Origin of the sequence: Mesorhizobium sp. BR1-1-2 (genome assembly GCF_020165435.1) — a bacterium.
Lineage (GTDB): Bacteria > Pseudomonadota > Alphaproteobacteria > Rhizobiales > Rhizobiaceae > Mesorhizobium.
The window spans coordinates 167,823-222,079 of the sequence record NZ_JAIUID010000003.1 but is presented as its reverse complement, the minus strand read 5'-3'; the positions used below and the strand labels follow the sequence as shown (position 1 = coordinate 222,079).

Sequence of the window (54,257 nt, the reverse complement as noted above, 5' to 3'; positions counted from 1 at the left end):
GGCGCTGTGCGGCACGCTGATCCACACCACGCTGGTGGTGGTCGGCGTCTCGGCGCTGATCGTCGCCTCGCCGATGGCCTTCTTCGTGCTGAAGATCTTCGGCGCCGGCTATCTCGTCTTCCTGGCCTGGCAGGCGATCACCAAGGGCTCGGCCTTCTCGCCGGAGAAGAAGACGGGCCCACAAATCTCGCTGTTCCGGAGCTGGATGGTGGGACTGGGCGTCAACCTGCTCAACCCGAAGATCATCCTGTTCTTCATGACCTTCCTGCCGCAATTCGTCTCGGCGCATGATCCGCACGCGCCGGGAAAGCTGTTCTTCCTCGGCGCCATGTTCGTGGTGCTGTCGACCCCGGTGACGACCCCGATGGTGCTGGCGGCGGAGAAATTCTCGGCGGCGATGAAGGCCAGCCCGCGCGTGACGCGGGTGGTCGACTATCTCTTCGCCGGCGTGTTTTCCGCGTTCGCGCTCAAAATCCTGACTGCCCAGGCGAAGTAGGATTTTGCTGTTCGCTGCTGATCTCTTCCGAACCGGAGGTCAGAAAAGCTTCCCCCTTACGCGGGCGCTCGGTTCGGGGTCACGGTTCGGCTTTCCACCAGCTTCCGGCCCAGCGTCCGGCGCTGAGCCAATAGAAGATGCCCCCGACCATGCCGCCGCCGATGACGGCGGCCATGGCGCGCGGCTCGGTGACGGCGAATGGCGTGTCGCCCATCTGGTCGGCGAAGCCGAGGAAGACGGCGGCGACGATCGCACCGGCCAGCGCATAGAACAGCCAATCGCGCCGGCCGAGGATCTCGGCGATCAGAATCGCGAGGGCCGCCGGCATGAAGGCGAAATAGGCGGCAAACAGCGCGACGAAGGGGATCGAGAAATAGAGCGAGGCGGTCGCCGCCGGCTCCGCATGCGCCGGCGTATAGCCGAGCGAGGCCAGGAACAGGACATTGAGGAACGCGCTCGCCGCCAGCGCGGCGACGGCATAGCCGAACAGGATGACGGCAAGGCGCACGATATAGGTGACGAGACGGGTCATTGCTGATCCCGGCGTATGAGATGACCGGACTTGCGCCCGGCCAGAAACCAGTAGACCGAACCGGCGGCAATGCCGGCGGTGGCCAGGAAGCCGAGAAAGCCCGGGTTGAAAACAAACCCTCCGGCCGAGCCCGGGATGAGAACCCCGAACGCGATGGACGTGATCGCGCCCGTGGCCGCGAAGTAGAACCACCCCCGAAGCGACAAGCGTTCGGCCATGAAGATCGCGGGGCCGACGATCAACAGGGCGCAGACCGCCACTGTCACTACCGTCAGCGGGAAGGAAACCAGCCAGTCGAACGCGAAAACGATGGACCAGTTGCCATATTCGAGCCCTTCCAGAAGAGCGATCAGCAGCACAGGCACCAGGATCGAGGTCAGCACGGCGGCGATATAGCCGACTGCTATGAAGACGAAGCGCTTGAGCCCGGCGACGAGACGCCTCACGCCTCCCCGTGCCCCGCGATCATCATGGCTTCCAGTGCCAGCCGGTCGACCTTGCGCATGCGCTCCGATTCCGACTTGAGCTGGCCGCAGGCGGCGAGGATGTCGCGGCCGCGCGGCGTGCGGATCGGCGAGGCATAGCCGGCATTGTTTATGTAGTCGGCGAATTTCTCGATCGTCTCCCAGTCCGAGCACTGGTAGTTGGTGCCAGGCCATGGGTTGAACGGGATCAGGTTGATCTTGGCCGGAATGCCCCTGAGCAGCTTGACCAGCGCCTTGGCATCGTCGAGGGAATCATTGACGTCCTTCAGCATCACATATTCGAACGTGATGCGCCTGGCGTTCGACAGGCCAGGATAGGCGCGGCAGGCGGCGATCAGCTCCTTGAGCGGATATTTCTTGTTGATCGGAACCAGGAGGTCGCGCAGATCGTCATTGGTGGCGTGCAGCGAGATGGCGAGCATGACGCCGATCTCCTCGCCGGTGCGGAAAATCTCCGGCACCACGCCGGAGGTCGACAGGGTAATGCGGCGCTTGGAGAGAGAAAGACCATCGCCGTCGGAGGCGATCAGAAGCGCTTTCTTGACCGCCTCGAAATTGTAGAGCGGCTCGCCCATGCCCATCATGACGATGTTGGACACTTTGCGGCCCTCTGCCGGCACGATGGCGCCGTCGGGCGTGTCGCGGTCGGGGAAATCGCCGAGCCGGTCGCGCGCGGTGAGCAACTGGGCGAGGATTTCCTCGGCCGTCAGGTTGCGGACCAGCTTCTGGGTGCCCGTGTGGCAGAAGGAGCAGGTCAGCGTGCAGCCGACCTGTGAGGAGATGCAGAGCGTGCCGCGGCCTTCCTCGGGAATGTAGACGGTCTCGATCTCGACCGGGCGGCCGGCGCCGCGCGGCGGAAAGCGGAACAGCCATTTGCGCGTGCCGTCGGCGGAGATCTGCTCCTCGACGATCTCGGGCCGCGCCACGGTGAAATGCTTGTCGAGCTCGGCGCGAAGATCCTTGGAGATATTGAACATGCCGGCGAAATCGGAGACGCCGCGCACATACATCCAGTGCCACAGCTGCTGGGCGCGCATTTTTGCCTGACGCTCCGGCACGATGCCGGAAGCAATGAGGGCCTCGCCGAGCTCGGCGCGCGTCAGGCCGATCAGCGACGGTTTTTCGACCGGCACGGCGCGGGCCCGCAACGCGTCACGGGCGCCTTCGGCGGTGAGGTCGAATGAAAGGGTCATGGTTGCACTGATATAAGCGGTTTGCGGCCAATTTCATCCATCGGCCCGATATGAAGCGCGGCCCATAGCACAGCTTGGCAGCGGAGTCATGCGATGGCGAGGCGATCCGTGTGCCGACCGATTGATAGATGCGCTGGCCGGTCAGGCCTGCGGTCCGTGTTTTTCGACTGAAAACGGATCACTTGATCGTGTTGAAGTAACGGTTCTCACCGCGTGTTCGAACCCCTGGATGGGGCAACCATGCCCCGACAAATGGGAGTATGCAGCATGAACTCTATCAAGCTCGCCGTCATTGCCGGCTTCGTCGGCCTTTTCGCCTCGCAGGCATTTGCCGAAGACGCGATGGGCACGATGACCATGATGAAAGCAGGGCAAGTCACGGCAATCATGCCGGACGGGCATATGGGCACCATGACGCCGGATGCGAAACGAGTGCCGAGATGATGAAGATGGCAAAGCCGATCAAGCACTGCATGATGATGATGACCGACGCCAAGGGCAAAGCCTTCATGATCGACACGTCGACCAAGAAGGCTCAGGCGGAATGCGAAAAAATGGCTATGTGAGGCCTGCCATCGATCGATGTTCCCGCCGGCTCCGAGGTCGGCGGGGGCTATTCGAGCCTTGTCCCCGGAGGCCGATCGGAAAATGATCGGGATCATTGCGGCGAACCGGGCATAGCTCATGGTTCCTTATTCATGGTCCCAAACCGCCGCCATGGACATTTGGTCCAGGTCCGTCGTCCAATCCACGTCGATGCGAATGCTTGATCGAGGTCATGCCTGTGTTAGGGCTGGTTCCGTCGAGAGGACAGACATGGCCGGTACAGTACGAAAATACCCCTTGCTGCGGCGTTCGCGCGCCATGTGGGGCTCTCGCCGGGTGTGGCAGCCGCGGCTGGTGTTCTGGGCCGGCGCGATCTGCATCGGCATGATCAGCGTTATGTTCGCGGTGCTGGCCGACAAAGCGCAGGCGCTGTTCCACGCCATGATCGGCGATGGCGGCGACTGGCGCTTCTACCTGCCTTTGGCAATCACGCCGCTCGGCTTCGTGCTGTGCGCCTGGCTGGCGCAAGCCTTCTTCCCGGGCTCGCAAGGCAGCGGCATTCCGCAGGCGATCGCCGCTCGGCATCTGCGCGACGACGACGACCGTGGCCATATCCTGTCGCTGAAGCTGGTAGCGGGCAAGATCGCGCTCACCCTGGTCGGCCTGTTCTGCGGCGCTTCGATCGGCCGCGAGGGACCGACCGTGCAGGTCGGCGCGTCGTTGATGCTACAGGCGGCACGCTGGGGCGGCATGGCGCAGGCGCGCGGCCTGATCCTGGCCGGCTCGGCCGCCGGCATCGCGGCCGCCTTCAACACGCCGCTCGCCGGCATCGTCTTCGCCATCGAGGAAATGGGCCGCACCTACGAAGCGCGGACCAACGGGCTGGTGCTGACGGCGGTGATCCTGGCCGGCATCGCCTCGCTCGGCCTGCTTGGCAACTACACCTATTTCGGCGTCTCGAAGGAGACGATCTCGTTTGCCGCGGAGTGGCCGCTGGTCATCGCCTGCGGCGTCATCGGCGGCGGCTTCGGCGCGCTGTTCTCGCTCCTGGCGCTGAAGGCGACGCGGCGGATCCGGCGCTGGAACACGGGGCAGCCCTTGCGGCGCGCCTTGCTGGTCGCCGCCATCTGCGGGCTCGGCGTCGCGGCGATCGGCATCGCCTCGGGCGGCTTGACCTTCGGCACCGGCTACGCGCAGGCGCGCGGCGCCGTCGAAGGCACGCCGCTGCCCTGGTTCTTCTTCGCCGAGAAGTTCCTTGCTGGGCTGCTGTCGATGGTCTCTGGCATTCCGGGCGGTATCTTTGCGCCTTCGCTTTCGGTCGGCGCCGGCATCGGCAGCTCGCTCGGTCTCGTCTTCGGCACCAGCACGGGTGCGGCCGCGTTGCTCGGCATGGCCGGTTATTTCGCCGGCGTCGTGCAGGCACCGATGACGGCCTTCGTCATCATCCTGGAGATGACCGGCAATCACGACAATGTCATCGCGCTGATGCTGGCCTCGATGCTGGGCTACGGCACGGCGCGCATGATCTCGCGCGAGCCGCTCTATCATGCGCTGTCGCGCGTCTTCATCGCGGAAGCCATCCGCCGGCGCAGGGCCGAGGCGACGCCCGAGCAAAGCCCGGCCTGACAAGCAAAAGGCCGGACTCAGCGGTCCGGCCCCTCTGTTCAAGCGAAGCTTCGACTATTTGCAGTTGGCGATCGAGGACAGCGCCGCCGAGATGCCTTTCAGCGAGAACACATAGGAGGTGGTGTTGCCGCGGCCGGACTTGGCCTGCACCTTCATGTCGGTGCCGGATTTCATGGCGGCGATCAGCACCGGCTCCTCGGCGGCGTTCTCGACCCAGGCCGACTTGCCGCGCGTGAACATCGAAAACGTCTTCTTGTCGATGGTGACGGTGGCCTTGGAGTTTTCCTGGAAAGTGTAGCCGGCGATGAATTGCGGCTCGTAGGACACCTGCTGGCCGGGTCGCTGGCTGACGAAGAAGAACATGTCGCCATGGTCGAGCGTCGGCGGCTGCTTGTCGGTCGGCACGGTGAGGACATAGCAGACCTTGCCGCCCGATGCCTGGTAGCTGTAGGTGCCCCAGGCATTGTGCTGGCCGATCTTGGTCGCCTGCTGCGCCATCGCCGGCGCTGCGAAGGCCACCAGGACCAGGCTCGAAACTGTAGCAATTAATCCGCGCATCGTTTTTCCCGTATTCCAAATGGTGCGGAGGCAGGCCGCGTGGCGTCCTGCCGTCGCTTCATTTTGATTTAATCTGGGTTACCAAACGGTGAATACCTCTGAGAAAAGGACGCTCACCCCAGGAAACCGCCGCCGTCTTCGCGCCGCCGCCTTTCAAGCGGCTGGCGCGATGTCCCTTCGGCGACTTGGAGGGCATGAAAGCGGCAAGAGTTTGACTTTTCCACAAGCCTCTGAACGCTGGTGTCCAGAGCGCGCGAAGGCGGTGCCAGGGCTCAGCCCTGGTCTGATATGGCGTCCTTGGCGGCCTGCCGATGCGCCGGCGTGATATGGGCGCTGACGGCGGTGATCGCTGCGGTGAGCACGGCGACATCATCGGTGAAGCCGAGGCCGAGGACGAAGTCGGGGACCATATCCACCGGCAGGACGAAATAGCCGAGTGCCGCCACCAGGATGCCTTTCGCGCGCAGCGGCGTGTTCTTGTCCATGGCGCAGTAATAGGCCGCGACGACATCTTCCATGAACGGAATCTGCCGCGCGGCCTTCTTGGCCGTGCGCCAGAATTTCTCGCGCACCTCGCCCTCGCCGCCCAGCTTGTCGCCAAAGCCGAAGAAATCAAAACCGGATTTTTGCGCCATCAATTTCTCCTTGCGGGCTCAAGCGCTTGCCCGCGCATGGCCGCAGGGCAAAATGTGGTGAAACCCGACGCTTGCTGCAAGAGCTTGGCGGATCGCTGGGCTGAAAATCGGCATCAGCCTTGACCGCGTCGAGCCGAAGTTTAGGGACGTTGCACCGCGCCGCCCAACCACCCTAGCCAACAAAGCGGTTCATTATCTTCGCCAACTCGATGTCAAATGCCGTGACGCCGCCGGCATCGTGGGTGTTCAGCGTCACGTCGACGGTTTTGTAGACATTGGACCAGTCGGGATGATGGTCCATCTTCTCGGCAGCCAGCGCGACGCGGGTCATGAAGGCGAAGGCTTCGGAAAAATTCCTGAAGGTGAACGTCCGGTTGATGGAAGCGCCATCCGCAGCCAGCGACCAGCTTTCGAGGCCTGTCAGCGCCGCGATGATGGCTTCCTCGCCAAGTTTCTCTCTCGTCATGTCCGGTTCCTGTGCTATTCGAAGATGACCTTCACCATAGCGCCGGATCGATGAGCACGAAGCCCATAAAATCCATTCTGTTCGTCTGCCTGGGCAACATCTGCCGCTCGCCGCTGGCGGAAGGCGTGCTTCGTTCCGTGCTGACGGAACGTGGACTGGGCCGGGACATAGTGCTCGATTCTGCCGCAACCAGCGACTGGGAGGCGGGCTCCGCCCCTGATCGGCGTTCGATCGCCATCGCGTCGCGCCACGGCATCGACATATCGGAACTGCGGGCACGCAAGATCACGCCCGAGGATTTCTCGCGTTTCGACCTGATCTTCGGCATGGACAACTCGAACGTCGCCGACCTGAAGAGGCTGGCGCCAGCCGCCGTGCGCGACCGCATCCACCTGTTCCTGGAATTTGCGCAGGGAAAGGGCCGCGACGTGCCGGATCCCTATCACCACGGCGAGGAAGCCTTCGCCGAGGTCTACCGCATGATCCGCGAAGCGTCGGAGGCGCTGGCGACCCGGCTTGCCGCGCGCGTATCGGCGCCCGACAGCGGCCAGGCTTCCTCGACGATGTAGGGGCCGCCGCCGACCGAATCGCGCGACGACATCAAGACGAAGCGGCTGACGCGGAACGGCAAGGTCGAAAAATTGCCGCGCGCCGAAAGATATTGGGCGACGTCCAGCGGGCTCGAATTGCGCAGGCGTGCCAGTGTGACATGCGGCATGAACTTGCGCGGATCGGCCGGAATGCCGAGCCGCTGGCAGATGCGCTCGATTTCAGCCTGAAGCGCCGCGAGGTCCGGCGAGGCAGAGACCCCGGCCCATACGGCATGCGGTTTCTTCTGGCCGAAAGCGCCAACGCCCGACAGCGTCAGCGGGAAGGAGGGACGGTGAACGCGGTCGAGCGCGTTTGCGATTTCGTCGGCGACATGGCCTTCGACATCGCCGATGAAGCGCAGCGTCAGATGGTAGTTCTCGACGTCGATCCAGCGGGCCCCGGGCAAGCCGCCCCTGAGCAGGGACAGCGAAAGGGCGGCGTCACGCGGAATTTCGAGGGCGGTGAAAAGACGCGGCATGAAGAGCCTCCCTTCCTCGAATCGAACTGTGCCCCTAGCGAATCATCGATAATCAAGCGGGGCAAGAGATTTGTTGGTCACAGGTCTCGTCGAAAGATTTCCCCAACGGAAAGGTCTGCTCACGATCCTCCAGGCACCGCCGCGATGGCCTTCTCGACCGCGGGCAATATACGCTCGACCATCTGGGCGACCCCCTTGGCGTTCGGATGCAAGCCATCCTCAAGCTGCAGGGCGGACTGGCCGGCTACGCCGTCGAGAAAGAACGGGTACAAGGTAACGCCGTATTTTGCGGCCAGTTCCGGAAATATGGAGTCGAAGGCGTTCCGATAATCGGCGCCGAGATTGGGCGCTGCGCGCATGCCGGCCAGCAGCACGGCGATCTTGCGCTGTTTCAGCTTGGCCAGCATCGTATCCAGGTTCTTGCGGGTGATGTCTGGCGAAACGCCGCGCAGCATGTCGTTGGCGCCGAGTTCGAGGATGACAAGCTGCGTGCCGTCCGGCACCGACCAGTCGAGCCGCGCCAGCCCGCCGCTGGAGGTATCGCCCGAAACGCCGGCATTGGCGACGATTACATCCCTGCCCCTGGCGCGCAGCGCCGCCTGCAGCCTGTCGGTAAAACCTTCTTCCGGTCCGAGCCCGAAGCCGGCCATCAGGCTGTCACCGAAACCGACGATCTTGAAGGGCTCGGCGCGTGCCGACGAAATGGCGCCGCAAATGACGAGGAAAACGATCAGGCCTGCGGCAATTCTGCGTTGGAAAGACATGCGGCAGGTCCCATATGACAGAGAATTCTTCCGGCGACGGCCCGGCGGGCGGAGCCCTCATCTCCATATAGGACGCTTTCATTTTGACAGAAGCCGTCATCGAGCTGAAAGACGTATCGCTGACATTGGGCGAAGGCGCCTCGTCCGTCCATGTGCTGAAGGGCGTCAGCCTCGATGTGGCGCGCGGCGAGGCGACCGGCATCGTCGGACCGTCGGGGTCGGGCAAGTCGACGCTGCTCATGGTCCTCGCCGGTCTGGAAAGGGTCGATTCGGGCACGGTACGAATTGCCGGCGAGCTGCTCAACGGCAAGAGCGAGGATCAGATCGCATCGTTTCGTGGGCGAAACGTCGGCATCGTCTTCCAGTCCTTCCATCTCATTCCCAATATGACGGCGCTCGAAAATGTCGCCGTGCCGCTGGAGCTGGCCGGCCATGCCGATCCGTTCTCGGTGGCGGAACGCGAGCTGGCGGCCGTCGGTCTGAGCGACCGCGTCACGCACTATCCCGGCGAACTTTCGGGCGGCGAGCAGCAGCGCGTCGCGATCGCCCGGGCGCTTGCGCCATCGCCGCGCATTCTCATCGCCGACGAGCCGACCGGCAATCTCGACCATGCGACCGGCAAGCAGGTCGCCGACCTGCTGTTCGCCAAGGCGGCCGAGCGCGGCATGACGCTGGTGCTGGTCACGCATGATCCGGCGCTCGCGGCGCGCTGTTCGCGCCAGGTCTCTATGCGCTCCGGCAGGATCGAGGCGCCGGCGCCGACCAAGGCCATCGCCTGATGTCGCCGGCGCGGACGTTAAAACTCGCCGTCCGCTTCTCCTTGCGCGAGATGCGCGGCGGCCTGGCCGGCTTTCTGATCTTTCTTGCCTGCATCGCGCTCGGCGTCGCGGCGATCGGCGGCGTGAATTCCGTCGCGCGCTCGATCAGTGCCGGCGTTGCCAACCAGGGCCAGACGCTTCTTGGCGGCGATCTGCGCTTCCAGCTTAACCAGCGCGACGCAAGCGACGCCGAACGCGGCTTCCTCGATGGGCTGGGCACCGTGTCGAGAACCGCCAGCATGCGCTCGATGGCGCGGCTTGCCGACGGCTCGGATCAGGCGCTGGTCGAGGCCAAGGCCGTCGACGAGGCCTATCCGCTTTACGGTGCGCTGGAAACCGAGCCGGCGCTGACGAAGGGCGAGCTGTTCGGCGAACAGTTCGGTGTTTTCGGCGCGGCCGCGCCCGACCTGCTGTTCGAACGGCTGCATGTGAAGCTCGGTGATCGGCTGAAGCTCGGAACCGCCACCTTCGAACTGCGCGCCAGGCTGGTCACCGAGCCCGATGCCGTGTCCGAAGGCTTCGGTTTCGCGCCGCGCCTGATGATCTCGACGGAGGGCCTGGCCGCCACAGGGCTGGTCCAGCCGGGCAGCCTGGTCGAGAATTCCTACAAGGTCCGGCTGGCCGCCGACGCCGACGAGGCGCGGCTCAAGGCTATCCAGGAGGAGGCCGCCAAGGATTTCCCGGAGGCCGGCTGGTCGATCCGCACGCGCGGCAATGCGGCCCCGGCGCTGTCGTCCAACATCGAGCGCTTTTCGCAATTCCTGACCTTGGTCGGGCTGACGGCGCTGGTGGTCGGCGGCGTCGGCGTGGCCAACGCGGTGCGCGGCTATCTCGACGGCAAGCGCGGCGTCATTGCCACCTTCAAGAGCCTGGGCGCATCGGGCGGCTTCGTCTTTGCCGTTTACCTCGTGCAGATCCTGATGATCGCGGCCCTCGGCATCGCCGCCGGTCTGGTGCTCGGCGCGCTGATGCCCTTCGCCGCCAGCGCCGCACTTCAGTCGGTCATTCCGGTGCCGGCGCAAGGCGGCTTTTATCCCGGCGCCCTCGGCATGGCGGCGCTGTTCGGGTTGCTGGTGACGCTGGCTTTCGCGCTGCTGCCGCTGGGCCGCGCCCGCGACGTGCCGGCGACCGCGCTGTTTCGCGAGATGGGGCTGGAAGGCCGCGGTTTTCCACGCGCTATCTATGTCGTTTCGGCGCTCGGCATCGCAGTGCTGCTTGCAGCGCTCGCCATCCTGTTTTCGGGCGACCAGCGCATCGCTTCGATCTTCGTCGGGGCCACCATCTTCGCCTTCCTGGTGCTGCGCCTGGTCGGCGCGCTGGTGCAATGGTCGGCAAGGAAGAGCCCGCGCGTGCGCTTCGTGGCGCTCAGGCTCGCCGTCGGCAACATTCATCGGCCAGGCGCGCTGACGCCGTCGGTGGTGCTGTCGCTGGGGCTTGGGCTGACGCTGCTGGTGACGCTGGCGCTGATCGACGGCAATCTGCGGCGGCAGATCTCCGGCAGCCTGCCGGAGCGGGCGCCGAACTTCTTCTTCGTCGATATCCAGAGCAGCGATGTCGACGGCTTCTCCAGTCTGATCAGCAAGGAGGCCCCGCAGGGGACGCTGGCCAAGGTGCCCATGCTGCGCGGCCGGGTGATGGCGCTCAACGGCGTTGCCGTCGACAAGGTCAAGGTGCCGGCGGAGGGCGCCTGGGTGCTGCGCGGCGATCGCGGCCTGACTTATGAGGCCAAGCAGCCGGACAACGCGACGCTGACCGAGGGGAAATGGTGGCCGGGCGATTATACCGGCGAGCCGCTCGTCTCGTTTTCCGACAAGGAAGGCAAGGAAATCGGGCTGAAGCTCGGCGATACCGTCACCGTCAACGTGCTCGGCCGCAATGTCACGGCGAGAATCGCCAATTTCCGCCAGGTCGAATGGGAGACGATGGGCATCAACTTCGTCATGGTGTTCTCGCCCAACACATTTGCCGGCGCGCCGCATGGCTGGGTGGCGACGCTGACCGAAAAGAGCGCCACTCCGGCCGACGATGCCCGCATCCTCAATGCCGTCACCCGCGCCTTCCCGGCAGTCACCACGGTGCGCGTCAAGGACGCGCTCGAGATCGTAAACCGGCTGGTGGGACAACTCGGCGCGGCGATCAGGGCGGCGGCCGGCGTGGCGCTGATCGCGTCGGTGCTGGTGCTGGCAGGCGCGCTCGCCGCCGGCAACCGGGCGCGCATCCACGACGCGGTGGTGCTGAAGACGCTGGGCGCGACGCGGCTGACGCTGATATCGGCCTTCTCGCTGGAATATATGCTGATCGGCCTCGCCACGGCGGTCTTCGCGCTCGCCGCCGGCAGTACCGCCGCATGGTTCGTTGTCGCCCGCATCATGACATTGCCGTCGCATTTCATGCCCGAAGTGGCGGTGGCGACCATTCTCTTTGCGCTGGTCATCACCGTCGGCATCGGTCTCGCCGGCACCTGGCGGGTACTCGGCCACAAGGCAGCGCCCGTGTTGCGCAACCTCTGAGTCCGCATCGGTTCCACCCCGCCGACGGCCGTCATTTGGTTAAATCGGCGTAATGTTTTGCGGCCAAAGGGCTGGAAAACCGCGCCATACGTGCCTCACGAAGCATTACACCCGGTTACGGTCTTGTTCTTGACGCGAATAACCATCATATTTCGCCGCAGGCATGCTGGAGTCCCGCCAGCGGCGCCTGGGTCCGGGTGGACCCGACACCGGACGGGGCAGAAGCAATAGAGGACCACAATGGCTGAACCCATTCGCAACTATCAGACGCGCGCCGTGCCCGGCGCAGCCGTCGACATCGATCAGGGCCTGCGCGCCTATATGATCAAGGTCTACAATTTGATGGGGCTTGGTCTCCTCATCACAGGTCTTGCCGCCGTCGGCACGATCATGCTGGCCACAACCACCGATCCGGCCTCGGCTGTCGCGACGCTGCCGAGCGGCGAGATGCTGACCTCGTTCGGCTACGCGATCTTCGGCTCGCCGTTGCGCTGGCTGGTGATGCTGGCCCCGCTGGCCGCCGTGCTGTTCCTGTCGTTCCGCGTCCAGTCGATGAGCGTGTCGGCGGCGCAGACGACATTCTGGGTCTATGCGGGCCTGGTCGGCCTGTCGCTGTCGTCGATCTTCCTGGTCTACACCACCGCCAGCATCTCGCAGACCTTCTTCGCCACCGCCGCGGCCTTCGGCGCGCTGTCGCTGTTCGGCTACACGACCAAGCGCGACCTGACGGCGATGGGCTCGTTCCTGATCATGGGCGTGTTCGGCATCATCATCGCGATGGTGATCAACATCTTCCTGCAGTCGTCGGCGCTGTCCTTCGCCGTCTCGGCGATCGGCGTGCTGGTCTTCGCCGGCCTCACCGCCTACGACACGCAGAAAATCAAGGAGATGTATTTCGAGGGCGACGCGTCCGACGTCGCCGGCCGCAAGGCCATCATGGGCGCGCTGACGCTCTATCTCGACTTCATCAACCTGTTCATGTTCCTGCTCCAGTTCATGGGCGACCGCCGTTAAGGCCTGGTCCGCGTCATGGTCTGACTGGACCATCGGGTTTGGAAGGGGCGGCCCAACGGCCGCCCTTTTCTTTTGCGTCGACCTTTGCTGTTATTGCAGGCAGACAAAGAGGCCTGCATAAAGAATGAGCACTATCGTTATACGGGCCGCACGCGCGGCCGACCTTGACACTATTACGCAAATCTATGCCGACGCTGTGACCCGCGGCACGGCGAGCTACGAGCTGGAGCCGCCGGCCCGCGCCGAAATGGGCACGCGATTCCACACACTCCAGGCCGGCGGCTTCCCTTACCTTGTGGCGGAAAAGGCCGGCACCGTGCTCGGCTATGCCTATGCCGGTCCCTTCCGGCCCCGCCCGGCCTACCGGTTCATCGTCGAGGATTCCGTCTATGTCGCGCCTGATGCCAAGGGCCAGGGTGTCGGCCTCAAGCTGATGCAAAGCCTGATCGCGGCGGCCGAGGCGGCGGGCTTTCGGCAGATCGTCGCGGTGATCGGCGACGGCCATCCCGACAGCGCTTCCGTCAAGCTGCACGAAAAGCTCGGCTTTCGCCATTCCGGCCGCCTCGAAGGCTCCGGCTACAAGCACGGACGTTGGCTGGACACGGTGTTCATGCAACTGGCGCTGAACGGCGGTGCATCGGTGCCGCCCGATCCGGACTCGCTGCCCGAACGAAAGTTCCGCGAGGCGTCAGAGAGAACTGAAGAAATGAAGAAATGAAGAATTGAAGAATTGAAGAATTGGCACTCAGCGTCTGCATGCCGGCCGTCTTCTTTGTTCTTCAGTTCCCCAATTCCTCAATTCTTCAGTTCCCAGCTCAGGCCTCGACCAGCTTCAGCTTGCTGTCGAAGACGCCGAGCACACGGCCAAGCTCCTGCCCGCGCTTGAGGATGCGGCCGCCCGCGGCGATGACGGCGAAGGCGCCTTGCTTGCGTGCCAGCTTCGGGTCCTTGACGATCTGGAACAGCGGCACCTCGCTGGCCCGGCGGAACACCGAAAACACGGCCCTGTCAGTGAGATGATCGATAGCGTAGTCGCGCCATTCGTTGGCGGCGACCATGCGCCCGTAGAGTTTCAGGATCTGGTCCAGTTCGCGCCGCTCGAAGCGCACCGGCTGGTCGAGGCGCGCACGGCGTGCCTCGTGGAGCGGGATCAGTATTGCGGATGCGTCGCCATCCTCCGTCCCGCCGCCGTGATCGGTCATGCCTCGATCCTTCAAAAATGAACCTTTGCCAACCAAAGTTGGCGCTTTCGCCATGGAATTGCAAGTGCTGGCAAAGCGGTGCGGAGCCGCGCCATTTCCGCCGCGTCCAGTCACGTTTGCAAACGACATGTTGGAATTGGTGATGCTCCGCCACATTCTCGCCATTTTTTATCCGCGCTCATGCCCCAATGTCCGACGAATTTACCGGCGTTGCCTGAGACGGTTCGGTCCGGCACCGGCTCGTAAACCCCAAGCCCCCCGCCCACGGGTCTGCGTCGGATCGAACCAACCTCGGCTTTTCCTCGGAAGAGCCGGGTGCGACGATCCCAAAACCTAAATGACCGACGTCAGAAGCAAGCTGACGTCGGTTTTTTCATGCCTGGATCGCCGCGACGGCGGATTTCCCAGCCCATAGGCGGGTTCCAGTCCGCTCCCGGTGCGACCGGCAGGATCGATGCGCGCCGAAATCTTGGCACGCCGCCGTCGCTTGCCAACGCCATCGCCACTTAATAAGGTGTTAAGTGAAACGGGAGCGGCAATGCCACGCGTATCGGACTCCACGGCGAAAGAGGTGAATGGCACGGTCGCGGCCGAGGCCGGCGGTGTCGGTCCCCGCATCAAGGCGCTGCGCATGGCAAGGCGCGTCTCGCTGCGCCGGTTGGCCGACATGACCGGCACGACGGCGAGCTTCATCAGCCAGCTCGAGCGCAATCTTTGCGGCGCCAACACAGGCACGCTGCTCAAGATCGCCGCCGCTCTCGATCTCGGCATCAACGACCTGTTCGAAGACTCCGGCCGTCCGTTGCACAAGGTGCTGAGGCGCGCGGAACGGCCCGTCGTTCCCGTCGGCGTGCGAGGCCGCAAGATGCTTTTGTCGCGGCGGCCGATCCACCAGTTCGAGGTCTATGCGGGGCATTTCGAGGTCGGCGGCTCGACCGGCGACGACGCCTATGTGCATGGCGGCGAGCACGAGATGTTCATGGTGCTCAAGGGAACCGTCGAACTGACGCTTGCCGACGAGCGCCATCTGATGCGCGAGGGCGACAGCGTCGAATACGCGACCTCGGTGCCGCACCGCACGGTCAATGTCGGCGACACGCCGGCGGAGGTGCTCTGGATTATCGCGCCGCCGACCGCAGGCGCGCTCGAACTTGATCAGTACAGGCCCGGAAACCGCTCGCATCCGGGTGAATGAGAACAAATGCGAGCTCTGGAATGGGAGAGTTGACGATGAGAGTGAAATTTGCACATGCGGCGTGCCTGGGCGTGCTTCTGACGGCGACGGCCGCGCTCGCGCAATCGAAGCCGGTTGCCGGAGAGGTGGCCGAAGGCTCGCTGAAGGGCAAGACGCTGACCTTCGTGTCCTATGGCGGCATTTACCAGGACGGCCAGGCGGCGGCGCTCAAGGAGTTCGTCGACAAGTCGGGCGTCAAGCTGCTCAATGACGGCCCGACGGAGATCGCCAAGCTGCAGGCGCAGGTCGAGTCCGGCAATGTGACATGGGACGTTGTCGATACCGACGATCTGCCGCCCTATGTCTATTGCGGCAAACTGTTCCAGAAGCTGGATCTCACCAAACTCGACGTCTCGAAAATTCCCGAGGGCCAGGTCGGCGAATGCTCGGTGCCGGCGATGAACTACGGCGTCGTGCTGATGTACAACACCGAAAAGTACAAGGACAATCCGCCCAAGAGCTGGGCCGACTTCTTCGACACGCAGAAATTCCCCGGCGTGCGCGGAATCGACGGCTCCGGCAGCCCGACCGGCGGCTTGCTAGAACAGGCCTTCAAGGTCGCCGGCGGCGACCCGAAGGCGATGACGGTGGCCGATATCGACAAGGCCATCGATGTGGTTCGCAAGCTCGGCCCCGATACCATCTTCTGGAAGACGGGTGCTGAATCGCAGCAACTCGCCGAATCCGGCGAGGCCGACATGCTGATGATGTGGACGGGCCGCGCCATGACCGCGGTCAAGAACGGCGCCAAATACGCACCGGCCTGGCAGGACTGGCTGGTGGTGATGGATCAGATGACGATCCCTGTCGGCGCCAAGGACACGGAGGCATCCTACGCGCTGCTCAACGCCTATCTCGGCAAGCACGCGCAGGAGGTGTTGACGGAGCAAACGTCTTACACGCCGATCAACAGTGAAGCGCAGCCTAAGGTCGACGCTTCCGTCTCCGCTTTCCTGACCAACACGCCCGAACGCCAGAAGCAGGGCTATAAGCAGAACTTCAAGTTCTGGGTCCCGAATTTCGCGGTGGCGCAGGAGAAGTGGTCCGCGCTGATGTCCGGCAACTGACCGGCTGAGGGAGACCAAAAGCCGTGAGCGCGTCCGAGCCAATCATTTCGGCCGAAAAGCGCCGGGCATGGCGGCCGTTCGCGCTCACGCTGCCGGCGCTGATCCTGCTCTTCGCGGTGATCGGCTATCCGCTGCTCACCATCGTCGTGCGCAGCCTGTCGGAGCCGCAGTGGGGCCTGCAGAACTATATCTGGTTCTTCGGCGCGCCCATCAACTTGGCCGTGCTCCAGCGGACCTTCCTCATTTCAGCGTGGGTCACGCTGGTCTGCGTGGTTTGCGCCTATCCCTATGCCTATCTGATGACCGCGGTCCGACCAGGCGTGCGCTTGGTGCTGCTGCTATGTGTGCTGATCCCGTTTTGGGTGAGCGGCGTGGTACGCACTTTGTCGTGGGTGATACTGCTGCAGGATTCGGGGGTCATCAACTCGATCCTGCGGGTGCTCGGGTTCGGTGGCGTCAGGCTGATCCGCACCCAGACGGGCGTGGTCATCGGCATGGCGCAGGTGCTTTTGCCTTTCATGATCCTGCCGCTCTATTCGGTCATGAAAGGCATCGATCTCAGGCTGGTGCAAGCCGCGCGGAGCCTTGGGGCGAGACCGTCGCGCGCGTTCCTTACGGTGTATCTGCCGCTGTCGCTGCCTGGCGTCTATGCCGGCGCGATCATCGTCTTCATCCTGGCGCTAGGCTTCTACATCACGCCGGCCCTGCTCGGCGGACCGCGCTCGACGATGCTGTCCACGCTGGTGCAGACGCAGGTGCTCAGCCTCCTGCAATGGGGCAGGGGCGGCGCCATGGGCCTGGTGCTGCTCGTCACGACCTTCGTGCTGCTGGCGCTTGCCGCGCCCATGATGCGGTCCAGCCATCGGCAAGCGGGGCGGCCCTGATGGAGATGAAGCCGCTCACCCGCGTCATGCTGGGCCTTGTCTGCCTGCTGGTAGCCATCTGGCTGGTGGCACCGACGCTTGTCGTGGTGCCAATGTCATTCAACGAGAACAAATCGCTGGCATTTCCACCCCAGGGCTTCTCCTGGCAATGGTACGAAAATTTCGTCACCAATCCGGATTGGTCGACCAGCTTTCTCAATTCGCTGAAGGTCGCATCGATCGTTGCGGTTCTGGCAACAGTGCTCGGCACCCTTGCCGCCTTCGGCATCGACCGCATGCAGGCTCGGCCGGCAAACCTCCTGCGCATGCTGATGCTGACGCCGATGGTGGTGCCGGGCGTGGTCCTGGCCATCGGCATCTACGCCGTCTATCTCGACACGCGGCTTGTCGGCACGCTGCTCGGCTTCGTGCTGGCCCACACCATCCTTGCGCTGCCTTTCGTGCTGATCGCCGTTTCGGCCAATCTCGAAGTGTTCGACAAGCGGCTGGAGACAGCCGCGGCGAGCCTGGGCGCAGGCTCGCTCACCACGTTCCGCACGGTGACGCTGCCGCTGATTGCCCCCGGGGTACTGTCCGGCCTGCTGTTCGCCTTCGCTACCTCCTTCGACGAGATCGTCGTGTCGCTGTTCATCACCAATCCCTATCTCAAGACGTTGCCGGTGCAGATCTTCGCTTCCATCACGCGCGACGCCGATCCGACGGTCGCGGCCGTCGGCACGATCCTCTTATGCGCAACGACACTGCTGATCGGCGGCGGCATGCTGCTTCTTGGTCGTGAGCGGAAGGGAGGCTTATGACTCGGAAGGCGGAAAATCGTGGTGCGGCGATCGACCTGGAGTCGGTAAGCAAGGCCTATGGTTCCTTCAAGGCGCTCGACGGCGTGTCGTTGCGAATCGAGCCGGGCGAATTCATGACGCTGCTCGGTCCGAGCGGCTCAGGCAAAACGACGACGCTTAACGTGATCGCCGGCTTTACCGACCTGACCAGCGGCAAGCTGCTGGTCGGGGGAAAGAACGTGGTCGGCGTGCCGGCGCACAAGCGCAACATCGGCGTGGTCTTCCAGCATTATGCACTGTTCCCGCACATGACGGTCGGCCGCAATGTCGCCTATCCGCTGAAGCTGCGCGGCGTCGCCGGGGCAGAACGCGAACGCCGCGTCCGCCACGCGCTCGACATGGTCAAGATGGCCGATTTCGGCCACCGCTTTCCGAGCGAGCTTTCGGGCGGCCAGCAGCAGCGCGTGGCGCTGGCCCGCGCCATCGTCTTCGATCCGCCGCTGCTGCTGATGGACGAGCCGCTCGGCGCGCTGGACAAGAAACTGCGCGAATGGCTGCAGCTCGAGATCAAGCGCATCCACCGCGAACTCGGCACCACCTTCGTCTATGTGACGCACGACCAGGAGGAGGCGCTGGTGCTCTCCGACCGCATCGCCGTGTTCAACCGCGGCGGCATCGAGCAGATCGGCACCGGCCGCGAACTCTACGACGAGCCGGCGACGCTTTTCGTCGGCAAGTTCATCGGCGATTCCACCGTGCTGCGCGGCCCCGCCGCCACTTCCGGCAACGAGACGGCGATCGAGATATCAGGCCAGAGAGTGGCGACCGCCAAGCGTCTCGCCGATGGCGGCAAGCCGGTGATGCTGCTGCGTCCCGAAAAGCTGGCGCTTGCGCGTCGCGGTGCCGGCGGGGATGGCCGCAACCGGCTCACAGGGCGTATCGGCGAGGCCATCTATCTCGGCTCCGGTTCCAAATACGAGGTGGAGCTCGCCGACGGCTCGAAAGCCATCGTGCGATCGACGCTCGAGGCGGACACTTTTGCCATTGGAGACGAGGTCGACGTGCTCTTCGCCGGCAGCGACGTGAAGCTGCTTGCCGATGACGACAAGGCCGATCTTACCCTTACCTGAAAATCCGAAAGCGAGATCGCAATGCAAGCCCAGCGCAATGGCGACGTGTCGTTCTGGTATGCCGACATAGGCGGCCCGCCGGCCAGCCGCCCACCCTTGCCCGGCGACATCGAGGCCGATGTCTGCATCGTCGGCGCCGGCTATACCGGACTGTGGACGGCCTACTATCTCAAGAAAGCGGAGCCCGCGCTGCGCATCGCCATCGTCGAAAAGGAGTTCGCCGGCTTCGGTGCCTCGGGCCGCAATGGCGGATGGCTGTCCGGCGGCTTCAGCTGGTCGCGCGAGAAATACGCAAAAACCTCGTCGCGCGGCGCTGTGATCGACATGCAGCGCGCCATGTCCGGCACGGTCGACGAGGTGATCGCGATCGCCGCTGCCGAAGGAATCGACGCCGATATCCGCCGCGTCGACAACATCACCGTAGCCACCAACGCCGCGCAGCTTGAGCGCGCCAAAGCCGAGTACGAAGAGGCCCGGCACTGGGAAATGCCGCCGGAGCGGCTGGCCTTCCTCGGTGCGCAGGAAGCGCGCGAGCGCATCGCCATCGACAATGTACTGGGCGCCTTCGTCGTGCGCGACGTCGCGCGCGTGCAGCCGGCCAAGCTCGTGCAGGGTCTGGCGGCGGCGGTCGTTCGGCTCGGTGTTCCGATCTATGAGCAGACGCGGGTGCTGGCGCTCGAAAAGGGCAAGGTCACCACCGATCGCGGCATCGTGCGCGCTGAAAAGATCGTGCGCGCCACCGAGGGCTTCACCGCCGGCATTGCCGGTTACGAGCGTCTCTGGCTGCCGCTGAACAGCGCGATCGTGGTGACCGAGAAGCTGCCGCAGAAGCTCTGGGATGAAATCGGCTGGAGCGGCTACGAGGTGCTGGGCGATGCAGCGCATACCTATTGCTATGCGCAGCGCACGCGGGAAGGCCGGATCGCCATGGGCGGCCGGGGCGTACCCTACCGCTTCGGGTCGCGCACCGACACACGCGGCAAGACACAACAGGCGACCATCGATCAGCTGCACGAGATCCTGACCAGACTGCTGCCGCAGACCAAAGGCGTGCGGCTCGACCATGCCTGGTGCGGCACGCTCGGCGTGCCGCGTGACTGGTGCACGACATGCGGCTTCGATCGCGAAAGCGGCATCGGCTGGGCCGGCGGCTATGTCGGGCTCGGCGTTTCCAGTTCGAACCTGTCCGGCCGCACCTTGCGCGACCTGGTGCTCGGACATGACACGGAACTGACCCGGTTGCCCTGGGTCAACCGCACGGTGAAGAAATGGGAGCCGGAGCCGCTGCGCTGGCTCGGCGTCCACGCCATGTACCAGCTCTACCGCATCGCCGACCGGCGCGAGGCGAACGGCCTGGGGCGGACGTCGCGCCTCGCCGCTTTCGCGGATCGGCTGACCGGCCATTGAGGCAGGTCACTCAAACGTGATTCCGTTTGGTCGACAGGCATGAATGGAGACCGACAGCGCGTCGCATCATTTCCGTTCTCGGCGGCGCGCTTCAGAGCCTTCGATCGAACGGCGCCTCGGAACCGGGGCGGTGAATGAAGGCGGCGCCCAGGATGGGGCCCGGCAGGCCATCCTTGCCGACGGACTGCAAAAGCACGGCGCAGCCGCCCTTCTTGGAAATCTCACTCATCGGCAATTCGTAGCGCTGCGCCTTGCCGTGCCAGATGCCGGCGGTCTGGATGCCGGTCACCGCGTTCCAATAGGTCATCTTGCGGCCCGTGTTCTCGCCCTGGCCGATCGTGACCGTCTGCGGCGGCTCGAAATAAACGATGACGACATGGGCATCGCTGGGACCGGTCCCGCCATCGCCGGCATCGATCATGACACGGTCGCTGGTCCGGCTGACCTTGATGGCGACCCGCATGTCTTCGCCGATCCTTGCCATGCGAGCGAGCTGGCCATCGACCTCGCCGCGATTGGCGCCGTTGACATGAACCCGGCCGTTGATGACGGCCTGCGGCGTATAGACCGAGCGGTTGCCGAAGGCCCGCATATACTCATATTGCCGCTCGGTGTTTTCCTTGCTGCTCAGCGTGTCCCGCCAGCCGAGATAATCCCAGTAGCCGACGTGATAGGAGAGCGCGACGAGATCTTGCCTGGCGGCAAGTTCGGAGAAGAAGGCGTCGGCAGGCGGACAGGAACTGCAGCCTTGGCTGGTGAACAGCTCGACCACGCCCACGGGCCTGTCGCCCTGGAGCTTGTCGGCCGGGAGCTTGCCGGACTCGCCGGCGTGCCCGGCACCGGCAAACGCCGAGAAGGCCAGCGCGAACGCTGCCAGCCACAATGATCTACGCGAGGCCATGACCATTCCAATTCCCGCCGGTGATGCCGGCTTTGTTTTGATTGGCCGAAATATGTGGCAGAACCGGAAGTCAACGGGAAGTCACGTTGCGGTGAAATTTTGTCGTTGCAAGCCTGGGTAGGGCGGCAATAGGAGAAGCCACTGCATTTCAACCGGCGGTTCGATTCGGGAGCGGGATCATCATCATGTGGCAAAGTTTCCTGGCTCCAGTCGATCTCTATTGCGAGCGAACGGGTCCTGGACTTTGGGCAGAGCCGGCGAATGCTTTGACAAACCTGGCTTTCATTGCCGCAGGACTATGGGGCGTCCGCGAAGTGCGGCGATGCAGGACCGGCATCTTCGCCGAGGTCCTGGCCTGGTGGGTGGTGGCGATCGGCGTCGGCTCGACGATCTTTCACATCTTCGCCACCAAGGGAACGGTCTGGGCCGACGTGGTGCCGATCGCCGGCTTCACGCTGGCCTACACGCTGTTCAACCTGCGGCGCTTCCTGCGCCTGGAATGGGGCAAGGCGGTTGCGGTCTTCGTCAGCTTCTATGTCGTTGCCGGGCTTGTCACATTCGCGGTGCCGGACTGGTTGCGCCAGGCGTCGAACGGCACCACAGGCTACCTGCCGCCGTTCCTGGCGCTCGCCTTCTTCGGTGTCTGGGTGGCGGCGAGCGGCAATCGCGCCGGCTGGTATAATCTGGCCGGATCGGCGATCTTCGTGCTGTCTGTCATCTGCCGCATGGTCGATCCGCTGGTCTGCACCAGCTTCCCGCTCGGCACGCACTTCCTCTGGCACCTGCTCAACGGGCTGATGCTGGGCGTACTGCTGGCCGCCGCGGCGCGCTACGGCGCGCCACAGCGAGGCAGTAGGGCAGTGGGGCAGTAGGGCAGTAGGGCAGTAGGGCAGTAGGGCAGTAGGGCAGTAGGGCAGTAGGTGCCTTCCTTCCCTATTCCCTTGCTGCCCTACTGCCTTATTCCCTTACTTATGCTGCCAAATCGCGCAGCACGTACTGCAAAATGCCGCCGTTCTTGAAGTAGTCGAGTTCGTCAAGCGTATCGATGCGGCAGATGATCGGCACGTTCTTCACCGTGCCGTCGCCATAGGTGATCCTGGCTGCCATCTTCTGGCGCGGCTTGATGGCGTCCAGGCCGTCGATCTCGACCAGCTCATCCCCTTTCAGGTTGAGCGAAGCCCATGAGGTGCCCTCCTCGAAGACGAAGGGGATCACTCCCATGCCGACCAGGTTGGAGCGGTGGATGCGCTCGAAGGACTGGGCGATGACCGCGCGGACGCCAAGCAGATTCGTTCCCTTAGCCGCCCAGTCGCGCGACGAGCCGTTGCCGTATTCGACGCCGGCGAAGATGACCAGCGGCACGCCTTCCTTCTTGTATTGCATCGCCGCGTCGTAGATCGATTCCTCTTCCTTCGAGGGGTAGTGGATGGTGTAGCCGCCTTCCCTGCCGTTCTCGCCCAGCATGTGGTTGCGGATGCGGATGTTGGCGAAGGTGCCGCGCATCATCACCTCATGGTTGCCGCGCCGCGTGCCGTACTGGTTGAAGTCGGCAACGCCGACGCCATGCTCGGTGAGGTATTTGCCGGCCGGCGAGGCGGCCTTGATCGAGCCCGCCGGCGAGATGTGGTCGGTGGTGATCTTGTCGCCAAACAGGCCCAGCACGCGGGCACCCTTGATGTCGCCGATCTTGCCGAACCCCGTGGTCATGCCGGCGAAATAGGGCGGGTTCTGCACATAGGTGGAATTGTCGTCCCAGGCATAGGTCTGGCCTTCCGGCGCCTTGACGTTCTGCCAGTTCTCATCGCCCTTGAAGACGTCGGCGTATTTGCGGGCGAACAGTTCGCGCGTCACGTTCTTCTCGATGAACTCCTGGATCTCCGCCGAGCTCGGCCAGATATCCTTGAGGTAGACCGGCTTCCCGTTCCTGTCCTCGCCGAGCGGCTCGGTGGTCAGGTCTTTCGTCACCGTGCCGGCAAGCGCGTGCGCCACGACCAGTGGCGGCGAGGCGAGATAGTTGGCCTGCACGTCCGGCGAGACGCGGCCCTCGAAGTTGCGGTTGCCGGAAAGCACCGCGGCGGCAATCAAGCCCTTATCGTTGATGGTCTTGGAGATCGGCGCCGGCAGCGGGCCGGAATTGCCGATGCAGGTGGTGCAGCCGAAGCCGACCAGGTTGAAGCCGATCTGATCGAGCTCCTTCTGCAGGCCGGATTTCTCGAGATACTCGGCGACCACCTGGCTGCCCGGCGCCAGCGAGGTCTTTACCCAGGGCTTCTGCTTGAGGCCGAGGCGATTGGCGTTGCGGGCAAGCAGGCCGGCGCCGATCAGCACGCTCGGGTTCGAGGTGTTGGTGCAGGAGGTGATGGCGGCGATGACGACGTCGCCATGGCCGAGATCATGGCCGGCGCCTTCGACGGCATAGCGCTTCGAGATTTCCGCCGCCTTCTTGTATTCGGTGTCCATAGCCTTGACGAAGCCGGCCGGAATTCCTTCCAGCGCGACGCGGCCCTCGGGGCGCTTGGGGCCGGCCATCGACGGCACGACATCGCCGAGATCGAGCTCCAGCAGGTCGGTGAAGACCGGGTCGGCGGAGCCTGCGTCACGCCACATGCCTTGCGCCTTGGAATAGGCCTCGACCAGCGCGATGCGGCTTTCCTCGCGGCCGGACATTGTGAGGTAGCGGATGGTCTCCGAATCGACCGGGAAGAAGCCGCAGGTGGCGCCATATTCAGGCGCCATATTGCCGATGGTGGCGCGGTCGGCCAACGTCATGTTGGAGAGACCGGGGCCGAAGAATTCGACGAACTTGCCGACGACGCCCTTCTTGCGCAGCATCTGGGTGACGGTGAGCACGAGGTCGGTGGCGGTGACGCCCTCCTTCAGCTTGCCGGTGAGGCGGAAGCCGATGACCTCGGGCAAAAGCATGGAGACGGGCTGGCCGAGCATCGCCGCCTCGGCCTCGATGCCGCCGACGCCCCAGCCGAGAACGCCCAGGCCGTTGATCATGGTGGTGTGCGAATCGGTACCGACGCAGGTGTCGGGATAGGCGGTCGTTTCGCCGTCCTCGGTGTTGGTCCACACCACCTGGCCGAGATATTCGAGGTTGACCTGGTGGCAGATGCCAGTGCCGGGCGGCACGACGCGGAAATTGCGGAACGCCTGCTGGCCCCATTTCAGGAACTTGTAGCGTTCCTCGTTGCGCTCATATTCCAGTTCGACATTGCGGGCGAAGGCCATCGGCGAGCCGAACTCGTCGACAATGACGGAATGGTCGATGACGAGGTCAACCGGCACCAGCGGGTTGATCTTTTGCGGGTCGCCGCCGAGCGAGGCCATGGCGTCGCGCATCGCCGCCAGGTCGACCACCGCCGGAACGCCGGTGAAATCCTGCATCAGGACACGGGCAGGGCGATAGGCGATCTCGACGCCGGCCGTCCCCTTGTCGGTCAGCCAGCCGGCTACGGCCTTGATCGAGTCCTTGGTGACGGAGCGGCCGTCCTCGTTGCGCAGAAGGTTCTCCAGCAGAACCTTCATCGAATAAGGCAATTGGGCGATGCCGGTGAGGCCGTTCTTCTCGGCCTCGACGAGATCGAAATAGGCATATTCGGCGTCGCCCGCTTTCAGCGTGCGGCGGCAATTGAAACTGTCGAGGGATTTTGACACGTGCGATCCGTCCTTGTCTGTTCAGCCTGAAAGGGAACGGACGCCGATGGCATGCAATCACGCGCAAAGGTGCGGGTACGGCCATTTCCGCTGTCCGCTCCCAAGCAACCCGAGCCGTTCAAGGCGGCGCGTGCGCTGGTTCGGCGCTAGTTCTGTTCCCGCGCCGACCGCTGGCACGGATGCACCGCATATAGAGAATTTTCTGGAATAGTTCTAGACAGTTAAAAAGCAAATTTGTGCGATGCGGCAGGGGCCGAGGCGGATTGTTTCAGGGCGGGCGAGGGATGCGGCTTATCGCCGAAAATCTAGGCGGCGAACGCGGCGGCGAGACGGTGTTTTCGGGCATTGGCTTTGACCTCGATCAAGGCCAGGCGCTTGTCGTCACCGGGCCGAACGGATCAGGCAAATCGACCTTGCTCAGGATCGTGGCCGGACTGCTGCCGAAGGCTGAAGGCAATTTGCTGCTCGAGGGCGGCGGCGATGAATTTCCGTCGATCGCTTCGGCCTGCCACTATCTCGGCCATCAGAACGCGATGAAAACGGCGCTCAGCGTGACGGAAAACCTGCGCTTCTGGCGCGACTTCAACGGCGATGGATCCGTCGGTGTCGCGGAGGCGCTGGAGACGGTCGGACTGGGCGGCATCGGCCATCTGCCGTTCGGCTATCTCTCGACCGGACAAAGACGACGCGCGGCGATTGCGAAACTGCTGGTCAGCCACCGGCCCTTGTGGTTGCTGGACGAGCCGACGGCGGGGCTGGACAGGGATTCGGAGGCGCGATTCGCGGGATTGATGAGGGGGCATTGTTCCGAGGGCGGGATGATCGTCGCGGCAACGCATCTGCCGCTCGGGATCGAGGGAGCGCAGACGTTGAGGATGGGGGAGGCCTTTTGATGACAGCACTCTACGGTGCCCCCCTCTGTCCTGCCGGACATCTCCCCCACACGGGGGGAGATCGGCTGTTTCGGCGTCTTGCTCCGCTTTCCGACGTCGGTAATTGGCGAACGCCTCGGGGGCGGCCAATCTCCCCCCTCGTGGGGGAGATGTCCGGCAGGACAGAGGGGGGCGCGACGGAACGCTCACTTCAGCAAGAAGGGGTCGCATCCTGATGTGGTGCCTCCTCCTCCGCGATATCCGCCTTTCGATTCGGGCCGGCGGCGGGGCGCTGACGGGTGTGATCTTCTTCCTCGCCGTGATCGCCACCATTCCCTTCGGCGTCGGGCCGGACCTGAAACTGCTTGCCCGCATCGGCCCGGCGGTCCTGTGGATCGGGGCGCTGCTCTCTTGTCTGCTCGGTCTCGACCGGCTGTTCCAGGCCGACCGCGAGGACGGCTCGCTCGATCTCTTGGTGCTCGGCAACGACCGCCATATGCTGGCGCTGACGGTGCTCACCAAATGCCTGGCGCATTGGGCGGGGAGCGTGCTGCCGCTGGTGGTCGCCGCGCCGCTGCTCGGCCTGTTCATGAACATGGAGCCGGCGGCAATAGGCGCCACGGCGCTTACGCTGCTGGTCGGCACGCCGGCGATCACTTTCATCGGCGCCGTCGGTGCGGCGGTGGCGGTGGCGCTGCCGCGCGGCGGGCTCCTGATCTCGGTACTGGTGCTGCCGCTGACCATCCCGGTGCTGATCTTCGGCGTTTCGGCGAGTTACGGCGCGACGGCCAATCCCGATCCGTTCCTGCAACCTTTCCTCATTCTTGCCGCGCTGACGTTGTTTCTTGCCGTGCTCGGACCGCTGGCGGCGGCGCTGGCGCTGCGCCATGGCACGGATTGAAGCGGCCACGACCGGCAGGGGCTGCGGCGCGGCGGCCAATTGCGCGGTCACCGGCGTGGGGCTAAGGGGAAGGCATGATCGAGCGCGGCAGAAGGATCGACCTGGCGGGCGGCATGCCGACGAGGCAGCCGGCATGAGCCCGCATGCGCTCTACGTCACCGCCGCCTATGCCGTCACGGCGATTGCGCTGGCCGGGCTGATCGGCTGGATCCTGCTCGATCAGCGGGCCCGCAAGCGCGAACTGGCCGAACTCGAGGCGGCGGGCGTGCGCCGACGCTCCGACAAGGGCGGGGAGCGCAAGTCATGAGCACGGATATGCCAACGCCGGCGCCGCCCCGGCGTCGCCTGTTCGTACTGTTGCCGCTGCTGGTCTTCCTCGGCCTGGCGGCGCTGTTCCTGGCGCAACTCCTGTCGGGGCGCGACACTTCGGAGGTGCCGTCGGCGCTGATCGGCCTGCCGGCGCCGCCGACCAACCTGCCGCCGCTGGACGGCACGAACCTGCCGGGGCTCGATTCGAAATCGTTCGCCGGCAAGGTGACGCTGGTCAACGTCTTCGCCTCATGGTGCGCGCCTTGCCGCGAAGAGCACCCGGTGCTTTTGGGGCTGGCGCAGGACAGGCGCTTCACCATGGCGGCGCTGAACTACAAGGACCGGCCGGAAAATGCCCGCCGGTTCCTCGGCGATCTCGGCAATCCGTTCCAGGCGATCGGCGTCGACGAGGCCGGCCGCACGGCGATCGACTGGGGCGTCTATGGCGTGCCGGAAACCTTCGTCATCGGCAAGGACGGGAAAATAACCTACAAGCATGTCGGGCCGCTGACCGCCGAGACGGCCCGGACGCTGCTGTTGCCGCAGATCGAGAAGGCGCTGGCCGCGCCGAACTAAGGTGACCGCCGTCTTACTTGCCTGCCTTGGCCCGCTCGATCGCGTCGACGATCATCTTCTTGGCGTATTTGGAATCGTGCCAACCCTCGATCTTGACCCATTTGCCGGGTTCGAGATCCTTGTAGTGCTCGAAGAAGTGCTGCACCTGATCGCGGGTGATCTCGGGCAACTGCGTGTATTCCGTGACGTTCTCGTAACGCAGCGTCAACTTCGGCGACGGCACGGCGATGACCTTCTCGTCCTGGCCGGCATTGTCTTCCATGATCAGCACGCCGATCGGCCGCACATTGATGACGCAGCCGGGCACCAGCGCGCGCGTGTTGCAGACCAGCACGTCGATCGGATCGCCGTCGCCAGACAATGTGTGCGGAACGAAGCCGTAATTGCCGGGATAGCGCATCGAGGTATGCAGGAAACGATCGACGAACAACGTGCCGGCCTCCTTGTCCATCTCATATTTGATCGGCTCGCCGCCGATCGGCACCTCGATGATGACGTTGACGTCCTCGGGCGGATTCTTTCCGGTGGCGATGGCTTCAATACGCATGGCTTATCCCTCTCTCGATTGGCAGACCGATAGCGGGCGGCGCAAAATGGTGCAATGCGGCGAATGGTGCTCAAGAACGCCCAGCAAGACGCAATGGCATTCAACGCGTTCAATCATTAGCAGAAGATGTTTCAGTGTCGTGATTGCGCAAGTTGCGCTTCGCGCCGCTTACGCGATCGTTCCTCGCCGGTCATTCCCAGACGAAAGCAACCTTTTTCAGCGCCTTCTGCTCGAATATCTCGACGCCTTCGGCGATATCGCGGCCGCCGGCACCGGAATAGAAGGCGAGCGCGTTCTGATTGTCTTCCAGCGCCCACACCACCGTGCCCTTCAATCCATGGTCGGCAAGCCGCGCCCGTGCCGCCTTGAAAAGCCGGCTGCCGAGCCCGATGCCCTGATATTCGGGCCGCAGGTACAATTCATAGATCTCGCCCTGCTGCTTGAGTTCGCGGGCCCGGTTCTTGCCGATCGTGGCGTAGCCGGCAACCGTGCCGCCGATCTCGATCACGAGAACGGTGGCTGCGCGGCGGATGGCATTGGCCCACCAGTCGGCGCCGCGACGGTTGATCATCGATGTCAGGGTGCGGTGCGGGATGATGCCGCTATAGGCACCCCGCCAAGCCTGCAAATGCACATCGGCGATCGCCGCGGCGTCGCGCGGTTCGGCTTTGCGGATATCGATGCTCAGCGTATTCATGATTTGTTAACCATAAACCCGCATCGCTCGAATGCAAGAGTCCGGGCGGCCCGGCGGCCGCTTTCTCACAGGCCGTCATGGCCTGAGCGATGCCCATTCGAAGCTGTCGGTGGAGCTCAAATCTCGACCAGATGATCGTCGAGCTCGTTGGTGTCGCCCGACGTGACCGGGAAGTGCTCGGCGAGCACCGCTCCAACCGATTGGATCGCCTTGACGAAGCCGTCGGCAAGCCGGTCGTCGCCGGCATGTGCGGTAAGCTCGCGCACCACATCATCCCAGACATGCTGGCCAACCTTGGCGTCAATGCCTGAATCGGCGACCACCTCGGCGTAGCGCTCGGTGACCGAGACGAAGACCAGCACGCCGGTGCGCGCGGTCGTGCGGTGAACGTTGCGGGCCAGGAACTGCTTCAATGCGTTGTCATGCGCGGTCTGATAGCGCAGCCGTCTCGGCACCATATGGATGCGCAGCCCCGGAAAGGCCCATAACAGCAAAAGAAAGCAGGCAAGCGCCAGAAGCTGGGCAATCACGAAGTGGGGCAGGCGGATGGTGAGCCACCAGGCCTCCAGCCCATAGGCGACGGCGAGGCTGACCAGCAGAGTGGCGAGAGCCGCCACGAAGGCAGCCGGAAAGAAGTAGTTGCCGCTGGCATGCGCCACCACGCAGTAGATTTCGCCGTCGGTCCTCGATTCGGCGGCGCGGATCGCCCCGGCGATGCGCTCATGGTCCTGCGGACTGATCGGTCGTATCGCCATGATCCTCTCACCAGCTTCCCGAAGAGCCGCCGCCGCCGGAAGAGCCGCCACCGCCGGAGAAACCGCCGCCGCCACCACCCGAGGACCAGCCGCCGCCCGACCAGCCGCCGCCACCTGACGACCAGCCGCCACGTGACGATCGCCGGCTCGGCTCGAACGTCATGCCGAGCCAGCGGTAACGGCCGGGACCGATCTTCTGGCCGAAGATCGGCGGCAACACCGAGGCCGCTATGCTGCCGAAGAAGATGAGCGCCCAGATGCCGATGAAGATGGCGAAGAACAAATCGTCGGAATTGAACGGCGCCTGCTGGTTGCGTTTGCCGCGTGCTTCCAGCTCCTCGGGATTGCCGTTGAGCACCATGATCATGTCGTCGACGGCCTTGGTGATGCCGCCGGAGAAATCGCCGGCACGGAAGGCCGGCACCATGTCGTTTTCGATGATCAGCTTGGTGTGCAGGTCGGTCAGCGTGCCTTCCAGCCCGTAGCCGACCTCGATGCGCATCTTGCGGTCGTTCGGCGCGACCAGAAGCAGCACGCCGTTGTTCTCTTTCGCCTGGCCAAGTTTCCAGAACCGGTACAGCCGATTGGCATAGGGTTCGATCTCCTCGCCGCCGAGGCTGGGGATGGTGGCGACGACGATCTGATCGGAGCCTTTCGTCTCGAAATCGGCAAGCTTCTGCGTCAGTGCCGCCCTGGTCGCCGCATCGATGATGCCTGCATTGTCGACGACACGGCCGGTCAGCGCCGGGAGCTCGGCGGCGAGAGCCGCAAATGGCAGCGCGAGAACGAGGAGCAGGACAGCGACGCGACACATGGCGCGTCGTCCCTCATTGGCGGGCAGGATCACCACGTCGGAATCCGGCAATCATCCGCCCTGTTTCGTGCCGAAATCGACCTTCGGCGTCTGCAATTTGTCCTCCTCGACCGTGAAATTGGCGAAGGGCTCGTTGCCGCGGAACCAGAAAGTCGCCCACAGCACCGAGGGGAAGGTCCGCAGCGTCAGATTGTAGTCCCTGACCGCCTGGATATAGTCACGCCGCGCCACCGCGATGCGGTTCTCGGTGCCTTCGAGCTGCGCCTGCAGCGCCAGGAAGTTCTGGTTGGCCTTCAGGTCCGGGTATGCCTCCGACACAGCGAGCAGCCGCGACAGCGCGCTGGTCAGCCCTGCCTGGGCATCCTGGAACCTCTTGAGGGCTTCGGGATCCTTCAACGTCTCTGGCGTTACCGTGACCTGTGTCGCCTTGGCGCGCGCCTCGACCACGGCGTCGAGCGTGTCCTTTTCGTGCGAGGCGTAGCCCTTGACCGTCTCGACCAGGTTGGGAATGAGGTCGGCGCGGCGTTGATACTGGTTCAGCACCTCGCTCCATGCCGCCTTGGCGTTTTCCTCCGCCGTCGGGATGGTGTTGTAGCCGCAGCCGGCAAGCAGCGGCAGCATGACGGCCATCACCAGCAAGGCGGGCAGCGTGCGGAATGTCGGGAAAGCAAGGCGCTGGGCAAACATGATCGGTCCCCTCGGTAGAAGTTGCATGCGAAGCATTACCACAATCGGCGCGCAAGAAAACGACCTCGGCGCAGACGTTTGTCGATGGGGTTACGGTCGGCCGCAAGGCGCTGTAATTGACGGGGCGAACGCGGTAAGGTCGCCACGAAACAGGACAGCATCATGGCGCAGCGCCAGGACAGCGACACCGAATCGCGCCGCATCCTCGAGCGCGTCGCGCGCGAGACCGATCCGGCCGCAACCTCGCTCGCGGCGCGGACCGCGAAGGCCGTGCGCGACCACGTCGCCGCCGCCGATGCCGATCGCGCCGATCCGATCGAAGTCTGGGGCACGCGCATTGGCCGGATAATTGGGCTGCTGCTGGCGCTGGGCCTGATGGTCTGGCTCGTGCTTTTCCTCACCCGGGGCAGTTAGGATTCCAATGAGCACCGAGCAAGCCAACGCGCCGCGCGCGGTCATCGTCATTTCCAGCCATGTCGCCCGCGGCTCGGTCGGCAATCGCGCTGCCGTCTTTGCGTTGGAATCGCTGGGTTTCCCGGTATGGGCGGTGCCGACAATCATCCTGCCCTGGCATCCCGGCCATGGGCGCGCGACCCGCATCGTGCCGCCGCTCGATCAGTTCAAGGCATTGATGGCCGATCTGGAGCGCGCGCCGTGGCTAGGCGAGGTCGGGGCGGTGCTGTCGGGCTATCTCGGCGAGGCCGGCCAGGCCGAAGCCGTCGCCTCGCTGGTCGCCGCGGTCAAGGCGAGAACGCCTGATGCCGTCTACATATGCGATCCGGTGATGGGCGATTCGGGCGGGCTCTATGTGGCGGAGCCGACGGCGATCGCCATGCGCGACCGGCTGATGCCGATCGCCGACATTGCCACCCCTAACCGCTATGAGCTGGAATGGATGGCCGGCGTGCCGTTGCCCGACCTGAAGTCGGTGATGGCGGCGGCGCTCCATGCCGGGCCGTCGACCATGCTGGTCACCTCGGCGCCGTCGATGATTTCAGGCGGCACCGGCAATCTTCTGCTCGACGGCAGCCAGGCGCTGCTTGCCGAGCACCGCGTTATCGAAAAGCCGCCGAACGGTTTGGGCGACCTGACAGCGGCGGTCTACCTGGCGCGCATCCTCTCCGGCCAGCCGGCGATCAAGGCGCTGCAATCGACGACGGCGGCGGTCTACGAAATCCTGGCGCGCACGGCCAAACGCGGCGGCGACGAATTGCAGCTCGAAACCGATGCGCAGAGCCTGTCGCACCCGATGGCGATGGTGCAGCTTCGCCATCTCACGCATCCGGGGCGGGACCGCCGCGCGTGACATCGGCACGGGTGCTGGTCGGCGCGGACGGCTGCAAGGCCGGCTGGGTCGCCGTGCGGAGCGCTCCGAACGCGGCGCCTTCGGTCGAGGTCTTCGCCAGCTTCGCCGCGCTGCTGGCGGCGGTTCCCGACGACGCGATCGTCGCCGTCGACATGCCGATCGGCCTGCCTGAATTTTCCAGCAAGGGCGGGCGCGGGCCGGAGGCGCAGGTCAGGTCGCTGCTCGGGCCACGCCAATCCAGCGTCTTCTCGATCCCGTCTCGTGCGGCACTCTACGCCGATACCGCCGAGTTCACTTCGATCGAAGCCTGGTACGCCGCGCACCGCCGGGCGAGCGACGTGGCCAGGACGACATCCGATCCGCCGCGCGGCGTTTCGATCCAGGCATTCGGCATCTTTGGCAAAATACGCGAGATCGATACGTTGCTGATCGCGCGGCCCGAACTGCGTCGCCGCGTCTTCGAATCGCATCCGGAAGTGGCTTTCTGTCGGCTCAACGGGGGGCAGGCCATGCTGCTGCCGAAGAAGGTCAAGGGCAGCATCAATCCGGCCGGCATGGCGGAACGCAAGGCGCTGCTTAGCCGGCACGGCTATGACTTGAACTTCCTCGATCAGGCGCCGCCGCGCGGTGCGGCCGCCGACGATTTCCTCGATGCGGCGGCGATGATGCTGATCGCCGGCCGCGTCGCCGCCGGCACGGCAAGGCCGTTTCCCGACCCGCCACTCACCGACGGCTTTGGCATACCGGTCGCCATCTGGGCGTGACAACATTGGCCAGCGTCGCGCCTGACGCATGGCATTTCTCGCCAACCCTACAATTCTGCATTGCTCGCGACGGCCTTTTACCGCTAGAGCGTTTCTCGACCGCAACGCGCTGCCGCCCTCCAACCGGAAAGCCGCCCATGCCTCACCTTCCCGATCACCTTCTCACCGGCTACCGCAATTTCATGAACGGTCGCTATCTCACCGAGAGCGGCCGCTATCGCGAGCTCGCCCGGGAGGGGCAAGCGCCGGAAACCATGATCGTCGCGTGCTGCGATTCCCGCTCGGCACCCGAGGCGATCTTCGACGCAGGGCCCGGCGAACTCTTCGTGCTGCGCAATGTCGGCAATCTGGTGCCGCCTTACGAGCCGGACGGCGAGTTCCACTCCACCTCGGCCGCGCTCGAATTCGCGGTGCAGAGCCTCAAGGTCAAGAACATCGTCGTCATGGGCCATGGCCGCTGCGGCGGCATCCGTGCCGCGCTCGACGCCAATTCCGCGCCGCTGTCGCCGGGCGACTTCATCGGCAAATGGATGAGCCTGATCGCGCCGGCCGCCGAGACCGTGTCGGCCAGCACCTTCATGACGGCGACGGAGCGCCAGACGGCGCTGGAGCGCATCTCGATCCGCTATTCCCTAGCCAATCTCAGGACCTTTCCCTGCGTCTCGATCCTTGAGGGCAAGGGGCGGCTGTCGCTGCACGGTGCCTGGTTCGACATTTCGACCGGCGAGCTCTGGGTGATGAACAAGGAGACCGGCGATTTCGAGCGCCCGGTGCTGGAGTGACCGAAACGGCACGCCAGGCGATGAACATCCGGCCGGTCATGTTCACCGCCGCCGCACTGCTGATGGCGATCATGGCCGCCCGCGCCGATGACGGCGCCATCATCAGCCGCTGGTATTCGGCCCTGCTGGTCGCCGACCGCACCGAACTTTCCGACCTGCTCGCCGACAATGTGCGTATCGAACTCGACGATCTCGGCATCGTGCAGGGAAAGCAGGAGTTCATCGCCTCGCTCGACGAATGGAAAGGTGCGGTTGCGGGTGCCGCGATCCGACACCGGATCGAGAAGAACGAAGGCGGCGTCACCACGGTGATCGCCTGCTACGACTTCCCCGGCAATGACATGCTGATGCATGAGACCTTCGCCATAGCGGGCGACCGCATCACGGCCAGCACGCAGAAAGCGCTTGCGGAAAGCTGCGAAGCCTACTGACCGGCCACGCTGTTGCACGTGCCGGACGAGCGCCCTACATCGGTGATTTCAGCCTTTCCCGACCTGCCAGCCCGAAAGACAATCCATGCCCGCCACGAAAGCCGTCGACCTCGCCGCTCATCCGCTGACCACGTGGCAAGGGCCGCTCGGCCTGCCCGATTTCGCCCGATTTGGCGACGATGAGTTCGCACCCGTCTTCGACGCGGCGCTGAAAGCGCATGAGGCCGAGATCGAGGCCATCGCCGCGAACGAGGATACGCCGACCATCGAGAACACGCTTCAAGCCCTGGAGCTCGCCGGCGAGGCGCTCGACCATGTCTCGTCGATCTTCTGGTGCCGCGCCGGGGCCCACACCAACGAGGATATCCAGGCGCTGGAGCGCGACATCTCGCCAAGGATGTCGAGGCACTTCTCGGCGATCTCGATGAATGAAAGGCTCTTTGCCCGCATCGACGACCTTTACCAGCGCCGCGAGACACTCAAGCTCGATGCCGAGACGCTGCGGGTGCTGGAGAAGACCTGGAAGGGTTTTGTCCGCTCGGGCGCAAAACTTGACGCCGAGGGCAAGAAGCGACTGGCAGGGATCAACGAGGAGCTGTCGTCGCTCGGCACCAGCTTCGGCCAGAACGTGCTTGCCGACGAGCGCGACTGGGCGCTGTTCCTCGACGAGGCCGACCTGGCCGGCCTGCCGGATTTCGTCAAGAGCTCGATGGCCGAAGCCGCCGAGATGCGCGGCCAGAAAGGCCGCTATGCCGTCACCTTGTCGCGCTCGATCTACGAGCCGTTCTCGACCTTCTCGGAGCGCCGCGACCTGCGCGAGATCGCCTTCCGCGCCTTCACCATGCGCGGCCAGAATGGCGGCGCGACCGACAACACGGCCGTGGTGCGCGACATGCTGAAGCTGCGCGCCGAGAAGGCAAAGCTGCTCGGCTACGGCTCCTTCGCGGCGCTGAAGCTCGACGACACCATGGCCAAGACGCCCAAGGCGGTGCACGACCTGCTCGATCCGGTCTGGGAAAAGGCGCTGGAGAAGGCAGCAAGCGACCAGAAGGAGTTGGAACGGCTGGCGACGGAAGCCGGCAGCAACGAAAAATTCGCAGCCTGGGACTGGCGGTTCTACCAGGAGAAGCTGCGCGCCGAGAAATTCGCCTTCGACGAGGCGGAATTGAAGCCCTATCTCCAACTCGACCGGATCATCGACGCCTGCTTCGACGTCGCGACAAGATTGTTCGGCATCACCTTCGAAGAGAAGAAAGGCATTGCCGCCTGGCATCCGGACGCGCGTGTGTTCGTGGTGAAGAATGCCGATGGCAGCGAGCGCGGCCTGTTCCTGGCCGATTACTTCGCCAGGCCGTCGAAACGCTCCGGGGCCTGGATGAGCGCGCTGAAGTCGGGCTATCGCCTGGGCCACGGTGCGAGCCCGATCATCTACAACATCATGAACTTCGCCAAGCCACCCGTGGGCGAGCCGGCGCTGCTGTCGGTGGACGAGGCGAAGACCTTGTTCCATGAATTCGGCCATGCCCTGCACGGCATGCTGACCGACGTCACCTGGCCTTCGGTGTCGGGCACGTCCGTCAGCCGCGATTTCGTCGAACTGCCCTCGCAGCTCTACGAGCATTGGCTGACCGTGCCGGCGGTGCTGGAAAAGCACGCTTTGCATGTCAAGACCGGCAAGCCGATGCCGAAGGCGCTGCTCGACAAGATGCTCGCCGCGCGCACCTTCGGCGCCGGCTTCGCCACTGTCGAATTCACCGCCTCGGCGCTGATCGACATGGCCTACCACGCGCGGCCGGACGCCCCGCAGGAGCCGCTTCGTTTCGAAGCCGAAACGCTCGAAAAACTCGACATGCCCGACACCATCGCCCTGCGCCACCGCACGCCGCATTTCGGCCATGTCTTTGCCGGCGAGGGCTATTCGGCCGGCTACTATTCCTACATGTGGTCGGAAGTGCTGGACGCCGACGCCTTCGCCGCTTTCGAGGAGACGGGCGATCCCTTCAATCCCGCGCTGGCCGAGCGGCTGAGAAAGAACATCTATGCCGCCGGCGGCTCGAAGGATCCGGAAGAGCTCTACACCGCGTTTCGAGGCAAGATGCCCTCGCCGGAAGCCATGATGGTGAAGCGGGGATTGGTGTAGCGCCTTTTTCCTTCTCCCCTTGTGGGAGAAGGTGGATCGGCGCGCTAGCGCCGAGACGGATGAGGGTGTTCCAGCGGAGTGAGGCGTTGGTGTTCTCTGGAGCACCCCTCATCCGTCGCCTTCGGCGACACCTTCTCCCACAAGGGGAGAAGGCGGAGCCTTATCCTTCCACGGATCCGCTACCCTTGGCCAAATCGCCCGCTTCAGTTTCCTGTAATCCGTCACCGCTGGATTGCTTGGGTACGCGCTCGGCGCCGAGACATAGATGATTTCGGCAGCGATCGGTTCGAAGCCGGCGTAGAAATGGTTGGTCGATTTGATCAGCAGCATGTCCTTGGCCAGCGGATCGACGCCGATGTTGGAAAAAATGTCCGGCTCGAAGGTCTGCGTGCGGTTGGTGTTGAGGATGATGTCGACCTCGGTGCCCTCGATGCGGACCAGCGCGGCTGGCCCAAGCGTCACCCGGCTGGGTCCAAAGCTTTGCCAGCCCTCGGCGACAGCTCTCAGCACCGTGACGCGGGCGTCGATCGGCTCGCCGGCCTGGGGACCGGCCTTGCCGCCGAAACGCAGGTCGATGACGGCGCCCTCGCCCGCGGCCTGGCAGAAGGTCACGGCGACCGGATCCCAGATCGTCGCCACGCCGACCTTATCGATGCCGCGCGCCAAAAGCTCCCGCAGCACGATGGTGCCATCGCCCGGCACGCCGCCGCCCGGATTATCCCAGATATCGGCGATGACCACCGGCCTGCCGCGCTTTTCAGCGCGAACGGCCAAGGCGCGCTCGATGCCGTCCTTGGCGCTCAGCATCGTCATCGCCGTCTTTTCGCGCATTGCGTAGAGCTCGCGTCCCAGCGTTTCTGCCAGCGCGTCGCCCTTGGCCTTGTCATTGTCGGTGACGACGAGGATGCGCGTGCCCATTTCGGGCACATCCGCCGCCATGAAGCCATGGATGACCGAGACCGACAGCACGCCGTCCTTGCCGTGCAGCGCCTTGATGCGGTCGACGAAGGAGCGCATCGGCTCGCGGCTGGTCGGCAGCACCTGGATCATGCGGCAGTCGAAGGTCGAGATGACGGGCTTGATCTCGCCACGCGCCGCGGCGAGGCCGAGCTCGACGACATGCTCGCCGCGCTCGTAGAAGTCGGTGTGCGGGAATTCGAGAAAATAGGCCATGACATTACAGGCCGCCGCGCGCTTGGGCGTGAGATGGCTGTGCGGATCGAACTCGCAGGCGATCACCACGCCGGGCCCGACGATCTCGCGCACCCGTTCAAGCAGGTCGCCCTCACAATCGTCATAGCCTTGCGCCACCATGGCGCCGTGCAGGCCGAGAATGACGGCCTCTACCGGCAGAGCCGCCCTGAGCTGGCCAAGAATCTCGTCGCGCAGCGCCTCGTAGGTCTGCCGCTGCACCAGGCCGCCGGGTTCGGCCCAGGTGGCGGTGCCCTCGACGACGTCAAGACCTTCCGCGGCCGCGCGCCGACGCAGCGCGACGATCGGCGAGGAGCACAGTGTCGGCGTCTCCGGATGCTTGCCCGGCCCGGCATAGAAGGCCATCTCGAACGATGCCCTGTCGGTCGGCACCGGCGAAAAAGTGTTGGTTTCCGTCGCCAGCGAGGCGGTGAAGATGCGCATGAAAACTCCGTGATGGACTTTCTTGTTTTCGCAATTCCGGGGGGAAACCGCCGCACGCTTTTCCTGGAATTGCTGGGTTGCTATTTGACCGCCCCGAGCGCCAGCCCCCGTACCAGGTAGCGCTGCAGCCAGATGAACAGGATCGCCACCGGTAGCGTCGCCAACAGCGTGGCGGCCATGACGTGATGCCATTCGATCGTGTAGCGCCCGGCGACCAGCGAGAACACCTGGATCGGTAGCGTGTAGCTCTCCTGGCTGCGCAGCATGGTCAGCGCCACGACGAATTCGTTCCAGGCGTTGATGAAGGTGAAGATCGCGGTCACCGCGATCGCCGGTAGGCAGAGCGGCAGGAAGACTTTGCGCAACGTCAGCCAGCGCCCGGCGCCTTCCATCCAGGCCGCCTCCTCGAGATCGCGCGGGATGGTGTCGAAATAGCTCTGCAGCATCCACACGGTGAAAGCGACGTTGAAGGCCATATAGATGAAACCGAGCGCCGTCGTCGATTCGACAAGGCCCCAGGCGGCCATCAGCCGGAACAGACCGAGCACCAGCACGATGGGCGAGATCATCTGCGAGATCAGCAGGAACTGCCGGAAGGCGCCATAGCCGGCAAAACGAAAGCGCGACATGGCATAGGCCGCCGGCACCGAGATCAGGATGGCGCCGACCGTGGCGATCACCGAGACATAGAGCGAATTGGCAAGCGCCCGGCCGAAGCCGGTCGCCACCCACATGTCGGCAAAATTCGACCAGCGGAATTCGCTCGGCCACCAGGTCGGCGACAGCACCTCCTGCCGCGGCTTGACCGCGGTCAGGAACATCACCGCGAAGGGGAAGATCGTCACCACGATCAGCGGCGCCAGCAGCAGCCAGGCGATGACGGTTCGTTTCAGCTTGCCCGCCATGGTCGTCATGCGCGGTGCTCCCGCATGGCGAGGCGTACATAGATCATGGTGAAGACCAGCAATATGGCGAACATCACCAGCGACACGGCGGAAGCCTCGCCCAGTTTGCCGATGCGGAAGGCGAGCTTGTAGAGGTGAGTGACCAGGATGTCGGTCGAATTGGCCGGCCCGCCCTGCGTCATCACCCAGATGATCGGGAAGGAATTGAAGACGTAGATGGTGTTGAGCACGATGGCGATGTTGATGAACGGCTTGAGGAGCGGAAAGGTGATTTCGCGAAACTGCTGCGCCGGCGTCGCTCCTTCAAGCGCGGCGGCCTCGTAGAGATCGTCCGGAATCGAAGACAGGCCGCCGAGGAAGATCGTCGTGGTGAACGGCACCGTCACCAATATACCGATCAGCACCTGCATCGGGAACGCCGTCTCGGCGCTGGCCAGCCATTGGACATTGTGATCGATCAGGCCGAGGCCGAGCAGCGCCGAATTCAGCATGCCGCTTTCGCCGCTCAGAGCCCAGCGCCAGACCACCGCCGTCATGGTCAGCGACACCGCCCAGGGCAGCATGATGATGACGCGGGCAATGCCGCGGCCGTAGAAATCAGTGTTGAGGATGATGGCGACCGGGATCGACAGAAGCAGCGCGCCGCCAACCACCAGTACGGTCCATATCGCCGTGCGCCACAGTGCCGCGACGAAATCGGGATCGGCGGCGAGGGCCGCGAAATTGGCAAGGCCGCTGAATTCGCGCAGCTGGCCGAAGCGGTTGACGTCATGGGTTGCGATCTGGATCAGGTCCCAGACCGGCCAGAAGATGACGACCGCCGCCAGGAACAGACTGGGCAAGGTCAGCAGATAGGGCAAGAAACGATTTTGCATCGGCTGGCCTGGGTTCCGGCGCGCTGGATCGGAAGGTCTATGCGAATTTTCGGATCCGCCGCAGCAGGCGTGAACCAAGAAGAGTGGCGCGCTCCACCTGAGTGGGGCGCGCCACGGGCGCAGGGAGATACGCCCTATTTCTTCAGCACCGCGTTGGCCTTGGCCGCCGCATCCTTCAAACCTGCCTCCGGGTCGCCGCCGAGATAGATCTTCTGCATGGCGTCCGACGTGATCTGGGCGATCTCCTCCCAGCCCGGAATGACCGGCGCAAAGCGGGCGTCGGGCAGAAGCGCGGTGAAAGCGGCGAGGTCGGCATTGTTGACGTAATAGTCCATCTTGGCCTCTTCCTTGTTCACCGGCAGGAAGCCTTCGCCTTGCGTGAACTTGGCGCGCTGTTCCGTGGTGAACAGGAAATCGAGCAGCTTCCAGGCCTCGTCCTTGTTCTTGGAGTTCTTGAACATGATGATGGAATCGGTGACGCCATAAGTGCCGCGCGCGCCCGTCGGGCCGGCCGGTATAGCCGCCACGCCATATTTCAGGCTCGGCGCTTCTTCCTTGATCTGGTTGGACAGGAAGGGCGCGGTGATCATCATGCCGACCTTGCCCTGCTTGAACAGGTTCTGGACGTCCTCACGGTTGTTGGAGGTGACGCCGGGTTCCGTCAGGCCTTCGTCGATCATCGACTTGTAGAGCTTGGCGGCTTCGAGCGCGCCGGGCGTGCTCAAGCCCGATGTGCCGTCCTTATTGAGGATCTCGGTGCCGTATGACCACATCGCATAATAATAGTAGACGTCGGTCTCGATCTCCTTGCCCTGCAGGCCGAAGCCGAATGTGCCGGACCCCAGCGCCTTGATCTTGCGGGCGTCCTCCTGCAGCTCGGTCCAATTGGCCGGCGGCTTGGCGATGCCGGCCTTCTCGAACAACTCCTTGTTGTAATACATGGCGCGCGCCGAAGCGGCGATCGGCAGGCCGTAGGTCTTGCCGTCCATGATCGAAGGCGACAGGAACGTGTCGATGAAACGGCCCTTGAAATCTGGCGTGATATAGCTGTCGAGCGGCTCGGCGACGTCCTGCTGCACGAAGTCGATCAGCCAGCGCGTGCCGATGATCGAGAGATCCGCATTGGTGCCGGCGGTGATGTCGGTGGTCAGCTTCTGCAAGAGCACGTCCCATGGCACCACTTCGAACTTGACCGTGATGCCGGGGTTCTTTGCCTCGAACTCCTTCTTGACCTCCTCGAAGTAGGGGCCGGTCTTGGCGCTGTATTCGGCGACGGTGACGCGCACCTCGCCGGCTTGCGCCTGTGCCGCGAAGGCCAGCATGCTCATTCCGGCCATCAAGCCGACAGTCCATTTCGCAATGCTCATCCGATCTCTCCCATTTTGTTCCGCGCTTTTGCGCTCCTCACGCCGATGTTGGCGCAGGATTATGTGACTTTCCTACATTATCGAGGAACTGGCCGCACGCAAGCAGATTATCGTGTTGCTTAATTACATTCCATTCACTAGCCTGCCGACATCTGCCTGACATGCGGAGGAGCGCGCATCGTGGTTTCGAGAGCCGAGTTCGAGGGCAGGACTGTCGTCGTCACGGGTGCCGGCGGCGGGCTCGGCTCGGCCATCGTCGCGTTGCTGGCCGGAAGAGGCGCACGGGTGGTCGGCTGCGATCAATCGGAGGAGGCTTTGGAAAGCCCGCACCTCGCCTCGCGCCATGTCTTCAACCTTCTCGACCGGGTTTCGGTCGAGGCAGCCGTCGCGGCCGTGCTCGACAAAGACGGCGTGCCCGATATCCTGATCAACAATGCCGGCTGGACGCGCGCGGAGACGCTCGGCGCATTGACGGCCGACAGGATAGAGCAGGAACTCGATCTCAACCTGACCGGCGTGATGACGTTCGCCGATCCGCTGGTCAAGGCGATGGCGGCGCGCGGTTCGGGCAGCGTCGTCTTCATTTCCTCCGTCAACGCCGTCGCCCATTTCGGCAACCCGGCCTATGCCGCCGCCAAGGCCGGCATCAACGCCTATGCCAAGGCGATCGCCGTCGAGCTCGGCCGCAGCGGCGTTCGCGCCAATGTCGTCTGTCCGGGATCGATCCGTACCGCCGCCTGGGATCATCGCCTGGCCAAGAACCCCGACATTCTCGGCAAGCTCCAGCGGCTCTATCCGCTCGGCCGCATCGTCAATGCCTCGGAGGTGGCGGAAGCCGTGGCGTTCCTTGCCTCCAACCGGGCGTCCGGCGTAACGGGCGTGGTGATGCCGGTGGATGCCGGCCTGACCGCCGGCTGCCTGCCGTTCATAGACGACATAGTGGGAGCGTGACCATGACCGACGTCCAGTTCCGCGGCCTTTCGAAATCCTTCGGCCAGCACAGCATCCTCGAGAACATCAACCTCGACATCGAGAGTGGCGAATTCGTCGTGCTGGTCGGCCCGTCCGGCTGCGGCAAGTCGACCCTGCTGCGCATGCTGGCCGGCCTGGAAGCGATAAGCTCGGGCGATCTGGTCATTGGCGGCGTGCGCGCCAACGACCTGCCGCCGCAGCAGCGCAACATCGCCATGGTCTTCCAGTCCTACGCGCTGTTTCCGCATCTCAAGGCTTCCGACAATATCGGCTTCGGACCGAAAATCCGCGGCGAGAGCCGCGCCGCGGTCGAGGACAAGGTCAAGAAGGCATCCGGCGTCCTCAACCTGTTCTCCTATCTCGACCGCTTCCCCCGGCAATTGTCGGGGGGCCAGCGCCAGCGCGTCGCCATGGGCCGCGCCATCGTGCGCGAACCCTCGGTCTTCCTGTTCGACGAACCGCTGTCCAACCTCGACGCGCAATTGCGGGTGCAGATGCGCACCGAGATCAAGGCGCTGCACCAGCGGCTGAAATCGACGGTCGTCTACGTCACCCACGATCAGATCGAGGCCATGACCATGGCCGACCGCATCGTGGTGATGGATCGCGGCCGGATCCAGCAGGTCGGGCCGCCGCTGGAGCTCTATGACCGGCCGGCCAACAAGTTCGTCGCCGGCTTCCTCGGCTCGCCGTCGATGAGTTTCGTTTCCGGGTCCCTCAAGACGACGGCCACGAACAGCTGGTTCGAATCGACCGGCGGCGGAAGGCTTGCGCTTGCCGGCAAAGAGGTACCGGCAGGTGGTGCGGTGGAGGCCGGCATCCGGCCCGAGCATTTTGTCATCGGCGAAGCTGCCGACGCGATGACCATCAAGGTGGACGTCGTCGAGCCGACGGGCTCGGAAACCCATGTCTACGGTGCCATCGGCAGCGATGCGGTGCGCGTCGTCTTCCGCGACCGGATGCAGGTGAAGCCGGGCGACCGCCTGCCGGTCTCGGTCGAGCCGCGCAACATCCATCTTTTCGACAAGGCGACGGGCCTGCCTCTATGAAAGCACAAGCGTGAAGACACCGGCCGACATCATCACCCGGTTGCAGCTGATGTCGCAGGACGGCACCAAGTCGGATCGGCGGCTGGCCGGCCTGGTCCTGTCCGATCTCGATTTCGCCTCCAAGGCGGCGATCTCGGAGATCGCTGCGCGCGTCGGCGTCAGCGAGCCGACGGTGACCCGCTTCTGCCGCAATCTCGGCTGCGAAGGCCTGCGCGACTTCAAGTTCTACCTGGCGCAGGCGATCGCCATCGGCGGACAGTATCTGTCGCCCGAGCCGCTGAGCCGCGACGCCCGTGAGCAGCGCATCGCATCGGCCATCACCGAGGCGGCGATATCGGCCATCCAGCGCGCCAGCGAAAACCTCGACATGACGACGCTGGTCGACGTCGCCGCGCGCATTGCCACGTCAGGCAACGTGCTGTGTGTCGGCTCCGGCGGCATTTCCTCGATGATGGCGACCGAAATGCAAAACAGGCTGTTCAGGCTGGGCCTGCCGGTGCTGGCGCAGATCGACGGGCAATTGCAGCGCATGTACGCCGCCGTGGCCACGCCCGACACCACTCTGGTCGCCTTCTCGGTTTCCGGCTATGCACGGTCGGTCATCGAGGCGGTGCAGGTCGCGCAGCAATATGGCGCTACAACGGTCGCCGTCACCGCGCCGGACTCGGCATTGGCCAGGGCCGCCGACACCGTCATCCATTTGCAGCCGCTCGAGGACGGCAACATCTATAAGCCGACATCGTCGCGCTATGCGCTGCTGGCGATCGTCGACATGATCGTCACGTCGGTGGCCGAGACGCGCGGCCCGAAGGTGCTGGAGAATTTGCGCCGCATCAAGCAGAGCGTGAACACGCTGAAGGTCGACGATCCGCGTTTGCCGCTGGGCGATTGAACTTCAGGCCGAAGCACTGAGCGCCTCGATACGCTGCATCAGCATCTGGGGTTCACCCGTCACGCGCAGCGTCTTGAGCCGTGCCGTGGCGCCAGCGACAACCGAAACGGCCGAGGCCGGCACGCCGAGCGTCTTGGCGGCCAGCTTCTCCAGCGCTTGATTGGCGGCGCCGTTTTCGGGCACGGCGCGGACCCGTGCCTTCACATGACTTCGCCCGTCAGCCGATGTCTCGATGCCTTCGAACCTGTCAATGGAAGACTTCGGCGTCAGCCGGACAAACAGCTCGATGCCGTTCTCGCGGATGCGGAACGGGGCACTCATGCGATCGTCGGGTTCACAGCACCAGCGGTGCCACGGTAGTGAGCAGGAACTGCCTGAGGAAGAACAGGATCAGCAGCAGGATGATCGGCGAGATGTCGATACCGCCAAGGTCCGGCATGAAACGGCGGATCGGCCGCAGCGCCGGCTCGGTCAGGCGGTAGAGCATGTTGCCGATGCTGCCGACAAACTGGTTGCGCGAGTTGACGACGTTGAAGGCGTAGAGCCAGGAAAAGATCGCCGAGATGATGATGACCCACCAATAGAGGTCGAGCGCCATGACGATTGTTTGAATGAGGGCGAGCATGCCGGTCTCCAATTGTTGCCGACATGTAGCCATTGCGCGCGAAACCGGCAAGGGCAGGCTTCGGCCGCCAGGATTTCGGCAAAACGTCGCCTTGACAGAAAACTGCCGTGCCCGATAAATGCGCCATCCGCTGGACGGGGCTGTAGCTCAGCTGGGAGAGCGCGTCGTTCGCAATGACGAGGTCAGGGGTTCGATCCCCCTCAGCTCCACCAGCGGAATAATCCATTTTCCGTTTGTCGCTGCGTTGCAACAGCCGAAGCCACGTCGGGTGGCTACGGTGCGAAATGTCACGACACCGGCGCTCCTTTCGGCCCGCCACGGTCGATTGCGAGAGCCTCCCGGGGCAAACGCCTGTCAATTGGACTTATGACGGTGATCGCTATCGAATCGCGCTATTTTTTTTGGAATCCACCCCATTAGAGTGGCATTACCAAATCAGTTTTTTCTGTGTGTTGTAGCAAGGCGTTTCGGTGGGGGCGGCTGAAGGCGCTATACGGATTTGGAAGTCGATATGAAGAACCCGCCCGCGGAAGCAAAACGTGTCAATTCGCGAGTATCTCGCTGCAAATCTCAGACGGCTCTGTAAGGAGCATGCCTCGGTAAGCGCGGTATGCCGGGAACTGGGCATCAATCGCACGCAGTTCGAACGCTACCTTCAGGGACAGACCGTTCCGAACAAAGCGACAGCCAAGCTGATCTGCGAGTATTTCCGCATCGACGAAGCCGAATTGTACCGGGAACCGGGCGCGCCGAAGCCTACGGTTCGCGGCCTGCCACCGATTTCCGAAAGCCTGTTCAATCAAATGATCCGGCCGCCTGCCCCGTCGATCGCGGGCGGCACCTACTTCACCTATTTTTCGATCCCGGCCCGCCCCGACCTGTTGATGCGATCGGTGACCTTCGTGCGGCGCGACGCCGAACTGGTGACGTTCCGAAGGGTCACTGGATGGTCGGAGCGCCGGGGAACGACATGGGCGCGGGCGCGCGGCAATCATTACGGCGTGGCGATCTCGCGCCTGAACTGGATCTACTTCAGCGGCGTCAATCGCCGCCAGACCGGTGAACCATCGCTGATCTCGGTGCAGTGGGCTCCCATCTCGGAACCGGTGCTGATCGGCAAGGCCATGCTTCTAACGGAAGCCGGGCCGGCCTTCGTGTCGGTCATCATGCGGCAGGACGTATCCATCCGCCCGCGGCAGGCGATCCGCATGGCGCACGTCGTCAAGCTCGACGACCCGAGCCTCGACCAGCTCGTGGTCAGCCTCGCGCGGGACGGGCTGGACTGACCGTGTCAGAATCTTCCCTTGTTACGCTAAATAAGAATAATCCTATCCGGAAAGAGCGTATGCCGGCCATCATCTACTCCGTATATGAGTAAAATCGATTTTTGTACTTTAAGGCCATGAAAGATAATTTAGATTAATTCAGTTTTACTACTATTTTAACAAACCATTAACTCTTTCGATCTTACCTTCCGCCCGTGGATCCCGTTTTGGGGATCTTTTCAACAGATCCCATTTTGGGGTCAGGAAGGGATGAAAATGGCGAAGAAAGTGAACGCTGCTTCGAAGCTGACGATTGCCGCAGGCACCCAGACCGTCTTCTTTTCGCAGGGCATGCACTACAACAAGCGCTGAGCTGCCCGAGGCGCCGGCGACGGTTGTTCGTCGGCGCCTCGCCTTCGCAATGACATTTCTGCATTCGGCTTTCGGCATCATGAAAATGCGCTCCGCAAAAACGCTTGTCTTCTATCCCGACGCCAACAAGGTCACTGCGTGCAATTTCCTGACCAGAAGCGTGTTCGAATGCAGTTCCGAGGTGATCGGTCTTCTCGCATCCTGGGACAAATGGGCATCCGCGGCGGAGATCGCGCGGGACCACGGATGGTCGCGATCAGAGCTGGATGCCGTCATCCCCCAATTGCTCGATTTTTCCGCACTGGTGACCGCCGGGTCGCAACTGGCCGAACAGGAGAGCCAATTCTCGGGACAATGGAGTTGGGGCATTCCGACCGCGCTGATGCATTTCTGCGTGCAGGACAGCGAGTTCATGACCATCGAACAGGCGGAGGCACGACAGATCGAACGCGCAGGTCACAGCGTGCAGCCCGACCTCGTGCTCAGGAATTCCGCGGCGGCCATCCGGCTGCCGAACGCGCTCGACGACAATGAACTCCTTGCCCTGATGGCGCAGCGCCGCACCAACCGAACGGCGGCGGCGCCCACCATCACCGCGAAACAGCTTTCCGACTGCCTGTTCGCGGGCATGGGCATAACCGGCGAAACCAGCAACTGCGTCGGCGCCCTGCCGCTGGGCATGACCCCTTCCGGCGGCGCCAGAAACCCCTATGAAGCCTATGTGGTTGCGCTGTCGGTGGAAGGGCTGGAGCCCGGCGTCTACCACTACTCCGCTGCCGGACACGATCTTGAAAGGATTTCGGCGAACCACCTGCCGAAGATCTCCGAGCTGGTCGGCGGACAGGAATGGGCCGACACCATGCCCTGCCTGGTCCTGCTTTGCGCCAGGCTCGACCGCACCATGTGGAAGTATGAGGACGCCAACGCCTATCGTGTCGTGCTGATCGAAGCCGGCCATATCGGCCAGAACATGATGCTGGCGGCGACCAGGCACGGCCTGTCGGCCTGCCCGACCGCGGCACTCAGCCACTCCGCGATCAAGCGCCTGCTCGGCCTCGACCGCCTCACCGACGCGCCCATCTACGCCTTGACCCTGTCTGTCCCGGAGACCAATCCGCGTCCGGCAGCGCGGTCAATCAATTAACCGATTGATTATGTTCAGAGTGCCCGGTGAGGGGTCCCCTGAATTCCACCACATAACAGGAGCAGCACGTGGCCAACCAATCCCTACGCCAGTCGGAGATCGATAGTCTCCAATACATCGCGTCGATGGCCAATGAGCTGGTGCAGATGGCCGAAGCAAGCCGTTTCCCCATGATCTCCTATCTGCTGGGCATGGCTTATGCCGAGGCCTTCGACGTCCTTCGCGGCGCCCGGCCGGTGAGGCATCCGCAGCTCAGCGGCAATCCGATGCACCCCAAGGCGCAGGCGAAAGACAATCGCGCCCAGCCGAGGAGGGCATAGCCAGATGAAGCCATCATCTCTGTGGGTAATGGCGTGCCCGGGACGTGCGCTGCAAGGCCTGCTGCCTTCCTTGAAGAAGGCCGCCGTCGGCTTGACCGCATCGAGATGGCCCATTTGGTTGGAACACGCGGGCGCAGAGGCAACATCATCCAAGGCCGGCCGATGCCGCGCGATCGCCGCAATGATCGCCCGCAGCCCGCCGAACCGGCATTTATGCACGACGATCTGAGGGGAATCCACAAATGAACATGATCGCAGCCATCAAAAGCGCCGACGTCGGTGAAAGCGTCTTCAGCCGCCTCCATGCCCTGATCGCCAGCCGGCCGGCATCGCCGGATGCGGCGCGCCTTCAAGCCCGCCAACTGGTTTCCACGGCAATCGCCGACACCTGGCAGGCCGACAGTCTCTGGGGCGCGGTGGATGCCTTCCACGCCCATTTCGACTTCATGATGCAGACCATCGAGATCAACGGCGCCGGCGATCCGAACCTCCGGATCCTGCGCACGAGATGCCGCTTCTACCTCGAGCAGGTAGAGGCTCTGTGTCTGTCGATGAGCTATCGGTAGGCCGATTGTTCGACCTTGCTTTGATCCATGTATGTCGTTTCTCCCGAACCGGGTTCAGTTTTGGGCGGCATGCATCAATTCCGAAGGCTGAATACGAACGGCGCCGTGCGGCTGACGCGCGAACCGAGCTCGGGCGGCGGCGGCGGCACGGTGGCGCCCTGCAGCACGGCGAGCGCGGCGCGGTCGAGATCGGGGTCGCCCGAGGAGCGGACGACGCGCGCCGACGTCACCCGGCCCGAGGCGTCCACCGTGAAGGTGACGTTCGCATTGCCTTGCGAGCGTCGCGATTTCGCGGCGCTCGGGTAGCGCGTATGCCGCTTGATCCATGACAGCAGCCGCGATTCCCATTTGGCCGGGCTGACGCCGGACGCCCCGGACGCCGATTTCGGCGCGGCTGTCCTGACGGCGGGCTTTGCCTCCGCGCTCGCGGCGGTTACCGTCTTCGGCGGTGCCGTCTTCTCCTTCTCCTTCTTCGGCTTCGGCCTGGGCTTCTCGACGGGCTTTTTCACCTTGGCCTGCACGGGTTTCTTATCCCTGGGCGTCTCGACCGGTTTCGGCTGCGGCAGCGGCACTACGACGTCGGGCGCGACCGTCGAGGCGATATCAGGGACGACCTCTTCGAGCGGTGGTTGGTCGACCGGATCAGCCGTCGCCGTCTCAGTCGGTTCGGTTGCATCAGGCGGCGGCGCATCCGGCTCGGCAACGGGCTCTGCTTGCTCTGCCACTTTCTCGGGCTCGGCTTCGGGCGCCTTTTCGGTCTCCTCGACCGGCTCGGCCTGGTCTGGCACAGCCGCGTCCAGCATCGCGGCCAGTGCGGGCACGGCCGGCGTCACCACCATCGGCGCCATCTCGATCACCAGCGCCGGCGGCGGCCCGCCATCCGCCGGGTCGACCGGGCTGAAGCTCTGCACCGCATAGGCGACCGCAACATGCGCGCCAAGCACCAGCGCGGCCGCAACCGCCCACAGGCCGAGGTCGCGCCAGCCGAGGCGTGACAGCTCCACCGTGGGCGAGGCGGCCGCTTGCCCGGTCATGGACCAGCGGCTCCGCCTGGCGCCGCTGCGGGAGCATCGCCGGCGGGCGCAGCCTCCAGGCCGACCAGGGCGATCTTCAGATAGCCGGCGCCGCGCAGCAGGTTCATCGCCTCCATCAGGTCGCCATAGGCAACCGACTTGTCGGCGCGAAGGAAGATGCGCGTCTGCTTGTCGCCTTTGGTCCTGCCGTCCAGCGTGGCGGCGAAAACCTGGCGCGGCACGGTTTCGTTGCCGATCGCCAGCGTGAGATCATCCTTCAATGTCAGGAACAGCGGCGTCTCGGGCCGGGGCGCCGGCGTCGCGGTCGAGCCCGGCAGGTCGACATTGACATCCACCGTCGCCAAGGGCGCCGCGACCATGAAGATGATTAGCAGCACCAGGATGACGTCGATGAAGGGCGTGACATTGATCTCGTGGCTTTCCTCGAGATCGTCGTCCATGGTCTGACGGATGCGGCTGCCCATGGTCTTGCCCCGCTACTGCGCCGCCAGCGCCGTTGCCGGCGCCACCGTGCGGAAATCGAGGTCGCGGCTGACCAGCCGCTCGACGCCAGCCGAGGCATCGGCGAGGATCTGCCGGTAGCCGGCTATCGAGCGCGCAAAGACGTTGTAGATGACGACGGCCGGTATCGCGGCGACGAGCCCCATGGCGGTGGCGAGCAGGGCTTCGGCAATGCCCGGCGCCACCACCGCCAGGTTGGTGGTCTGCGCCTGCGAAATGCCGATGAAGGCGTTCATGATGCCCCACACGGTGCCGAACAGGCCGACGAAAGGCGCTGTCGAGCCGATCGTCGCCAGCAGTCCTGTGCCGCGCGACATGCGTCGCGCCGCCGCCGCCTCGATGCGTGACAGGCGCGAGGCCACCCGTTCCTTCAGCCCGTCGCCGCCGGCATGGTCGAGCGCGCCGGCCGAAAGTGCTGCTTCTTCCTCCGCCGCCCGCACCAGCAGGGCGCCGGTGCCGCCGTTACGGCCGAGCGCATGGCTGGCCTGCTTCAGCGTCGCGGCATTGCCGATGGCGCGCGCGGCGCGACGGGCGCCGAGCTTGCCGGCAAGCACTTCCAGCGATTTAGCCAGCCATATCGTCCAGGTGACGAGCGAGGCGAAGGCCAACCCGATCATCACCGCCTTGACGATGATGTCGGCCGCCATGAACATGCCCCATGGCGACAGATCGTGCGGCAAGGTGAGCGCCGGCGTCGTCGAGGGCTCGGCCGCCGTGCCGGCCCCGGCTTGCGGCTGTGCAGGCGCCGCGGCTCCCACGGGGGCGGCAGGCGCGGCCGGCGCATTGAGGGCAGGCGCCGATGGTGCCGGCGCCGTGATGGTGGCGGGCACGCCGCTTGCCGGCTGTTCCTGTGCCGGAGCGCTGGCGGCCGTCAGCATGGCGGATGCAAACAGGGCTGCGGCCAAACCGGTTCTCGACATCGCCTTCTTCCTTGTTCTCACAGCCACCAGCCTTTCCTCGCGACAGTCCCGAAGCGTCACTGGAGGTAGCCGACTGGCTGGCCGGTGACGGGGTGCGCGAACACCCCCATCTCCACCCCGAAAATGCCCTTGAGCACATCGCCTTGCATGATCTCGCCGGGCGGGCCGCGCGTCAGCAGCCTGCCGTCCTTCAGGGCGATCAGCTCGTCGCAATAGCGCGCCGCCATGTTGGGATCGTGCAGCACCACGACGACGCAGAGGTCGCGCTTGCGGCTGAGTTCCCTGACCAGCCCAAGCACCTCGACCTGGTGGGCGATGTCGAGCGCCGAGATAGGCTCATCGAGCAGCATGACGCCGGCGTTCTGCGCCACCAGCATGGCGAGCCAGGCGCGCTGGCGCTCGCCGCCCGACAGCTCGTCGACCAACCGGTCGGCAAAGCCGGCCATGTCGGTCAGATCAAGCGCTTCCTCGACATGCCGTCTGTCGTCCTGGCCGAAGCGGCCGAGCGCGCCATGCCAGGGATAACGTCCGAGCGCTGCCAGCTCGCGCACGGTCAAGCCGGTCGCCGCCGGCGTCGTCTGCGGCAGATAGGCAAGCGCCCGCGCCAGTTCGCGCGCACCCCACTGCGCCAAAGGCCGCCTTGCGAAGGTGATGGCGCCAGAGCTTGCCGGCTGCTGGCGCGCCAAAAGCTTGACCAGCGTCGACTTGCCGGACCCGTTGTGACCGATTAATCCGTAGACGCGCGCGCGCCGCAATTCGAGCGAAACCGGACCGAGCAGCGTCCGCTCGCCCACGGCAAAGCGCACCGCGTCGATGTGGAAAGCAGTCTGGCTGTCGGCTCCGGTCAAGGTCCATCTCCAGTATGGCTGCGGGCATCAATCCGATTTTCGGGCAACCGTACCCGGTTGACTATGAAACATGACTGTGCTAGTCAACAATTAAGTCGATTTTTGCGTCAACAAAATATCGTGACGCCTGATGCCGCTTTGAATTTCAGGCAACGAAGCGTTTCCGTGAAGCGATGAACCGCTCTAAGGTCTTCGCTGAAACAGGAAACCGCGCATGATCAAGGCGACACCCTTCGATTTCCCCTATGACGGCAGGCTTGTGGCCGAGAACACCGCGCTGGTCGTGATCGACCTGCAGCAGGATTTCCTGTCGACGACGGGTTACTTCGCTAGGAAGGGATATGATCCCTCGCCGTTGAGAGCGATCCTGCCCGCGGTGAGTCGGCTGATCGCCGCTGCCCGCGAGGCGGGCGTCAGCATCGTCCATACAAGGCAGGGCTACCGGGCCGACATGGCCGACATGACACCTTACGAGAAATGGCGCCGCGGGCGGGCCGGCCTCGACGGCACCGAGATCCTGCTTCGTTCGGGTCCGGGTTTTCAGATCGTTCCGGAAATCGACGTCGCGCCGCAGGACATCATCGTCGACAAGACCTGCAACGGCGCCTTCACCTATACGGATTTCGAGCTCGTGCTGCGCGCGCGAGGCATCACGCATCTTCTGTTTTGCGGATGCACGACGGATGTCTGCGTGCACACGACGCTGCGCGAAGCCTGCGATCGCAACTTCCAGTGCCTGACGATCTCCGACGCCTGCGCCAGCGGCGACAGACGGGCGCATGAGGCGGCACTTCACATGGTGACGGTCGAAGACGGCGTCTTTGGCGCGCTGGCGGATTCGGGTGCGGTCATCGAAGGCCTGTCGCGGCTGGGTGGCGAGGATCGCCAATAAATTCCGTTCAGCCCGTTGCCCGTGTTTCCAGTCCCGTGCGCTGCGCGAAGGCCCCGTGCTGGAATTCGCCGTCCTCGCGCCGCGCCAGCGAATTGCGCAGCAGCGCGATCGTCTCGCGGCCGACTGTCGCGATCTCGCGCGGCGTGTCGACGCCGACGATCATGAATTCATCGATGCCGAGAGCCGCGTAAGCAAGCAGCGACAGGGCGGCCTGGGCCGGCGGACCGGAGACATCGACCGCCTTGTGCACTGCCGAGGAAACTCCCCGGTGGATGCGGACCGGAAGGGCGAAGCGCAGTCTGGCGGCCCGGCCATGTTCGGCGGCGGCGCCGCGCACCCGCTCCATCAACCGCCTGACATCGTCGATCGAACCGGGCGCCAGTTCGAAGACGTCGGCATGCCGGCCGGCCACTCTCAGCGCCGTGCCGGATTGCCCGCCCATGCGGATGACGAGGTCGGCACCATGTGGCCCCTTGCGCGGAACAAAGCCGCCCATGATGCTGTAGAACGCGCCTTCATGGTCGAAAGGCCGCTCGTTCGACCATAGCCGCTTCAACAGAACCAGATATTCGTCGATGCGCTGCCAGATGACACCGTGTCCGACCGGGCGCGTTTCGGCATCGTCGTCGCTCAACGGCTCGCTGATCATCCTGAGCGCCAGGCGGCCGCCGCTGCGGGCGTCGATCGAGGCAAGCTGCCGCGCCGCCACGGTCGGTTCTACCACGCCGGCCCAATGGGTGAGGACCACTTCCAGCGACGAGCTGCGGTCCAGCACCTGGGCGGCAAGATCCATATTGGTGAGCAAGCCGGCCGGATCGTCGACCACGAGGTTGCGGAAACCGCCATCCTCGATCAGCGCCAGCCTGGTCGCCGTCTCGGCAAAGTCGTAGAAAAAGGAAACTGCGCTATCGGCAGGATGGGTCTTGCCGGGGACATGCGTGAATTCGATCGGCATTGCCATCTCCTCCATCTCTGGAATCACGGATGCGGTCAAATACGAATCAATGGCGCACGCGAAAGCGCACCGTGATCCGGTTCATTCAACTCCGATTGCCTGAAGGCGGTGGGTCGTCAGCCTGGCCGGACCACGGCTCAGGGAATGAGGCCCAGAACAACAGCCCCGGTGAACACGAACGCAAGGGCAAAGACGACATAGGCGAAAGCGCCGGCATAGGCCGGGCGAAAGCTCTGGGCATTGGCCAGCCTCTGGCCGCTGCTGCGGGTCTCGGTGTTCTGCATATAGGACATGTCGACCTCCGTCTCGGCGGTTAATCTATAAAAGTTGTAGACTTTGTCGATTGCTATTTTTCGGCCCTGCGCAGAATTTTTTTCTAATAGTGCCGTGAAAATTGGCGCTGAGTTGCTGCAGAGCGGCATCGACCTAATCGACGGACACGGCAGTGTCGGTTTCGCTTCCGGCGCTGGACGGAGCTTCACTTGCTGATCCATTCGTGCATTGGCGCGCCCCGCGTGGGCAGGATAGCATCGCGGCAGAGCGACAATGCGAGATCGTCCAAAGGA

General features: G+C 64.1%; 62 protein-coding genes and 1 tRNA gene (1 of these 63 only partly in view). 35 read left to right on the top strand and 28 right to left on the bottom strand.

Going from position 1 to position 54,257, the window contains the following annotated elements; translation table 11 throughout:
• Positions 1-496, top strand: the 3' portion of a protein-coding gene (locus LB551_RS07610) for a LysE family translocator (RefSeq protein ID WP_140550602.1). Its footprint begins 146 nt before the window's first position; only the last 496 of its 642 coding nucleotides appear in the window; the start codon falls outside the window, past its left edge; its stop codon occupies positions 494-496.
• A 79-nt stretch (positions 497-575) separates the two neighbouring features.
• On the opposite strand, the gene LB551_RS07605 is transcribed toward LB551_RS07610, so the two are convergent.
• From LB551_RS07605 to rlmN, 3 genes are read right to left on the bottom strand one after another with little or no spacing between them, the layout of a single operon-like run.
• The gene (locus tag LB551_RS07605; protein ID WP_224658716.1) at positions 576-1,028 is read right to left on the bottom strand and encodes a hypothetical protein; all 453 of its coding nucleotides are present in this window, start codon (positions 1,026-1,028) and stop codon (positions 576-578) included.
• Complete coding sequence (locus LB551_RS07600) at positions 1,025-1,474, bottom strand: hypothetical protein (protein ID WP_224658715.1); 450 nt, start codon at positions 1,472-1,474, stop codon at positions 1,025-1,027. Before LB551_RS07600 ends, LB551_RS07605 begins: the two co-directional genes overlap by 4 nt.
• Positions 1,471-2,706 carry a 23S rRNA (adenine(2503)-C(2))-methyltransferase RlmN gene (gene rlmN / locus LB551_RS07595; RefSeq protein ID WP_224658714.1) on the bottom strand — a complete coding sequence of 412 codons (1,236 nt, stop codon included), beginning with the start codon at positions 2,704-2,706 and terminating at the stop codon, positions 1,471-1,473. The genes LB551_RS07600 and rlmN overlap by 4 nt, the downstream gene beginning before the upstream one ends.
• Before the next feature lie 267 nt (positions 2,707-2,973).
• On the opposite strand from rlmN, the gene LB551_RS07590 reads away from it, so the two are divergent.
• The 3 genes from LB551_RS07590 (at position 2,974) to LB551_RS07585 (ending at position 4,878) form a co-directional block, all read left to right on the top strand.
• Complete coding sequence (locus LB551_RS07590; protein WP_224658712.1) at positions 2,974-3,150, top strand: hypothetical protein; 177 nt, start codon at positions 2,974-2,976, stop codon at positions 3,148-3,150.
• On the top strand, positions 3,147-3,272 hold the full coding sequence (locus LB551_RS29915) for a hypothetical protein (RefSeq protein ID WP_263495727.1): 126 nt from the start codon (positions 3,147-3,149) through the stop codon (positions 3,270-3,272). Before LB551_RS07590 ends, LB551_RS29915 begins: the two co-directional genes overlap by 4 nt.
• A 250-nt stretch (positions 3,273-3,522) precedes the next feature.
• The gene (locus LB551_RS07585; protein ID WP_224658710.1) at positions 3,523-4,878 is read left to right on the top strand and encodes a chloride channel protein; all 1,356 of its coding nucleotides are present in this window, start codon (positions 3,523-3,525) and stop codon (positions 4,876-4,878) included.
• A gap of 54 nt (positions 4,879-4,932) precedes the next feature.
• On the opposite strand, the gene LB551_RS07580 is transcribed toward LB551_RS07585, so the two are convergent.
• From LB551_RS07580 to LB551_RS07570, 3 genes are all read right to left on the bottom strand, one after another.
• A complete protein-coding gene (locus LB551_RS07580) occupies positions 4,933-5,436 on the bottom strand; it encodes an invasion associated locus B family protein (protein WP_140492199.1) in 504 nt (167 codons plus the stop codon).
• Between the two features lie 272 nt (positions 5,437-5,708).
• The gene (locus LB551_RS07575; RefSeq protein WP_224658709.1) at positions 5,709-6,071 is read right to left on the bottom strand and encodes a YkvA family protein; all 363 of its coding nucleotides are present in this window, start codon (positions 6,069-6,071) and stop codon (positions 5,709-5,711) included.
• A 172-nt stretch (positions 6,072-6,243) separates the two neighbouring features.
• Positions 6,244-6,537, bottom strand: coding sequence for a 4a-hydroxytetrahydrobiopterin dehydratase (locus LB551_RS07570; protein ID WP_224658707.1), 294 nt, complete (start codon positions 6,535-6,537; stop codon positions 6,244-6,246).
• 50 nt (positions 6,538-6,587) lie between these two features.
• Here LB551_RS07570 and LB551_RS07565 point away from each other — a divergent pair, with 50 nt between their 5' ends.
• Positions 6,588-7,106 (top strand): low molecular weight protein-tyrosine-phosphatase, encoded by a 519-nt coding sequence (locus tag LB551_RS07565; protein ID WP_224658706.1) that lies wholly within the window; start codon positions 6,588-6,590, stop codon positions 7,104-7,106.
• Here the strand turns inward: LB551_RS07565 and thpR are convergent.
• Together thpR and LB551_RS07555 are read right to left on the bottom strand one after the other, a co-directional pair.
• Positions 7,010-7,606 carry an RNA 2',3'-cyclic phosphodiesterase gene (gene thpR / locus LB551_RS07560; RefSeq protein WP_224658705.1) on the bottom strand — a complete coding sequence of 199 codons (597 nt, stop codon included), beginning with the start codon at positions 7,604-7,606 and terminating at the stop codon, positions 7,010-7,012. The genes LB551_RS07565 and thpR overlap by 97 nt on opposite strands.
• A 119-nt stretch (positions 7,607-7,725) precedes the next feature.
• Entirely contained in the window at positions 7,726-8,370 is a 645-nt protein-coding gene (locus LB551_RS07555) for an arylesterase (RefSeq protein WP_224658704.1), read from the bottom strand.
• A gap of 83 nt (positions 8,371-8,453) precedes the next feature.
• Here LB551_RS07555 and LB551_RS07550 point away from each other — a divergent pair, with 83 nt between their 5' ends.
• The 4 genes from LB551_RS07550 to LB551_RS07535 all read left to right on the top strand — a co-directional run bounded on the left by LB551_RS07550 (position 8,454) and on the right by LB551_RS07535 (position 13,430).
• Positions 8,454-9,149, top strand: coding sequence for an ABC transporter ATP-binding protein (locus tag LB551_RS07550; RefSeq protein ID WP_224658703.1), 696 nt, complete (start codon positions 8,454-8,456; stop codon positions 9,147-9,149).
• A complete protein-coding gene (locus tag LB551_RS07545) occupies positions 9,149-11,698 on the top strand; it encodes an ABC transporter permease (protein ID WP_224658702.1) in 2,550 nt (849 codons plus the stop codon). The genes LB551_RS07550 and LB551_RS07545 overlap by 1 nt, the downstream gene beginning before the upstream one ends.
• 240 nt (positions 11,699-11,938) lie before the next feature.
• The gene (locus LB551_RS07540; protein WP_140492223.1) at positions 11,939-12,712 is read left to right on the top strand and encodes a Bax inhibitor-1/YccA family protein; all 774 of its coding nucleotides are present in this window, start codon (positions 11,939-11,941) and stop codon (positions 12,710-12,712) included.
• Between the two features lie 124 nt (positions 12,713-12,836).
• A complete protein-coding gene (locus LB551_RS07535) occupies positions 12,837-13,430 on the top strand; it encodes a GNAT family N-acetyltransferase (RefSeq protein WP_224658701.1) in 594 nt (197 codons plus the stop codon).
• Positions 13,431-13,527: 97 nt separating this feature from the next.
• Here LB551_RS07535 and LB551_RS07530 read toward each other — a convergent pair whose 3' ends face one another.
• Positions 13,528-13,914, bottom strand: coding sequence for a DUF2794 domain-containing protein (locus LB551_RS07530; protein WP_140514020.1), 387 nt, complete (start codon positions 13,912-13,914; stop codon positions 13,528-13,530).
• Between the two features lie 538 nt (positions 13,915-14,452).
• Between LB551_RS07530 and LB551_RS07525 the strand changes: the two genes are divergently transcribed.
• Genes LB551_RS07525 through LB551_RS07500 form a run of 6 tightly spaced genes read left to right on the top strand, consistent with a single transcriptional unit; the run spans position 14,453 to position 20,412 of the window.
• On the top strand, positions 14,453-15,109 hold the full coding sequence (locus tag LB551_RS07525; RefSeq protein ID WP_224658700.1) for a helix-turn-helix domain-containing protein: 657 nt from the start codon (positions 14,453-14,455) through the stop codon (positions 15,107-15,109).
• Positions 15,110-15,144: 35 nt separating this feature from the next.
• Positions 15,145-16,215: an extracellular solute-binding protein gene (locus LB551_RS07520; RefSeq protein ID WP_224658699.1), complete on the top strand. Its 1,071-nt coding sequence runs from the start codon at positions 15,145-15,147 to the stop codon at positions 16,213-16,215.
• Between the two features lie 23 nt (positions 16,216-16,238).
• A complete protein-coding gene (locus tag LB551_RS07515; protein WP_224658698.1) occupies positions 16,239-17,099 on the top strand; it encodes an ABC transporter permease in 861 nt (286 codons plus the stop codon).
• Positions 17,099-17,896, top strand: coding sequence for an ABC transporter permease (locus LB551_RS07510; protein WP_224658697.1), 798 nt, complete (start codon positions 17,099-17,101; stop codon positions 17,894-17,896). Before LB551_RS07515 ends, LB551_RS07510 begins: the two co-directional genes overlap by 1 nt.
• Entirely contained in the window at positions 17,893-19,005 is a 1,113-nt protein-coding gene (locus LB551_RS07505) for an ABC transporter ATP-binding protein (RefSeq protein WP_224658696.1), read from the top strand. The genes LB551_RS07510 and LB551_RS07505 overlap by 4 nt, the downstream gene beginning before the upstream one ends.
• Positions 19,006-19,026: 21 nt before the next feature.
• Positions 19,027-20,412 carry an NAD(P)/FAD-dependent oxidoreductase gene (locus tag LB551_RS07500; protein WP_224658695.1) on the top strand — a complete coding sequence of 462 codons (1,386 nt, stop codon included), beginning with the start codon at positions 19,027-19,029 and terminating at the stop codon, positions 20,410-20,412.
• Positions 20,413-20,503: 91 nt separating this feature from the next.
• Here LB551_RS07500 and LB551_RS07495 read toward each other — a convergent pair whose 3' ends face one another.
• Positions 20,504-21,319: a DUF1223 domain-containing protein gene (locus tag LB551_RS07495; RefSeq protein WP_224658694.1), complete on the bottom strand. Its 816-nt coding sequence runs from the start codon at positions 21,317-21,319 to the stop codon at positions 20,504-20,506.
• A gap of 179 nt (positions 21,320-21,498) precedes the next feature.
• Between LB551_RS07495 and LB551_RS07490 the strand changes: the two genes are divergently transcribed.
• Entirely contained in the window at positions 21,499-22,185 is a 687-nt protein-coding gene (locus LB551_RS07490) for a ceramidase domain-containing protein (protein ID WP_224658693.1), read from the top strand.
• 97 nt (positions 22,186-22,282) lie between these two features.
• Here the strand turns inward: LB551_RS07490 and acnA are convergent, their stop codons facing one another.
• Positions 22,283-24,973 (bottom strand): aconitate hydratase AcnA, encoded by a 2,691-nt coding sequence (gene acnA / locus LB551_RS07485; protein WP_140550625.1) that lies wholly within the window; start codon positions 24,971-24,973, stop codon positions 22,283-22,285.
• A 284-nt stretch (positions 24,974-25,257) separates the two neighbouring features.
• On the opposite strand from acnA, the gene ccmA reads away from it, so the two are divergent.
• The 4 genes from ccmA (at position 25,258) to LB551_RS07465 (ending at position 27,631) form a co-directional block, all read left to right on the top strand.
• Positions 25,258-25,866 carry a heme ABC exporter ATP-binding protein CcmA gene (ccmA, locus tag LB551_RS07480; RefSeq protein WP_224658692.1) on the top strand — a complete coding sequence of 203 codons (609 nt, stop codon included), beginning with the start codon at positions 25,258-25,260 and terminating at the stop codon, positions 25,864-25,866.
• 214 nt (positions 25,867-26,080) lie between these two features.
• Positions 26,081-26,746, top strand: a complete 666-nt coding sequence (ccmB, locus tag LB551_RS07475; RefSeq protein WP_224658691.1) for a heme exporter protein CcmB — start codon at positions 26,081-26,083, stop codon at positions 26,744-26,746.
• Between the two features lie 133 nt (positions 26,747-26,879).
• Entirely contained in the window at positions 26,880-27,053 is a 174-nt protein-coding gene (gene ccmD, locus LB551_RS07470) for a heme exporter protein CcmD (RefSeq protein ID WP_140550941.1), read from the top strand.
• On the top strand, positions 27,050-27,631 hold the full coding sequence (locus LB551_RS07465; RefSeq protein ID WP_224658690.1) for a DsbE family thiol:disulfide interchange protein: 582 nt from the start codon (positions 27,050-27,052) through the stop codon (positions 27,629-27,631). The genes ccmD and LB551_RS07465 overlap by 4 nt, the downstream gene beginning before the upstream one ends.
• A 13-nt stretch (positions 27,632-27,644) precedes the next feature.
• On the opposite strand, the gene ppa is transcribed toward LB551_RS07465, so the two are convergent.
• The 5 genes from ppa to LB551_RS07440 all read right to left on the bottom strand — a co-directional run bounded on the left by ppa (position 27,645) and on the right by LB551_RS07440 (position 31,131).
• Positions 27,645-28,178 carry an inorganic diphosphatase gene (ppa, locus tag LB551_RS07460; protein WP_140514009.1) on the bottom strand — a complete coding sequence of 178 codons (534 nt, stop codon included), beginning with the start codon at positions 28,176-28,178 and terminating at the stop codon, positions 27,645-27,647.
• 190 nt (positions 28,179-28,368) lie between these two features.
• Positions 28,369-28,875: a GNAT family N-acetyltransferase gene (locus LB551_RS07455; RefSeq protein WP_224625059.1), complete on the bottom strand. Its 507-nt coding sequence runs from the start codon at positions 28,873-28,875 to the stop codon at positions 28,369-28,371.
• Between the two features lie 116 nt (positions 28,876-28,991).
• Positions 28,992-29,630 carry a TPM domain-containing protein gene (locus LB551_RS07450; RefSeq protein ID WP_140524615.1) on the bottom strand — a complete coding sequence of 213 codons (639 nt, stop codon included), beginning with the start codon at positions 29,628-29,630 and terminating at the stop codon, positions 28,992-28,994.
• A 7-nt stretch (positions 29,631-29,637) separates the two neighbouring features.
• Positions 29,638-30,444, bottom strand: coding sequence for a TPM domain-containing protein (locus tag LB551_RS07445; protein ID WP_224659013.1), 807 nt, complete (start codon positions 30,442-30,444; stop codon positions 29,638-29,640).
• A gap of 51 nt (positions 30,445-30,495) precedes the next feature.
• Positions 30,496-31,131 carry a LemA family protein gene (locus LB551_RS07440; RefSeq protein WP_140514006.1) on the bottom strand — a complete coding sequence of 212 codons (636 nt, stop codon included), beginning with the start codon at positions 31,129-31,131 and terminating at the stop codon, positions 30,496-30,498.
• Between the two features lie 162 nt (positions 31,132-31,293).
• Between LB551_RS07440 and LB551_RS07435 the strand changes: the two genes are divergently transcribed.
• The 6 genes from LB551_RS07435 to LB551_RS07410 all read left to right on the top strand — a co-directional run bounded on the left by LB551_RS07435 (position 31,294) and on the right by LB551_RS07410 (position 36,554).
• Complete coding sequence (locus LB551_RS07435; RefSeq protein WP_140514005.1) at positions 31,294-31,545, top strand: hypothetical protein; 252 nt, start codon at positions 31,294-31,296, stop codon at positions 31,543-31,545.
• Positions 31,546-31,552: 7 nt separating this feature from the next.
• Positions 31,553-32,437: a pyridoxal kinase PdxY gene (pdxY, locus tag LB551_RS07430; RefSeq protein WP_224658689.1), complete on the top strand. Its 885-nt coding sequence runs from the start codon at positions 31,553-31,555 to the stop codon at positions 32,435-32,437.
• A complete protein-coding gene (locus LB551_RS07425; RefSeq protein WP_224658688.1) occupies positions 32,434-33,201 on the top strand; it encodes a DUF429 domain-containing protein in 768 nt (255 codons plus the stop codon). The genes pdxY and LB551_RS07425 overlap by 4 nt, the downstream gene beginning before the upstream one ends.
• Positions 33,202-33,338: 137 nt before the next feature.
• Positions 33,339-33,983, top strand: coding sequence for a carbonic anhydrase (locus LB551_RS07420; protein WP_140550632.1), 645 nt, complete (start codon positions 33,339-33,341; stop codon positions 33,981-33,983).
• Positions 33,980-34,414 (top strand): nuclear transport factor 2 family protein, encoded by a 435-nt coding sequence (locus tag LB551_RS07415; protein WP_411970935.1) that lies wholly within the window; start codon positions 33,980-33,982, stop codon positions 34,412-34,414. The genes LB551_RS07420 and LB551_RS07415 overlap by 4 nt, the downstream gene beginning before the upstream one ends.
• 85 nt (positions 34,415-34,499) lie before the next feature.
• The gene (locus tag LB551_RS07410; protein ID WP_224658687.1) at positions 34,500-36,554 is read left to right on the top strand and encodes a M3 family metallopeptidase; all 2,055 of its coding nucleotides are present in this window, start codon (positions 34,500-34,502) and stop codon (positions 36,552-36,554) included.
• Between the two features lie 108 nt (positions 36,555-36,662).
• Here the strand turns inward: LB551_RS07410 and LB551_RS07405 are convergent, their stop codons facing one another.
• From LB551_RS07405 to LB551_RS07390, 4 genes are all read right to left on the bottom strand, one after another.
• Complete coding sequence (locus LB551_RS07405) at positions 36,663-38,189, bottom strand: M81 family metallopeptidase (RefSeq protein ID WP_224658686.1); 1,527 nt, start codon at positions 38,187-38,189, stop codon at positions 36,663-36,665.
• 80 nt (positions 38,190-38,269) lie between these two features.
• Positions 38,270-39,094 (bottom strand): carbohydrate ABC transporter permease, encoded by an 825-nt coding sequence (locus LB551_RS07400; protein ID WP_140524682.1) that lies wholly within the window; start codon positions 39,092-39,094, stop codon positions 38,270-38,272.
• A 5-nt stretch (positions 39,095-39,099) separates the two neighbouring features.
• Positions 39,100-39,969 carry a carbohydrate ABC transporter permease gene (locus LB551_RS07395; protein WP_224658685.1) on the bottom strand — a complete coding sequence of 290 codons (870 nt, stop codon included), beginning with the start codon at positions 39,967-39,969 and terminating at the stop codon, positions 39,100-39,102.
• A gap of 134 nt (positions 39,970-40,103) precedes the next feature.
• Positions 40,104-41,336 carry an ABC transporter substrate-binding protein gene (locus LB551_RS07390; protein ID WP_140643438.1) on the bottom strand — a complete coding sequence of 411 codons (1,233 nt, stop codon included), beginning with the start codon at positions 41,334-41,336 and terminating at the stop codon, positions 40,104-40,106.
• 180 nt (positions 41,337-41,516) lie between these two features.
• Between LB551_RS07390 and LB551_RS07385 the strand changes: the two genes are divergently transcribed.
• The 3 genes from LB551_RS07385 to LB551_RS07375 are packed head-to-tail and all read left to right on the top strand — an operon-like array spanning position 41,517 to position 44,249.
• The gene (locus LB551_RS07385) at positions 41,517-42,287 is read left to right on the top strand and encodes an SDR family oxidoreductase (protein ID WP_224658684.1); all 771 of its coding nucleotides are present in this window, start codon (positions 41,517-41,519) and stop codon (positions 42,285-42,287) included.
• 2 nt (positions 42,288-42,289) lie between these two features.
• A complete protein-coding gene (locus tag LB551_RS07380) occupies positions 42,290-43,357 on the top strand; it encodes an ABC transporter ATP-binding protein (protein ID WP_224658683.1) in 1,068 nt (355 codons plus the stop codon).
• 10 nt (positions 43,358-43,367) lie between these two features.
• A complete protein-coding gene (locus tag LB551_RS07375) occupies positions 43,368-44,249 on the top strand; it encodes a MurR/RpiR family transcriptional regulator (RefSeq protein ID WP_140492512.1) in 882 nt (293 codons plus the stop codon).
• Positions 44,250-44,252: 3 nt separating this feature from the next.
• Here the strand turns inward: LB551_RS07375 and LB551_RS07370 are convergent, their stop codons facing one another.
• Positions 44,253-44,570 carry a DUF167 domain-containing protein gene (locus tag LB551_RS07370; RefSeq protein WP_224658682.1) on the bottom strand — a complete coding sequence of 106 codons (318 nt, stop codon included), beginning with the start codon at positions 44,568-44,570 and terminating at the stop codon, positions 44,253-44,255.
• A 13-nt stretch (positions 44,571-44,583) separates the two neighbouring features.
• On the bottom strand, positions 44,584-44,874 hold the full coding sequence (locus LB551_RS07365; RefSeq protein WP_140492518.1) for a YggT family protein: 291 nt from the start codon (positions 44,872-44,874) through the stop codon (positions 44,584-44,586).
• Between the two features lie 136 nt (positions 44,875-45,010).
• On the opposite strand from LB551_RS07365, the gene LB551_RS07360 reads away from it, so the two are divergent.
• The 5 genes from LB551_RS07360 (at position 45,011) to LB551_RS07340 (ending at position 48,541) form a co-directional block, all read left to right on the top strand.
• A tRNA-Ala gene (locus LB551_RS07360) sits at positions 45,011-45,086 on the top strand.
• 327 nt (positions 45,087-45,413) lie between these two features.
• The gene (locus LB551_RS07355) at positions 45,414-46,160 is read left to right on the top strand and encodes a helix-turn-helix domain-containing protein (RefSeq protein WP_224658681.1); all 747 of its coding nucleotides are present in this window, start codon (positions 45,414-45,416) and stop codon (positions 46,158-46,160) included.
• A 400-nt stretch (positions 46,161-46,560) separates the two neighbouring features.
• Positions 46,561-47,655 carry a SagB/ThcOx family dehydrogenase gene (locus LB551_RS07350; RefSeq protein WP_224658680.1) on the top strand — a complete coding sequence of 365 codons (1,095 nt, stop codon included), beginning with the start codon at positions 46,561-46,563 and terminating at the stop codon, positions 47,653-47,655.
• 68 nt (positions 47,656-47,723) lie between these two features.
• Positions 47,724-47,975, top strand: coding sequence for a hypothetical protein (locus tag LB551_RS07345; RefSeq protein ID WP_224658679.1), 252 nt, complete (start codon positions 47,724-47,726; stop codon positions 47,973-47,975).
• Between the two features lie 242 nt (positions 47,976-48,217).
• The gene (locus LB551_RS07340) at positions 48,218-48,541 is read left to right on the top strand and encodes a hypothetical protein (protein ID WP_224658678.1); all 324 of its coding nucleotides are present in this window, start codon (positions 48,218-48,220) and stop codon (positions 48,539-48,541) included.
• Positions 48,542-48,615: 74 nt separating this feature from the next.
• Here LB551_RS07340 and LB551_RS07335 read toward each other — a convergent pair whose 3' ends face one another.
• From LB551_RS07335 to LB551_RS07320, 4 genes are read right to left on the bottom strand one after another with little or no spacing between them, the layout of a single operon-like run.
• A complete protein-coding gene (locus LB551_RS07335; protein WP_224658677.1) occupies positions 48,616-49,575 on the bottom strand; it encodes a TonB family protein in 960 nt (319 codons plus the stop codon).
• Complete coding sequence (exbD, locus tag LB551_RS07330) at positions 49,572-50,039, bottom strand: TonB system transport protein ExbD (RefSeq protein WP_224658676.1); 468 nt, start codon at positions 50,037-50,039, stop codon at positions 49,572-49,574. Before exbD ends, LB551_RS07335 begins: the two co-directional genes overlap by 4 nt.
• A gap of 12 nt (positions 50,040-50,051) precedes the next feature.
• Positions 50,052-50,996, bottom strand: coding sequence for a tonB-system energizer ExbB (exbB, locus tag LB551_RS07325; RefSeq protein WP_224658675.1), 945 nt, complete (start codon positions 50,994-50,996; stop codon positions 50,052-50,054).
• A 56-nt stretch (positions 50,997-51,052) separates the two neighbouring features.
• On the bottom strand, positions 51,053-51,844 hold the full coding sequence (locus tag LB551_RS07320; protein ID WP_224658674.1) for an ATP-binding cassette domain-containing protein: 792 nt from the start codon (positions 51,842-51,844) through the stop codon (positions 51,053-51,055).
• A gap of 214 nt (positions 51,845-52,058) precedes the next feature.
• On the opposite strand from LB551_RS07320, the gene LB551_RS07315 reads away from it, so the two are divergent.
• On the top strand, positions 52,059-52,736 hold the full coding sequence (locus LB551_RS07315) for a cysteine hydrolase family protein (RefSeq protein ID WP_140550650.1): 678 nt from the start codon (positions 52,059-52,061) through the stop codon (positions 52,734-52,736).
• A gap of 7 nt (positions 52,737-52,743) precedes the next feature.
• On the opposite strand, the gene LB551_RS07310 is transcribed toward LB551_RS07315, so the two are convergent.
• Together LB551_RS07310 and LB551_RS07305 are read right to left on the bottom strand one after the other, a co-directional pair.
• The gene (locus LB551_RS07310) at positions 52,744-53,691 is read right to left on the bottom strand and encodes an LLM class flavin-dependent oxidoreductase (RefSeq protein WP_224658673.1); all 948 of its coding nucleotides are present in this window, start codon (positions 53,689-53,691) and stop codon (positions 52,744-52,746) included.
• A gap of 137 nt (positions 53,692-53,828) precedes the next feature.
• Entirely contained in the window at positions 53,829-53,984 is a 156-nt protein-coding gene (locus LB551_RS07305; protein WP_140492547.1) for a hypothetical protein, read from the bottom strand.
• Positions 53,985-54,257: the final 273 nt, after the last annotated feature.

Coding starts and splice junctions, on each gene's coding strand:
- LB551_RS07605 (WP_224658716.1), bottom strand. CDS start 1,028: ATGACCCGTCTCGTCACCTATATCGTGCGCCTTGCCGTCATCCTGTTC.
- rlmN (WP_224658714.1), bottom strand. CDS start 2,706: ATGACCCTTTCATTCGACCTCACCGCCGAAGGCGCCCGTGACGCGTTG.
- LB551_RS07590 (WP_224658712.1), top strand. CDS start 2,974: ATGAACTCTATCAAGCTCGCCGTCATTGCCGGCTTCGTCGGCCTTTTC.
- LB551_RS29915 (WP_263495727.1), top strand. CDS start 3,147: ATGATGAAGATGGCAAAGCCGATCAAGCACTGCATGATGATGATGACC.
- LB551_RS07585 (WP_224658710.1), top strand. CDS start 3,523: ATGGCCGGTACAGTACGAAAATACCCCTTGCTGCGGCGTTCGCGCGCC.
- LB551_RS07580 (WP_140492199.1), bottom strand. CDS start 5,436: ATGCGCGGATTAATTGCTACAGTTTCGAGCCTGGTCCTGGTGGCCTTC.
- LB551_RS07575 (WP_224658709.1), bottom strand. CDS start 6,071: ATGGCGCAAAAATCCGGTTTTGATTTCTTCGGCTTTGGCGACAAGCTG.
- LB551_RS07570 (WP_224658707.1), bottom strand. CDS start 6,537: ATGACGAGAGAGAAACTTGGCGAGGAAGCCATCATCGCGGCGCTGACA.
- LB551_RS07565 (WP_224658706.1), top strand. CDS start 6,588: ATGAGCACGAAGCCCATAAAATCCATTCTGTTCGTCTGCCTGGGCAAC.
- thpR (WP_224658705.1), bottom strand. CDS start 7,606: ATGCCGCGTCTTTTCACCGCCCTCGAAATTCCGCGTGACGCCGCCCTT.
- LB551_RS07555 (WP_224658704.1), bottom strand. CDS start 8,370: ATGTCTTTCCAACGCAGAATTGCCGCAGGCCTGATCGTTTTCCTCGTC.
- LB551_RS07545 (WP_224658702.1), top strand. CDS start 9,149: ATGTCGCCGGCGCGGACGTTAAAACTCGCCGTCCGCTTCTCCTTGCGC.
- LB551_RS07540 (WP_140492223.1), top strand. CDS start 11,939: ATGGCTGAACCCATTCGCAACTATCAGACGCGCGCCGTGCCCGGCGCA.
- LB551_RS07535 (WP_224658701.1), top strand. CDS start 12,837: ATGAGCACTATCGTTATACGGGCCGCACGCGCGGCCGACCTTGACACT.
- LB551_RS07530 (WP_140514020.1), bottom strand. CDS start 13,914: ATGACCGATCACGGCGGCGGGACGGAGGATGGCGACGCATCCGCAATA.
- LB551_RS07525 (WP_224658700.1), top strand. CDS start 14,453: ATGCCACGCGTATCGGACTCCACGGCGAAAGAGGTGAATGGCACGGTC.
- LB551_RS07520 (WP_224658699.1), top strand. CDS start 15,145: ATGAGAGTGAAATTTGCACATGCGGCGTGCCTGGGCGTGCTTCTGACG.
- LB551_RS07510 (WP_224658697.1), top strand. CDS start 17,099: ATGGAGATGAAGCCGCTCACCCGCGTCATGCTGGGCCTTGTCTGCCTG.
- LB551_RS07505 (WP_224658696.1), top strand. CDS start 17,893: ATGACTCGGAAGGCGGAAAATCGTGGTGCGGCGATCGACCTGGAGTCG.
- LB551_RS07500 (WP_224658695.1), top strand. CDS start 19,027: ATGCAAGCCCAGCGCAATGGCGACGTGTCGTTCTGGTATGCCGACATA.
- LB551_RS07495 (WP_224658694.1), bottom strand. CDS start 21,319: ATGGTCATGGCCTCGCGTAGATCATTGTGGCTGGCAGCGTTCGCGCTG.
- LB551_RS07490 (WP_224658693.1), top strand. CDS start 21,499: ATGTGGCAAAGTTTCCTGGCTCCAGTCGATCTCTATTGCGAGCGAACG.
- ccmA (WP_224658692.1), top strand. CDS start 25,258: ATGCGGCTTATCGCCGAAAATCTAGGCGGCGAACGCGGCGGCGAGACG.
- ccmB (WP_224658691.1), top strand. CDS start 26,081: ATGTGGTGCCTCCTCCTCCGCGATATCCGCCTTTCGATTCGGGCCGGC.
- ccmD (WP_140550941.1), top strand. CDS start 26,880: ATGAGCCCGCATGCGCTCTACGTCACCGCCGCCTATGCCGTCACGGCG.
- LB551_RS07465 (WP_224658690.1), top strand. CDS start 27,050: ATGAGCACGGATATGCCAACGCCGGCGCCGCCCCGGCGTCGCCTGTTC.
- ppa (WP_140514009.1), bottom strand. CDS start 28,178: ATGCGTATTGAAGCCATCGCCACCGGAAAGAATCCGCCCGAGGACGTC.
- LB551_RS07455 (WP_224625059.1), bottom strand. CDS start 28,875: ATGAATACGCTGAGCATCGATATCCGCAAAGCCGAACCGCGCGACGCC.
- LB551_RS07450 (WP_140524615.1), bottom strand. CDS start 29,630: ATGGCGATACGACCGATCAGTCCGCAGGACCATGAGCGCATCGCCGGG.
- LB551_RS07445 (WP_224659013.1), bottom strand. CDS start 30,444: ATGTGTCGCGTCGCTGTCCTGCTCCTCGTTCTCGCGCTGCCATTTGCG.
- LB551_RS07440 (WP_140514006.1), bottom strand. CDS start 31,131: ATGTTTGCCCAGCGCCTTGCTTTCCCGACATTCCGCACGCTGCCCGCC.
- LB551_RS07435 (WP_140514005.1), top strand. CDS start 31,294: ATGGCGCAGCGCCAGGACAGCGACACCGAATCGCGCCGCATCCTCGAG.
- pdxY (WP_224658689.1), top strand. CDS start 31,553: ATGAGCACCGAGCAAGCCAACGCGCCGCGCGCGGTCATCGTCATTTCC.
- LB551_RS07420 (WP_140550632.1), top strand. CDS start 33,339: ATGCCTCACCTTCCCGATCACCTTCTCACCGGCTACCGCAATTTCATG.
- LB551_RS07410 (WP_224658687.1), top strand. CDS start 34,500: ATGCCCGCCACGAAAGCCGTCGACCTCGCCGCTCATCCGCTGACCACG.
- LB551_RS07405 (WP_224658686.1), bottom strand. CDS start 38,189: ATGCGCATCTTCACCGCCTCGCTGGCGACGGAAACCAACACTTTTTCG.
- LB551_RS07400 (WP_140524682.1), bottom strand. CDS start 39,094: ATGGCGGGCAAGCTGAAACGAACCGTCATCGCCTGGCTGCTGCTGGCG.
- LB551_RS07395 (WP_224658685.1), bottom strand. CDS start 39,969: ATGCAAAATCGTTTCTTGCCCTATCTGCTGACCTTGCCCAGTCTGTTC.
- LB551_RS07390 (WP_140643438.1), bottom strand. CDS start 41,336: ATGAGCATTGCGAAATGGACTGTCGGCTTGATGGCCGGAATGAGCATG.
- LB551_RS07380 (WP_224658683.1), top strand. CDS start 42,290: ATGACCGACGTCCAGTTCCGCGGCCTTTCGAAATCCTTCGGCCAGCAC.
- LB551_RS07370 (WP_224658682.1), bottom strand. CDS start 44,570: ATGAGTGCCCCGTTCCGCATCCGCGAGAACGGCATCGAGCTGTTTGTC.
- LB551_RS07365 (WP_140492518.1), bottom strand. CDS start 44,874: ATGCTCGCCCTCATTCAAACAATCGTCATGGCGCTCGACCTCTATTGG.
- LB551_RS07350 (WP_224658680.1), top strand. CDS start 46,561: ATGACATTTCTGCATTCGGCTTTCGGCATCATGAAAATGCGCTCCGCA.
- LB551_RS07340 (WP_224658678.1), top strand. CDS start 48,218: ATGAACATGATCGCAGCCATCAAAAGCGCCGACGTCGGTGAAAGCGTC.
- LB551_RS07335 (WP_224658677.1), bottom strand. CDS start 49,575: ATGACCGGGCAAGCGGCCGCCTCGCCCACGGTGGAGCTGTCACGCCTC.
- exbD (WP_224658676.1), bottom strand. CDS start 50,039: ATGGGCAGCCGCATCCGTCAGACCATGGACGACGATCTCGAGGAAAGC.
- exbB (WP_224658675.1), bottom strand. CDS start 50,996: ATGTCGAGAACCGGTTTGGCCGCAGCCCTGTTTGCATCCGCCATGCTG.
- LB551_RS07315 (WP_140550650.1), top strand. CDS start 52,059: ATGATCAAGGCGACACCCTTCGATTTCCCCTATGACGGCAGGCTTGTG.
- LB551_RS07310 (WP_224658673.1), bottom strand. CDS start 53,691: ATGCCGATCGAATTCACGCATGTCCCCGGCAAGACCCATCCTGCCGAT.
- LB551_RS07305 (WP_140492547.1), bottom strand. CDS start 53,984: ATGTCCTATATGCAGAACACCGAGACCCGCAGCAGCGGCCAGAGGCTG.